At 36.2% G+C, this 57,671-nt stretch carries 51 protein-coding genes and 1 riboswitch (2 of these 52 cut by a window edge); of the genes, 16 read left to right on the forward strand and 35 right to left on the reverse strand.

Going from position 1 to position 57,671, the window contains the following annotated elements:
* From fsa to OC533_RS06725, 3 genes are all read left to right on the forward strand, one after another.
* Positions 1-630, forward strand: the 3' portion of a protein-coding gene (gene fsa, locus OC533_RS06715) for a fructose-6-phosphate aldolase (protein WP_003723193.1). Its footprint begins 27 nt before the window's first position; 630 of the gene's 657 nt are visible here — the last part of the coding sequence; its start codon lies off the left edge, out of view; the stop codon is at positions 628-630.
* Position 631: 1 nt separating this feature from the next.
* Positions 632-2,629 carry a transketolase gene (tkt, locus tag OC533_RS06720; protein WP_262265242.1) on the forward strand — a complete coding sequence of 666 codons (1,998 nt, stop codon included), beginning with the start codon at positions 632-634 and terminating at the stop codon, positions 2,627-2,629.
* 65 nt (positions 2,630-2,694) lie between these two features.
* Positions 2,695-3,027 carry a bacteriocin immunity protein gene (locus tag OC533_RS06725; protein WP_194323152.1) on the forward strand — a complete coding sequence of 111 codons (333 nt, stop codon included), beginning with the start codon at positions 2,695-2,697 and terminating at the stop codon, positions 3,025-3,027.
* Between the two features lie 79 nt (positions 3,028-3,106).
* Here OC533_RS06725 and OC533_RS06730 read toward each other — a convergent pair whose 3' ends face one another.
* From OC533_RS06730 to OC533_RS06785, 12 genes are all read right to left on the reverse strand, one after another.
* Positions 3,107-3,478, reverse strand: a complete 372-nt coding sequence (locus tag OC533_RS06730) for an inorganic diphosphatase (RefSeq protein WP_194323151.1) — start codon at positions 3,476-3,478, stop codon at positions 3,107-3,109.
* Positions 3,479-3,766: 288 nt separating this feature from the next.
* On the reverse strand, positions 3,767-4,153 hold the full coding sequence (locus OC533_RS06735; RefSeq protein WP_194323150.1) for a hypothetical protein: 387 nt from the start codon (positions 4,151-4,153) through the stop codon (positions 3,767-3,769).
* 151 nt (positions 4,154-4,304) lie between these two features.
* Positions 4,305-4,535, reverse strand: coding sequence for a hypothetical protein (locus OC533_RS06740; RefSeq protein ID WP_185511452.1), 231 nt, complete (start codon positions 4,533-4,535; stop codon positions 4,305-4,307).
* Between the two features lie 68 nt (positions 4,536-4,603).
* Positions 4,604-4,987: a hypothetical protein gene (locus tag OC533_RS06745; RefSeq protein WP_185482007.1), complete on the reverse strand. Its 384-nt coding sequence runs from the start codon at positions 4,985-4,987 to the stop codon at positions 4,604-4,606.
* A 14-nt stretch (positions 4,988-5,001) separates the two neighbouring features.
* Positions 5,002-6,477: an LXG domain-containing protein gene (locus OC533_RS06750; protein WP_194323149.1), complete on the reverse strand. Its 1,476-nt coding sequence runs from the start codon at positions 6,475-6,477 to the stop codon at positions 5,002-5,004.
* On the reverse strand, positions 6,474-6,842 hold the full coding sequence (locus tag OC533_RS06755) for a ribonuclease P (protein ID WP_194323148.1): 369 nt from the start codon (positions 6,840-6,842) through the stop codon (positions 6,474-6,476). Before OC533_RS06755 ends, OC533_RS06750 begins: the two co-directional genes overlap by 4 nt.
* The gene (locus OC533_RS06760) at positions 6,843-7,127 is read right to left on the reverse strand and encodes a DUF3130 domain-containing protein (RefSeq protein WP_185505398.1); all 285 of its coding nucleotides are present in this window, start codon (positions 7,125-7,127) and stop codon (positions 6,843-6,845) included.
* Positions 7,128-7,378: 251 nt separating this feature from the next.
* Positions 7,379-8,059 (reverse strand): hypothetical protein, encoded by a 681-nt coding sequence (locus OC533_RS06765; RefSeq protein ID WP_149584385.1) that lies wholly within the window; start codon positions 8,057-8,059, stop codon positions 7,379-7,381.
* 137 nt (positions 8,060-8,196) lie between these two features.
* On the reverse strand, positions 8,197-12,243 hold the full coding sequence (locus OC533_RS06770; protein ID WP_194323538.1) for a MucBP domain-containing protein: 4,047 nt from the start codon (positions 12,241-12,243) through the stop codon (positions 8,197-8,199).
* Between the two features lie 201 nt (positions 12,244-12,444).
* Positions 12,445-13,317 carry an XRE/MutR family transcriptional regulator gene (locus OC533_RS06775; protein WP_194323147.1) on the reverse strand — a complete coding sequence of 291 codons (873 nt, stop codon included), beginning with the start codon at positions 13,315-13,317 and terminating at the stop codon, positions 12,445-12,447.
* A 162-nt stretch (positions 13,318-13,479) separates the two neighbouring features.
* Entirely contained in the window at positions 13,480-14,382 is a 903-nt protein-coding gene (locus OC533_RS06780) for an XRE/MutR family transcriptional regulator (RefSeq protein WP_194323146.1), read from the reverse strand.
* Positions 14,383-14,648: 266 nt separating this feature from the next.
* Positions 14,649-15,113, reverse strand: coding sequence for a superoxide dismutase (locus OC533_RS06785; RefSeq protein WP_194323537.1), 465 nt, complete (start codon positions 15,111-15,113; stop codon positions 14,649-14,651).
* A gap of 157 nt (positions 15,114-15,270) precedes the next feature.
* On the opposite strand from OC533_RS06785, the gene OC533_RS06790 reads away from it, so the two are divergent.
* Entirely contained in the window at positions 15,271-16,041 is a 771-nt protein-coding gene (locus OC533_RS06790; RefSeq protein WP_194323145.1) for an endonuclease/exonuclease/phosphatase family protein, read from the forward strand.
* Positions 16,042-16,074: 33 nt separating this feature from the next.
* On the opposite strand, the gene OC533_RS06795 is transcribed toward OC533_RS06790, so the two are convergent.
* Both OC533_RS06795 and OC533_RS06800 read right to left on the reverse strand, forming a co-directional pair.
* A complete protein-coding gene (locus OC533_RS06795) occupies positions 16,075-16,467 on the reverse strand; it encodes a PH domain-containing protein (protein WP_010990350.1) in 393 nt (130 codons plus the stop codon).
* 166 nt (positions 16,468-16,633) lie between these two features.
* Positions 16,634-17,293, reverse strand: coding sequence for a GAP family protein (locus tag OC533_RS06800; RefSeq protein WP_003760247.1), 660 nt, complete (start codon positions 17,291-17,293; stop codon positions 16,634-16,636).
* Positions 17,294-17,615: 322 nt separating this feature from the next.
* Here OC533_RS06800 and OC533_RS06805 point away from each other — a divergent pair, with 322 nt between their 5' ends.
* Together OC533_RS06805 and OC533_RS06810 are read left to right on the forward strand one after the other, a co-directional pair.
* The gene (locus OC533_RS06805) at positions 17,616-17,807 is read left to right on the forward strand and encodes a hypothetical protein (protein ID WP_194322567.1); all 192 of its coding nucleotides are present in this window, start codon (positions 17,616-17,618) and stop codon (positions 17,805-17,807) included.
* A gap of 207 nt (positions 17,808-18,014) precedes the next feature.
* Complete coding sequence (locus tag OC533_RS06810) at positions 18,015-19,430, forward strand: glycoside hydrolase family 1 protein (protein WP_194323144.1); 1,416 nt, start codon at positions 18,015-18,017, stop codon at positions 19,428-19,430.
* A 25-nt stretch (positions 19,431-19,455) separates the two neighbouring features.
* Here the strand turns inward: OC533_RS06810 and thiE are convergent, their stop codons facing one another.
* The 5 genes from thiE to OC533_RS06835 all read right to left on the reverse strand — a co-directional run bounded on the left by thiE (position 19,456) and on the right by OC533_RS06835 (position 23,381).
* Entirely contained in the window at positions 19,456-20,100 is a 645-nt protein-coding gene (thiE, locus tag OC533_RS06815) for a thiamine phosphate synthase (protein WP_194323143.1), read from the reverse strand.
* Positions 20,097-20,900, reverse strand: a complete 804-nt coding sequence (gene thiD, locus OC533_RS06820; RefSeq protein WP_194323142.1) for a bifunctional hydroxymethylpyrimidine kinase/phosphomethylpyrimidine kinase — start codon at positions 20,898-20,900, stop codon at positions 20,097-20,099. The genes thiE and thiD overlap by 4 nt, the downstream gene beginning before the upstream one ends.
* On the reverse strand, positions 20,897-21,706 hold the full coding sequence (thiM, locus tag OC533_RS06825; RefSeq protein ID WP_194323141.1) for a hydroxyethylthiazole kinase: 810 nt from the start codon (positions 21,704-21,706) through the stop codon (positions 20,897-20,899). Before thiM ends, thiD begins: the two co-directional genes overlap by 4 nt.
* A complete protein-coding gene (gene tenA, locus OC533_RS06830) occupies positions 21,699-22,373 on the reverse strand; it encodes a thiaminase II (RefSeq protein ID WP_160464321.1) in 675 nt (224 codons plus the stop codon). The genes thiM and tenA overlap by 8 nt, the downstream gene beginning before the upstream one ends.
* Before the next feature lie 86 nt (positions 22,374-22,459).
* Positions 22,460-22,565: riboswitch (TPP riboswitch) on the reverse strand.
* A gap of 30 nt (positions 22,566-22,595) precedes the next feature.
* On the reverse strand, positions 22,596-23,381 hold the full coding sequence (locus tag OC533_RS06835; protein WP_194323140.1) for a ChbG/HpnK family deacetylase: 786 nt from the start codon (positions 23,379-23,381) through the stop codon (positions 22,596-22,598).
* A 204-nt stretch (positions 23,382-23,585) separates the two neighbouring features.
* On the opposite strand from OC533_RS06835, the gene OC533_RS06840 reads away from it, so the two are divergent.
* Positions 23,586-23,873 carry a DUF1433 domain-containing protein gene (locus tag OC533_RS06840; protein ID WP_077951752.1) on the forward strand — a complete coding sequence of 96 codons (288 nt, stop codon included), beginning with the start codon at positions 23,586-23,588 and terminating at the stop codon, positions 23,871-23,873.
* Positions 23,874-23,960: 87 nt separating this feature from the next.
* Here OC533_RS06840 and OC533_RS06845 read toward each other — a convergent pair whose 3' ends face one another.
* The 3 genes from OC533_RS06845 to OC533_RS06855 form a co-directional block, all read right to left on the reverse strand.
* The gene (locus OC533_RS06845; RefSeq protein ID WP_194323139.1) at positions 23,961-25,037 is read right to left on the reverse strand and encodes a threonine aldolase family protein; all 1,077 of its coding nucleotides are present in this window, start codon (positions 25,035-25,037) and stop codon (positions 23,961-23,963) included.
* Between the two features lies 1 nt (position 25,038).
* Positions 25,039-26,259 (reverse strand): MrcB family domain-containing protein, encoded by a 1,221-nt coding sequence (locus OC533_RS06850; protein ID WP_194323138.1) that lies wholly within the window; start codon positions 26,257-26,259, stop codon positions 25,039-25,041.
* 229 nt (positions 26,260-26,488) lie between these two features.
* On the reverse strand, positions 26,489-27,379 hold the full coding sequence (locus tag OC533_RS06855; RefSeq protein WP_194323137.1) for a helix-turn-helix domain-containing protein: 891 nt from the start codon (positions 27,377-27,379) through the stop codon (positions 26,489-26,491).
* 310 nt (positions 27,380-27,689) lie between these two features.
* Between OC533_RS06855 and OC533_RS06860 the strand changes: the two genes are divergently transcribed.
* From OC533_RS06860 to OC533_RS06870, 3 genes are read left to right on the forward strand one after another with little or no spacing between them, the layout of a single operon-like run.
* Positions 27,690-28,739: a HesA/MoeB/ThiF family protein gene (locus OC533_RS06860; protein ID WP_185550382.1), complete on the forward strand. Its 1,050-nt coding sequence runs from the start codon at positions 27,690-27,692 to the stop codon at positions 28,737-28,739.
* 4 nt (positions 28,740-28,743) lie between these two features.
* Positions 28,744-29,727 carry a hypothetical protein gene (locus tag OC533_RS06865; protein WP_070285156.1) on the forward strand — a complete coding sequence of 328 codons (984 nt, stop codon included), beginning with the start codon at positions 28,744-28,746 and terminating at the stop codon, positions 29,725-29,727.
* 14 nt (positions 29,728-29,741) lie between these two features.
* On the forward strand, positions 29,742-30,941 hold the full coding sequence (locus tag OC533_RS06870; protein ID WP_262265243.1) for an MFS transporter: 1,200 nt from the start codon (positions 29,742-29,744) through the stop codon (positions 30,939-30,941).
* A 128-nt stretch (positions 30,942-31,069) separates the two neighbouring features.
* Here OC533_RS06870 and OC533_RS06875 read toward each other — a convergent pair whose 3' ends face one another.
* The 7 genes from OC533_RS06875 to OC533_RS06905 form a co-directional block, all read right to left on the reverse strand.
* Positions 31,070-31,657, reverse strand: coding sequence for a hypothetical protein (locus OC533_RS06875; protein WP_194323136.1), 588 nt, complete (start codon positions 31,655-31,657; stop codon positions 31,070-31,072).
* A 194-nt stretch (positions 31,658-31,851) separates the two neighbouring features.
* Positions 31,852-33,192, reverse strand: coding sequence for a hypothetical protein (locus OC533_RS06880; protein ID WP_194323135.1), 1,341 nt, complete (start codon positions 33,190-33,192; stop codon positions 31,852-31,854).
* A 179-nt stretch (positions 33,193-33,371) separates the two neighbouring features.
* Positions 33,372-36,980: a DEAD/DEAH box helicase gene (locus OC533_RS06885; protein ID WP_194323134.1), complete on the reverse strand. Its 3,609-nt coding sequence runs from the start codon at positions 36,978-36,980 to the stop codon at positions 33,372-33,374.
* Between the two features lie 47 nt (positions 36,981-37,027).
* Entirely contained in the window at positions 37,028-37,987 is a 960-nt protein-coding gene (locus OC533_RS06890) for a restriction endonuclease (RefSeq protein WP_185505382.1), read from the reverse strand.
* Between the two features lie 54 nt (positions 37,988-38,041).
* Positions 38,042-41,152, reverse strand: coding sequence for a type I restriction endonuclease subunit R (locus OC533_RS06895; RefSeq protein ID WP_194323133.1), 3,111 nt, complete (start codon positions 41,150-41,152; stop codon positions 38,042-38,044).
* A 15-nt stretch (positions 41,153-41,167) separates the two neighbouring features.
* The gene (locus tag OC533_RS06900) at positions 41,168-42,409 is read right to left on the reverse strand and encodes a restriction endonuclease subunit S (protein ID WP_194323132.1); all 1,242 of its coding nucleotides are present in this window, start codon (positions 42,407-42,409) and stop codon (positions 41,168-41,170) included.
* Positions 42,410-44,986, reverse strand: a complete 2,577-nt coding sequence (locus OC533_RS06905) for a type I restriction-modification system subunit M (RefSeq protein ID WP_194323131.1) — start codon at positions 44,984-44,986, stop codon at positions 42,410-42,412.
* A gap of 220 nt (positions 44,987-45,206) precedes the next feature.
* Here OC533_RS06905 and OC533_RS06910 point away from each other — a divergent pair, with 220 nt between their 5' ends.
* The 5 genes from OC533_RS06910 (at position 45,207) to OC533_RS06930 (ending at position 50,526) form a co-directional block, all read left to right on the forward strand.
* Entirely contained in the window at positions 45,207-45,548 is a 342-nt protein-coding gene (locus tag OC533_RS06910) for a PTS lactose/cellobiose transporter subunit IIA (RefSeq protein ID WP_003724232.1), read from the forward strand.
* Positions 45,541-46,932 carry a glycoside hydrolase family 1 protein gene (locus OC533_RS06915; RefSeq protein ID WP_194323130.1) on the forward strand — a complete coding sequence of 464 codons (1,392 nt, stop codon included), beginning with the start codon at positions 45,541-45,543 and terminating at the stop codon, positions 46,930-46,932. The genes OC533_RS06910 and OC533_RS06915 overlap by 8 nt, the downstream gene beginning before the upstream one ends.
* A gap of 16 nt (positions 46,933-46,948) precedes the next feature.
* A complete protein-coding gene (locus OC533_RS06920) occupies positions 46,949-47,239 on the forward strand; it encodes a PTS sugar transporter subunit IIB (RefSeq protein WP_003722919.1) in 291 nt (96 codons plus the stop codon).
* A 4-nt stretch (positions 47,240-47,243) separates the two neighbouring features.
* Positions 47,244-48,557, forward strand: a complete 1,314-nt coding sequence (locus OC533_RS06925; RefSeq protein WP_112120218.1) for a PTS sugar transporter subunit IIC — start codon at positions 47,244-47,246, stop codon at positions 48,555-48,557.
* 97 nt (positions 48,558-48,654) lie between these two features.
* Positions 48,655-50,526, forward strand: a complete 1,872-nt coding sequence (locus tag OC533_RS06930; RefSeq protein WP_194323129.1) for a BglG family transcription antiterminator — start codon at positions 48,655-48,657, stop codon at positions 50,524-50,526.
* Positions 50,527-50,531: 5 nt separating this feature from the next.
* Here OC533_RS06930 and OC533_RS06935 read toward each other — a convergent pair whose 3' ends face one another.
* Together OC533_RS06935 and OC533_RS06940 are read right to left on the reverse strand one after the other, a co-directional pair.
* A complete protein-coding gene (locus OC533_RS06935; RefSeq protein ID WP_160464328.1) occupies positions 50,532-51,170 on the reverse strand; it encodes a DUF998 domain-containing protein in 639 nt (212 codons plus the stop codon).
* A 210-nt stretch (positions 51,171-51,380) separates the two neighbouring features.
* Positions 51,381-52,118: an NADPH-dependent oxidoreductase gene (locus OC533_RS06940; protein ID WP_194323128.1), complete on the reverse strand. Its 738-nt coding sequence runs from the start codon at positions 52,116-52,118 to the stop codon at positions 51,381-51,383.
* Between the two features lie 118 nt (positions 52,119-52,236).
* Here OC533_RS06940 and OC533_RS06945 point away from each other — a divergent pair, with 118 nt between their 5' ends.
* The gene (locus OC533_RS06945; RefSeq protein WP_160464330.1) at positions 52,237-53,100 is read left to right on the forward strand and encodes a LysR family transcriptional regulator; all 864 of its coding nucleotides are present in this window, start codon (positions 52,237-52,239) and stop codon (positions 53,098-53,100) included.
* A 31-nt stretch (positions 53,101-53,131) separates the two neighbouring features.
* On the opposite strand, the gene rlmH is transcribed toward OC533_RS06945, so the two are convergent.
* From rlmH to OC533_RS06965, 4 genes are all read right to left on the reverse strand, one after another.
* Positions 53,132-53,611 carry a 23S rRNA (pseudouridine(1915)-N(3))-methyltransferase RlmH gene (gene rlmH / locus OC533_RS06950; protein WP_003770212.1) on the reverse strand — a complete coding sequence of 160 codons (480 nt, stop codon included), beginning with the start codon at positions 53,609-53,611 and terminating at the stop codon, positions 53,132-53,134.
* Between the two features lie 684 nt (positions 53,612-54,295).
* Positions 54,296-55,795 (reverse strand): serine protease HtrA, encoded by a 1,500-nt coding sequence (gene htrA / locus OC533_RS06955; protein WP_153648444.1) that lies wholly within the window; start codon positions 55,793-55,795, stop codon positions 54,296-54,298.
* Positions 55,796-55,892: 97 nt separating this feature from the next.
* Positions 55,893-56,723 (reverse strand): MBL fold metallo-hydrolase, encoded by an 831-nt coding sequence (locus OC533_RS06960; RefSeq protein WP_010990327.1) that lies wholly within the window; start codon positions 56,721-56,723, stop codon positions 55,893-55,895.
* Positions 56,724-56,840: 117 nt separating this feature from the next.
* A protein-coding gene (locus tag OC533_RS06965; RefSeq protein WP_003760196.1) for a two-component system regulatory protein YycI crosses the window boundary here: on the reverse strand, positions 56,841-57,671 show its 3' portion. It continues 9 nt past the right edge of the window; 831 of the gene's 840 nt are visible here — the last part of the coding sequence; the start codon falls outside the window, past its right edge; the stop codon is at positions 56,841-56,843.

Consider the following 57,671-nt stretch of genomic DNA (forward strand, 5'->3'; position numbering starts at 1 on the left):
GTATCGGAAATAAAACGAATTAGCGAACTAGGTTTAGTGGACGGTGTGACAACCAACCCAACCATCATCGCTAAAGAAGGGCGACCATTTGAAGAAGTAATTAAAGAAATTTGTTCTATCGTAGACGGCCCAGTTAGCGCAGAAGTTATCGGCCTCGAAGCAGACAAAATGGTAGAAGAAGCTCGAATTCTAGCAAAATGGGCGCCAAATGTAGTAGTAAAAATTCCTATGACGGAAGAAGGTTTAAAAGCAGTCCATACACTCACAGCTGAAGGCATTAAAACAAATGTTACGCTTATTTTCACTGTTTCCCAAGGATTAATGGCTGCAAAAGCTGGCGCGACTTATATTAGCCCGTTCTTAGGAAGACTAGATGATATTGGTACAGACGGAATGATTTTAATTAAAAACTTGAAAAAAGTGCTTGATAATTATGGTCTAAAAGCAGAAATCATTTCCGCAAGCATCCGCCATATCGGGCATTTAGAAGAAGCCGCTGAAGCCGGAGCACATATCGCGACTATCCCAGGAAGCCTTTTCCCGAAACTTTGGTCTCATCCTTTGACTGATAAAGGTATTGAAGGATTTTTAAAAGATTGGGAAGCGTTTAGTCAGAAAGAAGGCAATTAATATGAGCAGAATTGATGAACAAATGGTTAACTCGATTCGCGTATTATCAATGGATATGATTGAAAAAGCGAACTCCGGACATCCCGGTTTGCCGATGGGAGCCGCACCAATGGTTTTCTCGCTTTGGAAAAATCATTTAAAATTCAACCCAGAACACCCAACTTGGTTTAACCGCGATCGTTTCGTCTTGTCAGCGGGTCATGGTTCGGCAATGCTTTATAGTTTGCTACATCTATTTGGTTATGATTTACCAATGAGCGAGCTGAAAAACTTTCGCCAAACTGGCAGTAAAACGCCCGGTCATCCTGAATTTGGTCATACGGTTGGTGTCGATGCAACTACCGGTCCGCTTGGTCAAGGTTTCGCAATGGGAGTTGGGATGGCAATGGCCGAGGCTCACCTTGGCGCCAAATTTAACCAACCAGAATTCCCGGTTGTCGACCATAATACCTACGTGCTATGCGGAGACGGCTGCTTGATGGAAGGTATTTCCTACGAAGCCGCGTCCCTTGCCGGCCATTTAAAACTAGGAAAATTAGTTGTTTTATATGATTCAAACGATATTTCACTTGATGGTGATTTGAATGAGTCATTTTCAGAAGACATCGAGCTTAGATTCCGAGCAGCTGGTTGGCAAACGCTACGTGTGGACGACGGAAACGACTTAGATGCGCTTGATGCAGCAATCCATCTTGCAAAAACCGAAAAATCCCGCCCTACTTTAATCGAAGTGAAGACGGTCATCGGTTACGGTAGCCCTGGAAAAGCCGGGAAATCAGCGGCACACGGCTCCCCACTTGGTGAAAAAGAACTCAAGCTAGCAAAAGAAGCTTACGACTGGCAAATGCCACCTTTTGAATTACCAAAAACTGTCGAAAATCAGAAAGAATTTTATCATTCTAAAGGTCGTGCTAGTGAAAGCAGCTGGCTCCGGACATTCAATGCTTACAAACAAAAATATCCAGCACTGGCAGAAAGCTTACAACAATTAATGGATGATAATTTGAATGCGGATTGGGATGCAGAATTACCTGTCTTCGATGAAAATAACGACAAACCAGTTGCAACTCGTGAAGTATCAGGGATTGTCCTTCAAGAATTAGAGAAAAAACTGCCTAACTTATTTGGTGGTGCGGCTGATTTAGCTTCCTCCAACAAAACCAATTTAAAAGCTAGCGAACGATTTGCTCCAGGTAACTATGCCGCCAAAAATATTTCGTTCGGCGTCCGCGAATTTGCGATGGGAGCAGCAGTCAACGGCATGACGCTTCACGGCGGAGTTCAAGCATTCGGCGCGACCTTCTTCGTATTCTCGGATTATCTACGTTCCGCGATTCGTTCAGCAGCCTTAATGGGCATTCCATCCACCTTCATTATGACCCATGATTCCATCGCAGTCGGTGAAGACGGTCCAACACACGAACCAATCGAGCATCTCGCATCCTTCCGCGCCATGCCTGGACTTCACGTTATCCGACCAGCTGACGGCAACGAAACCATAGAAGCTTATCGCTATGCCTTTACTCAAAAAGAACAACCAACCATGCTCGTTCTTAGCCGCCAAAATCTGCCAATTTTACCAAATAGCGCAGCAAAAGCAAAAACCGGACTTGCAAAAGGTGCTTACATCTTAGCCGATTCCCCGCTTGATAAGCTAGATATTATCCTTCTCGCTTCCGGATCCGAAGTACACCTAATGACCGCTGTCAGAGACAATCTTGCTAAAAAAGGCTTCGGCGCACGCGTAGTCAGCATGCCAAGCTTTGATTTATTCGACAAACAAAGCCCCGAATATAAAGAGTCCATTTTACCAAAAGCAGTGAAAAAACGCTTCGCCGCTGAAATGGGCGCATCATACGGCTGGCACAAATACCTCGGCGACGCAGGAGAAATCCTCGCGATTGATTCGTTCGGTATGTCAGGCCCGGGAGACGAGCTGGCAGAACGATTTGGATTTACTGTAGAGAATTTAACGGAGCTTGCGTTGAAGCAGTTGTAGGTGGATTCTATTAGCGGAATGGAGTATCCTATAAGAAGATACTTTATTAAAAGAGGTGCGTTTTAATGAAAAAGAATACTCCAGAGGCGCTTATAGATTTATTCGAGGAATTGAAGCATTTATTTGAGTCGGATACTTCTTTAAATAACCAAAATTCGTCCCGGCTACAAGAAATTTTGACTACAGCTATCACCCGAGTCCAAAAAGCCTCTCAAACAGTCGAATTAGAAGCTCGTTCTGTCTATCAAAACATCCATACCTTATGCTTCGTCGAAAAAATCCATCTAAATCCTGAGGAAGCTAACGTATTAAAAGGGATAGAGAAAATCGCTCTTTCAAAAGGCTTTTGGGGCGGAATGAACACTTTAAATGTGACCAATCAATTTCCAAGCAATTAAAATGAACTGTAAAAAACAGGAATCCTCTACATCCAAATAGAGAATTCCTGTTTTTATTTGTCTAGCTTGTAAAAGCACCCTAAATCAATTTAATTTCCGAATCGAAATATTGCTCGATAAAATGTACTTTCTCCCTAATTTCCTCTATGCTGAAATTCTCATTTGGCGGTGCGACAACCCATTTATCTTCCACATCATCATTCCGAGTAATCACCGCAATTAAATCTCCTTGAAACGTTTCAATCGGCTCAGAAATCTCTCTCGATAAAATATAAACATCCTGCTCTTCCCCGTCACCACCAATGATACCTTCCACAAACCCATAATTCAGCGGATAGACATTGTCGAATTTGTCGGTATAACCTATAGGGCGATCTATGGTTACTTTTAGGGTTTGTTTTTTTGTTTTAGAAAGTTGAGTTTTATGGGTTGATTGTTTATGTGAATCCATGTGATTTTCTCCTTTCTATGTTTGGTTATTTTAAAAAATTTGAATGAAGTATCTTTGTAGTTGCTTTCTTTTCCCTGTTCCAAACGATTTATGTTTTTTTACAAAAACTTTAACTAACAATCTACGCTCGAAAAGAAGATGCTATATAATCAGTTATATTTACATTCAATTTCTTCCTCAGGTAAATTAATTGTATACATACCTAAAATATTTAGAGAAAAAAACTATTATTGAAAAGATTGTTATGGTGTTAATTTTTTTAGTTATTTCATTTATTACATATAATCATTATAATGTTTTCAAATACTCTATTTCTTCATCAGACCATCTTTCCTTAAGTTGACGCTTCAATTCATCAGACCTTCTAAATATATCTAGCCACTCAGAACTTTGTCTTACGCTATTAATATTCCACAAGTTTGTATTATCAATTTTTAGTACTTTTTCTCTAAGAAGATAAGCATTTTTTTCCATATCTTCATCAATTATTTCATTTACTCTCAGTTCACTCAAATTGTTTTTACTAAAAAAAGAGGTAACTCCAACTATGAAGTCTTCAAAAATTAACGTTTCTATTTCTTCATTAGATAATTCCAAAATGAACATACCACTTTTTTCTAAAGTATCTATGAACCAATCAAACTTTCCACCTACAGTTATTTTATTCCTCGCCAAATTTATAATCCCCCTCAAAGCATGTGACTAAAATTGTTAAGGTGCTCAATTCTTTTTATTTGTTCATTTTTCTGTTCCATAATATCTAAAAAGAAGATTATCAAGGCTCTACTTTCTTGATGCCAATCGAGGAATGGAGTGTCTTTTGTATTTATTTTACTTTTTCTATTACATCTATATTGAATCTATCAACAGTTAATTCAACAAATTGATTTTCCAAATACCAAAAATCAGAAATATCTTCATCTGCTAGTTGAGTTATTTCCTTAGCTTGTATAGTACTTTTCTCAATATCTAAATCAACAAAATATTCTTGGCCATCCTTCACAGAACGTTTGTATTCTTCAACAAAACATAAGAGCTCAATATCTTTTATTTTAATTTTTCATACTAGCGACTTAGGTAAATGCTATTGGCTTAGTATTGAAAAATCTAAATACTTTTTGTCGGTTATTTTAATGTTTTCAAATAGACTAATTCTTCGCTTGTCCATTTATCTGTCACTAATCGTTTTATATCGTCGGACAATTGTATTACTTCTGCCCATTCCGGACTTGTTTTAATCGCTTCTACGTTCCATAAATTTGTATTGTCTAGCTCCATCACTTTTGATTGCAGCAAGCGACTTTTATCTTTTATATTTGAATCAATTATTCCCTCATCATATAATCGTTCTAAAGTAAAATTACTAAAAGCTCCAGCTACACTAACTATAAATTCTTCCAAAATATAATGTTCTATCATTTCATCCGATAAATTCAGTTTCTCCTTGCTACATTCTGCTAGTGTCTCAAGAAAGAATTCAACTGACTGTCCAATAGTTATTGGGTTCATTATTATACCTCCTCCTAGTCTATCGTTATTATTTTCCCTGTATCATCTAATGTCGGAATGTACCCATCTGAAGATTTTATGATTTTAACCTTCCCTGTGGGCCCAGTTGAATAACCATAGTAGGAACTTTTGTGTACACCTCCACCTGCATGGTAAAATACCATTCCATCTCCTTCATTAGTAAATTTCCAGCCTAAACCATTTCTACCATATGAGTCTTCTCTCCAACCTTCTCCCAACATCTGCCTAACTTCTTTTTTTGTACTTCCATACAATCTTTCTGGATTTATTATAATATCCTCAAATGAGCTAGGCTTCCACTGAACATTCCCCGCACCATATTTTTCTTTAAAATAATTATTCCATTTCTCACCATTTACCGTTTGCTTCGTTTCAGCAGGATTTAATTTCTCTTTAATCACAGGCTTATTTCTAGCTGCTGCAATCCCAAACCCCAAACCTAAAGCCATATCCGTTAACCCAGCATCATCTGCCCAATCTTTCATGCTAGCGACATAAGCAGATGACCTTAGCGTGGCACCAGATAGTCCAGTTACTTTTTGACCATTTAAGTAGTTGATACCCTCTTTCCAACTATCATTCACTTTTCGTTCGAGTTCTTCTCCGGAAAGACTCGTATAAAGAAGCGGGTCTAATTCCTGACCATTTTTTTCTAAGAAATCTTGCAATTCCTTGTTTTCTACCCGTTTTCCATCTTTTTCGAGTAGCCACATCGTAACGGTTTTACCTTGATCATTGACATAAGTATAAGCTAACACGGTGTAATCTTCAAAAGTTTTTGGAAATGGGTCTTTATCATTTTCTTTTCGCGCGGTATCGAGTGCTTTTTTCATAATCAACAAGCTGTTTGTCGTACTTTTCGGCACCGAGTATGTGCCTGTTTTATCATCAAAAGTGACATTGTGTAACAACTCTTGCACCGCGCGTCCAGTCGCTCGAATGAGTTCGACTAATGCACTAAAAAAGTGGCCATGGCTTTGTTCGAAAGCTAAATATTTTTCTAGGATATTCTCTTGTTCGATGGCTTTCAGCAATTGGGTATGAACGCTTCTTGATTTCACTGCATAGACTTGTTGCATATCTGGCTTGGTGTTGGGTGCGGTTAATTGTCGGTGTAAATCTTCTTCTTTTCGTTGTAACCGGCGAGCTTGAGCCATCGCTTCTTGTAAGATTTCTGCATCAATTCTGGCGGAAGGTGAGCTATCCACTTGACTCCCGAACTCGCGAATATATTGCGCCAATCGCTCCTCACTTTCATCCAGTGCTTCGATGATACTTTGGGCAATACGGGTGTATGTACTTGAAAAATACTGTTTGGAGGCACTAACTGCTTCTCCTTTTAAACAATTGTCTTGGGAGTAATCCATCGCTGCTTCTTTAATTTTTCTAATCATCTCTTTGGCTTCCGCATTACTACTTCGTAAACCGTGGAGAAAGTCATTCAATTCGGCAATATCTATCCGGCTCACTGACTCCACTCCTTTTGCAAGGTGGCTTGTTTTGTTTCTAGTGCGTGGAGCCTGTCCTTATTTTCTTGTAGTTCGGTGTCTAAATCGGTTCTTTTATCTTGGAGATCCTTCTTCCAAGCCACGGACTCTTCGTGTTGTTGCTCTTCTAAATACCGATGAAAACCACTGGCTGCTTCTCCTTGCCAGCCACTGCGCAAAAAGTCTAATAACATCCGTTTTTCTTGTGCTAATTGGTTACTGTCCTCTTCTAGCCAATCTTGTTCATTTTGTTTTCTTCTCGTTTGATCGACATTCGTTTCTGCCGTTATCTTTGCTTTTTTGATTTGTTGGAGTTGTTGTTCTAACTGGCTGTGTGCACTATCCAATTAACGCACCTCCAACTGATTGATTTTTTGTCCCATCAATTGGTCTTGTTTAGCGTAAGCAATACCCATTTTCTTTAAGCGACTCGCATCTTGTTTGGTCACGTGTTGAAAATCTTCCACCACATCCACCAACTCAATCAATGCCGAGCGCAATTGATCAATCGAATTGGCTCTCGAATATGCCATGTTCCCGTTTTTTAATGGCAAGTATCTTCCCGAACTTTTACTTGCAAATTTGGTTGCGTGTTGTTGGAAGGCCCTTTCGTTGACTTTTATTTCTCTCATCTGTACGCTTCCTCTCTATGTATATCTTTCCCCCTCATTATAGCATCGAAAGTCGCCCTCTTTTGTGAGCGTTTTGTGAATCTATTCATTAAAAAATCGCTTTAAATCAGCTTTTTAAGTGAAATAATGTAATTTTCCTCCTAATCAAGCTCACAATTACTTGTATTTAAGACACAATTTTCAATTCCTCAAAATCATTCTACAAAAGATAAAGAGAAGACAACAACTTGTCTCCTCTTTATCTTTTGTTATTAAGCATTTTCAAACTGTACGTGGACCTTTTTATGCATCAAAGACTTCGTAATAAAATCCGCTTCTTTCACTTCGACTACGAATTTCAATTTTTTATGTGTTGCCCAGTATTCCCAAAAATCGATGAACATGTGCAAATCGATAATGTTTTCTTCCATTCGCGCTTGCTGGCTCATCGTGTATTTTATTTCATGTAGACACGGGGTAAAAGCAAGGGTTTGTTCCACTGAGCAGCCTTCGATATGTTTAGAAATAATGAATTTCCATTTTTTCAGCATTCTTAGTTTCCCTATAAAAAACGCTTCTTGCTCTTGGACGGAAAAATGTTTTTTTATTTCTGGTGTGCCTTCACCGATAAATTCAATCGTTATCCGTTTACTAAAATCTTTTAAATGCTCTAAAAATAGAATGGTTTCGCGGAAATGTAATTGGGATAATGTTAGTTTGATAATAAAATGTTGATTCCAAAGTTCTTTCACGATTTTTTGGACTTCTTTTTCAAACCATAACATAAATCTTGAATATTCCATCGTGCTTTCTAAACAAATTTGATATGGGAAAACTTCCCCAATTAATAAATTTTTGCGTTTTTTTAAGACTTTTATTTCTTTCTTTTGCACTTGCCTACTCGTTGCATCGTAATGGTTTTGTAAATGGATTTGATACTTTTTCTCTAACAAAGAATCGCCTCTTCCTTTGTGAAATTCTTTATAATAAATATCATACATCTTTTCCAAAATGGGTATTTCTAATGTCGGATATATTAGTTAAAACACCACCACAACAATCTGCGGCGGTGTTTTAATCTACGTTATGCTTATCTTAATTTTTTACTTCCGACTGCCAAAAATACGCCTAAAATTAAAACGAGTCCTATAAGTCTTAGTAGGTTTAATAGTCCAGCATCGTCATCCCCTGTTTTAGGAAGAGTTTGCTTAACTACTTTAGTCTCAATTACTTTGCTTGCAGGTGTTTTTATTGTAAGAATAGTTGGTTTCGCTGGAGTAATAGGTTTTATAATAGCATCTTTTTTATACACATAATTGACTGTTACATCACTTGTTCCAAAAGCACCTATTTGGTTCTTTGGTGCAGCTACTAGGCTATATCCTGGAATCAAGCGAGCTTTCGTTGTATAAGCATCATGAATGTGATAAGTTTTTGCATCAACTGTTGGTAATGCTATTTCGTTGCCTTGTTGATCTTTAAAAGTAGAAGTAAGTTGATAATCATTTGCTTTATACACATAATCCACTTGAATATCACTCGCATTAAAAGTACCCGTTTCGTTCGTTGGTGTTTTTTCTAAAGTGTAACCCGGAATCACGGCTGCTTTCGATGTGTAAGTGTCATGAATATGGTATTTTTGTGCGTCTACTTCTGTTGCTTTTAATTCGTTTCCTTGAGCATCTTTAAATGTCGCAGTTAGCGTGTAATCATTTGTTTGGTACACGTAATTCACAGTTACATTGTTCGCTCCAAAAGCACCTTGGTCATTCTTAGGTGTTGCAACTAATGTATATCCAGGAATTACTGCTGCAGTTGTTTTGTATGTGTCTTGGATATGATAAGTTTTCGCGTCTACTTTAGGTGCTTGTAGTTCTTTGCCGTTTGCGTCTTTGTAGGTCGTTGTTAACGTATAATCATTTGCTTTATATACGTAATTAACTGTTTCATCACTTGCGCCAAATACACCTTTTTCATTGGCTGGTGTAGTTGTTAATGTGTAACCTGGGATGTTTAGCGCTGTTGCAGTGTATGGGTCGTTAATATTGTATATTTTTGTATCAATGGCTAGTGGTTTTAAATCTTTACCTTGTGTGTCTTTATATGTTGTGATTAATGCATAACCATTCGCTTTATATACATAATTAACTGTTACATTACTAGCACCAAACGTTCCTTTTTTGTTCGATGGTGTTGCCACTAATGTATAGCCTGGAATTGTTACGCCACTAGTCGCATAGCCCTCCTTAATAATAAATCCTTTTTTCACGATAGCTGGTTTTAGTTCTGTTCCTTGTACATTTTTGAAAGTGGAAGTTAAGGTATATTCATTCGCTTTGTAAACATAATTGACTGTCACATTGCTCGTATTAAATGTACCTGTTTGATTTGCTGGTGCTGCTACTAGTGTGTAGCCAGGAATGGTTGCTGCGCTAGTAGAATAGTTATCTTTTGTATGGTAAGTTTTGCTGTCTACAACTGGCGCTTTTAATTCTTTGCCGTTTGCATCTTTGTAGGTCGAAGTTAATGTGTAATCATCTGCTTTGTAGACATAGTTGACTGTTACATTCGCCGCGCCAAATGTACCGGATTGATTCGCTGGTGCTGCGACTAATGTGTAACCAGGAATAGTAGCTCCTGTCGTAGTATAAGTGTCGTTAATGTGATATTTTTGACTGTCTATGATTGGCGTTTTTAATTCCTTACCTTGTGCATCTTTATACGTCGAAGTTAGTGTGTAGTCATTTGCTTTGTAGACATAATTCACGGTTACATCACTCGCGCCAAATGTACCTGTTTGATTCGTTGGAGCCGCGACTAATGTATAACCTGGAATAGCAATATCACTCGTCGTGTAACCATCCTGAATATGGTACGTTTTTGTATCTACTTTTGGTAAAGCTAAATCGTTCCCTTGTTGATCTTTGTACGTCGAAGTTAGTTTATAAGCAACTGCTTGGTATACATAGTTCACTTGGATATCCGTGCTACCAAAAGTACCTGATTGATTCGCTGGTGTTGCGACTAATGTATAGCCAGGAATGACAGCTGCAGTTGTAGCATAGTTATCTTGAATATGATACGTTTTGCTATCTACAACGGGGGCTTTTAACTCAGTTCCTTGCGCATCTTTATATGTTGAAGTTAATTTTAAGTCTGTTAATTTATACACATAATTAACCGTAACATCGCTCGTATGGAAGGTTCCTGTTTCGTTCGCAGGTGTCGCTACTAGCGTATAACCTGGAATGGTTGCTGCACTTGTAGAATAGGTGTCTTGAATATGATACTTTTTACTATCTACAACAGGTGGTTTTAATTCTTTACCTTGTGCATCTTTGTATGTCGAAGTTAACGTATAATCTTCTACTTTATAAACATAATCAACCGTAATATCGCTTGTTCCAAAATTACCTTGGTTGTTCGCGGGTGTTGTTACTAATGTGTAACCCGGGATCGTTTTGGCAGTTGTTGTATAGGGATCGTTTACGTGATAGGTTTTAGCATCGACATCATCTGGTGCGATTGTCTTCCCTTGTTGATCTTTAAATGTAGACGTTAATTGATAGCCGTTTGCTTGATATACGTAATGGACAGTGATGTTTGACGAACCAAATGTCCCAGTAGCGTTGGTTGGTGTTGCTACTAACGTATAACCTGGGAAAACTGCGGCTGTTGTTGTATACGTGTCTTGATAATGATACGTTGTCGCATCTATCACTGGTGCTTTTAGTTCTTGACCATTCGTATCTTTGTAAGTGGAAGTAAGTGTATAATCGTCTTTTTTGTATACATAATTAACCGTGACATTCCCAGCTCCAAAAGTGCCGTTCTGATTAGCAGGTGTGGAAACTAAAGAATAGCCCGGAATGGTTGCTGCTGTTGTAGAATAGTTGTCTTGGATATGATAATCTTTTGCATCCACAACTGGTGCTTTCAGTTCTTGACCATGGGCATCTTTGAAAGTAGATGTTAGTTTATAATCATTTGCGCTGTATACATAGTTGACTGTAGCCGGGTTCATGGTGAATGTACCATTTTGATTGGCTGGTGTTGCAACTAAAGTGTAGCCTGGGAAAGTTTTTTGTGTCGTTGTATAAGGATCCCCGTCTTTACCATTTAAAATGACAGGTGGCGCAAGTTCTTGCCCCTTTGTATCTTCATGTTTCACTGTAATAGGTCCGCCGTTTAGCGCGGTGATGTTTACTGTAACTTGTGTTCTGGCAAATTTGTTCGATTGCGTGGAAAATTTGCTTTTGATGAAAATGGTCGCTTGACCCGGTGCTGCTGCCACGCCATTGTGGATTAGTGAACTTGAACCATCATCATAATACTCGAATTCGTGTTGCGCGAGTAAAGTTCGTCCAGATGTTAGTGCGAGTTTCGTTTTGTCTGGTGTTAATTGATTAAAATCAGTTCCAACAGGTACATCAATGGTATATCCAGGTGTTGTAGTTAGTTGGTCTTGCTTTTGAAATTGACCATCGTAAAATTCCAACATGTTTTGCCCATTATTAAAGTTACTTACATAGTTGGCAGGAATATCCGTTACAATCTGATTTCCAGTGGTAAATAAATCTAATTCTCCCGTAGATGAGTTTGACCAATTCGTTGAGAATATTATAGTTGGAACTTTCACTAAGTGGTTATTATTTACAGTTAAAAACTTTAAATGGCTAGCCATGTTCGTTATTGTTGCAGGAATTTCTTCTATCGTTCCACCACTAACTTGTAATTCTTCTAACTTAGGTAGTTGAAAAGCTATCGTCGGGAAAGTACTTAAATTATTATCGTTTAGATTTAAGATTTTTAGCTCTTTTAAATTCCCCACTGAGTTTGACACTGTAGAAATCGTCCCACTTATCACTTCTAACTTAGTTAAATGAGTTAACATATCGATATTCGTTGGGATATCGCTTGCCCCACTTACTTGTAGTGTCGTTATAGCTTCTAAATCTGTCTGTGTAATATTCGCTCTCGTCTTACCAGTTTCTTTTTCAATCTCTTTTATAAACGGTTCATTACTATTCATGGTTTGTTCTAACCATGTAGGTGTGCTTGCAGAAACAGCTGTAAAACTAACTGTATTGATAATAACTACAAGCGCAATTAATGCAATAAATATTTTCTTTAAAATAACAATCTTCCTCCTTTTAACGCTAAATTTGCAGTGTCAGTTGGCATTTAGTTTCTTTGCCAAAGCCCCTCCCTTCACTGTCAATGTGGCTTTAAGCCGTACTTCAGTCTATATAATACTATGCGGAGTCTTAAAATTTTCTAATGTCGCATATATACTACTCGAAAAAAGAAAACCAAAAAGAATAGTCCTTTTTAGCTTTCATTCCATCGTTTTTATATCGTTGTTTTCCCTCGCAAATTGTCGGTACATAGTTTCATACTCTGCCGCTTTATTTTCATAACCTAATGCTCGCAAAATAGCTACTGCCTGCTCGATTTCTTCGCTGCCTTCGCGCTTTTCGCCTTCTCCCCACCGCACAATTCCACGATAATACATACAAAGAATTTTGAAATAAGTACCATCACAGTCCTCACTAATTTTCTCTAAGCTTTTTATCATTAGCTCCATATGCTCTATTTCATTTCTCTCTATAAAATCATCCATGATACTAGCCAGCGCCGATTGTAAAATGCTTCTTCCTCGTTCAAAATGGCGGTATCTATCCAGCGTGTTTAACAATTTATAATAAAACGGCACCCGACTTTTCAAAGACAAGTACGGCAACATCCGAGTAAATAAGAATATATCCTCTAACGTCCAAAAAACAGCTTCAATCAGGTAGTTCTCCAAAATCCGAACCACTTTTTTGTCCGCCACTTGTTTGCCTTTTATGTGATCTAACTCCAGTTTTATCGCCGCGCTTTTTACTTGATTGATTTTTCCTTCTTCCGATGATATTTTTTGATAAAGTAATTCCCAAATAGCAATTTCATCCGTTTTACACGCCCGCTCGTAGGCTTCCCAAAAGTCCTCTTTCTCAGGCAACTCCTCTTGATGATACATGAAGAAAAACTCTTCCATACTTACCATTAGCTTTGTTACTATTTTCTCTAGTAGAATGCTCGATATTGCATGGGTTCCCTTTTCAAATTCAATTGCATAAGATTTACTAATAACCCCTGTGTACACTTCTTTTTGGGAAATTTTTTTAGACTGCCTTATTTGACGAATCAACTCACCATAACTTATCATCCGAAGACCTCCTCTTGACTCATTTCTTGCTTTTATTTTACATTCCTTTGTTTTCTCTCTGTAAATAGTGCTATATATAGTACATAAAACCTCTTTACTACAAACAAAAAAACACCAAAATGACTCCATTTTAGTGTTTTTAAATAGAAAATCTTCGGATAGTTAATCTTCTACTTGGATATTTTCTTTTTCTAAAAATTGTTTTAAAACTACGCTATACAAATCTGCTAATGCTTCATAGCGCAGTTCTTTCCATGTTTGAATCGCTCTTTTGGCTTGGCGATAGCCCTTTTCCACTTCGCCTTCTTTCATCCAAATTGCTCCTTGATAATAATTGGCTACTATTCGATAAAAAGCACTGTTAAAACTACCACTTGTTTCAGATGCTTCTTTTAATTTTTCGAGCACTAGTTTCGCATAATTGATTTTATTCTGTATGATGAGTTCATCTGTCAGATTAGCAAATAGATGGCAAAATAGCAGTCTTCCTCTATCATAGTACCTATACTTTTCATACGATTTCAGCATAATTTGATAAAAGTGAATTTGTACTTCTTCCTCAAAAAAAGATATGCCGTTCGCAAAAATACGAACCTCTTCTAAAGTCCACGTCTGCATTTTCCAAAGATAGTCATGGATAATTTTTTTATATTCATCAGAAATATTCGATTCATCAAACACATTCGTACGCAAATAATGATTAATAGTTTGAATTCTCGTATGAAGTATCGCTTTTCTAACTTCTGTCTGCTCCGTTCGCTCTAAAGTTATTTTATCTAGCAACGCCTGCATCCCTACAACATCATTTTTACCTGATAGCTCGACGAAATCAATCCAAAAACTATCATCCTCTGTCGAAGAAAAGTCTCTGTAAATAAAAAAGAATTCATCTAAAGGAACCATAACCCGCTTTAAAATTTCTTCAAACAAACTCAAAGTAATCTCGTGTTTACCTTTTTCAAATCCGATTGCATAAGACCTAGATATAATTCCTGTGTATACCTCTTTTTGAGTCAAACCTTTAGATAGCCGTATTTCCCGAATCAATTCGCCATATGAACCCATATGATATCCCCCTAATTAAGTTCTTCCATTTCAAAAAGTCGGAATGCAGTATCTATGTCTATGCTTTAATTTCTCTACTCCAAACAAATTAGGAATCATTGTTCTTAAAATATATACCCTAAACACTAGTAGTTTAATTCTTTTAAAGGCGAAAAGCTACTTACAATATCGTCATCTTCCTTTTTTAAGTATTAATAGCACAAAAAAAGAATGTCATTTTTCACATTCTCTTTAAAAATATGGCTCTAAATCATTCGTTAATCTTTTTATTTTACTTCATACTTAGCGCGTTTTAATAACTCTACTTTTTTAGTTTCAGGGTTATTTTCCTGATATTGAACAGCCGTTAATTCATGAAATCCTTTTTTTAATTCCGTTTTACTTAATTGAATTTGAAAAGAAAGTTCGTCGCCGCCTTGTTCCATTTGTACGATGTAGCCGTCAATGTAAATATAGGTTAGGCTTGCCGTACTCAACTCTTTCATATGAATTTCCAATTTTTCTACAGATTCCGCCTCTTCATAAACACAAGGCAGGTCACCTTGACTTGAAATACCATCCGTGGCAAGAAGTTCTATCCATCCTTTTTTCGTATCATTTGGAGGAAAATGCTGTTTTTCCCTTTTAGCCGGCACACCCGAAACATCTCCATTCCCGCTGTCCTCGCATGCTGATAATGCCACTAATACTATCAATAGTAATAATATGAGCAACCATCGACCTTTTCGCAACATAGTGACACTCCCTTTTTACAACAATACAATGGTTTTACTTTTCAGGAAAAAATGTAGAATATATACTACATAAAACCCCAAATCAGTGAAACGTTTTCATAAATATGCTAAACTCTCTTTGTAAAACTTTTAAATAAAAAAAGGATGTGGAAAAATGTTCAGTGTAACTACTTTTAACATTCGTTTTGATGACACTTCCGAGCGGAAAAAGAGCTGGGAATTGCGTAAAACACTAACAAAATCATTACTTGATAAATATCAATGGGATTTCATGGGGGTGGAGGAACCTCTTCTGCCACAAATGCGCGACATGAAAGAAATGCTAGATTGGGATTATTTCGGGGTAGGACGAGATGATGGTTTTGAAAAAGGAGAATTTACGGCTGTTTTTTATAATTCTGCTCGATTCAGATTACTGCAAGAAGGGCGTTTTTGGTTATCTGAAACGCCAGATGTTCCTTCTATTCATTCAACAGCGATGTTTCCGCGAATTTGCGTTTGGGGAAAATTCGCCGATTCGGACGGAAAACAGTTCTATATTTTTAACACTCATTTGGATCACATCTCAGAGGAAGCGCGCCTTTTTGCCAGTCAACTTTTACTAAAAAAAGCTGCCATCATTGCAGAAGATTCACCCATCATTATATTAGGCGATTTTAATACTGCGCCTAACACAACAACTTATAACTTCATAACCAAAAAATATCAGGATGCACAGTTGATTTCTCAGACTCCTATAAAAGGCCCAATTGGTAGCTTTCATGACTTCCAACCACTCCGACCTGAAAACGAATTAGAAAAAATTGATTACATCTTCGTGTCTAAAGAGTTCCGCGTACACTCTTACAAAACTATCACGGATCAAGTGGATGGCTGTTCTGCATCTGACCATTTCCCTGTGACTGCAACACTTGAATGGACATAAAAAAGAGAAGACGAATATCGTCTTCTCTTTCACTTATAACATTTCTTTAATCATTTTATAAAGCGCAAATCCCATTTCTGTATCATTTTTATGCACTTTTAAGGCGATTGGCGCGGAAAAAGAGGTGTTTTGTGTCACGACCGTATTGCCGTCAACACCAATTTTCAAGTCAAAGTCACGGTCTAAAGTTCCCGCAGTCTCGATTGAAACATACTTTAATGCCTTCTTCGGGAAAAACTTGAATTCTACTTTCTTACCAGTTATCCCTTGAGCATCCACATTAAAAATCCCTTTTGAAGTAATAATAACTTCATCTCTTATAAATTTAAAAATTTGAATAATCTTTTCATCATCTTCTAAAAATCGTTCTATGCCATAAGATGATTCGGTAACAATTGCTGCTTTTCCCATTAGTTTGTCAAACATGAAACCCATCCTTTTTGTTGTATGTATTCTTATTCAATTTTAAATGAACAAGTAAAGCTATATTAGCATAAAACGTTTTCATAGTATGTAGACATTGTGTGAACAGTCTGCATTTTTAAATAAAAAAAAGCTACTAATCCTTGAGAACAAGTAGCCCTTTTATCATTTAAAATGCCTTACTAATAACACTTAGACCAATAAACAAGAACAGTACAGCCATGATCACGGAATTGTTCTGGATAAGCCATTTACGCGTACTATCTAATGCGTTGTTAAGTCGATTCCCAGCCAGTAAGAAAGCAATCGTTGGGATGTAAATCGAACAACAAGCGATAATTCCAAAAATAATAGTTGCCGTTGTTTCTTGCCCGCCAGTTAAATTCAGGGCACCAACACTAACACCCGCAGTCAGAGAAAGCAACATATTCTTAGGATTCACCGCAGATAATAAGAAAGCAAAAATCATCGCGCCACCTGGTTTAATATTGCTCATTTTTTCAAACCATTTTGGTGTTGCAGCTTTCTCTCCGTTTTTCGGACGTTTCGTAAAATCATGGGCACCGAGCAAAATAAGTAAAACCCCTAACACAATAAGTACCACTTTGACCAAGGTTGACTGATCTCCGGACGAACTAACCGCCGAACTCATTAAAAATAATCCAATAAAGAAAATAGCAATATTCCCAACAATCCAACCAACCGTATAAAAAATACTGTTAATCCGTGCCTTGTTGCTCAGTAAAATCAAAATAAGCCCTACAATTGGAAATGGACTAATTAATATACCTACTGCCGGTGACAAAATAGCTGAAAAAGCTGAACCCACGCTGACTCCCCCTCTATACATTTTTTACAAATCCTTATCATTCAATCTACCTTTTTCCCTCTTATACTCACTAACAAACAATTGTCGCTATATCATTCCTTATGTTCTTCCCCAAAAAAAACAATACAATAAATTTGCCATAAACAGCTCATTAAATGCACTAAAACGCTACTTTTCAAGCAAAGTTATTCTTCTAAAAGTCTATTTTTATATAAAAACTCCCAATATGGAATCGGTGACTAAAAATGGAAATTCATTTTAGGGCTATAATAATAGTATAATTTCTATTGTTCGTTCAAATACAGAGACAGGTGGAAATATTATGAAAAAAGTAACCCATAATGACGTACTGGAGCAAATTGATACTGTGACTAGTCCAGAACAACAACTGAACGCAGGAATAGCACAAAAGCAAGTCAGTTCTGTAAGTCAATCAAATTCAACAAAAACAGACGAATCCGCGAGCACAGCAAGTATTTTATTCGGTATGCTCACTCTTTCTAAACGTAAATAACATCCGCTCCAAACAGAGTAGCTGTTATTTGTTTCCGTTGACTATCCTAATTATTTTTGCTATATTTTAACTATAAATCGGAATGTTACCGACGAAAGCCGGGCATAACCAAATATTTTTCTAAGTACAATGTTTCTCTGCATTTATTTAGAAAAGTATTTGGTTTTTTTTATAGATACTTTAAAATGTAGAAAAGGAGTTTTTAACATGCATACAAATACAGGATTTCCAGCCGACTTTTTATGGGGTGGAGCTGCTGCCGCAAATCAATTCGAAGGCGCTTACAACGTTGATGGAAAAGGACTTTCCGTTCAAGATGTTACTCCAAAAGGCGGATTCGGTCAAATTACTGACGGTCCAACACCAGATAACTTAAAATTAGAAGGAATCGACTTTTATCATCGTTACAAAGACGACGTGAAACTTTTTGCTGAAATGGGCTTCAAGGTTTTCCGTACTTCTATCGCTTGGTCCCGTATCTTCCCAAATGGTGACGAAACTGAGCCAAACGAAGCAGGACTACAATTTTACGATGATTTATTCGACGAACTTCTAGCACATAATATTGAACCGCTGATCACTTTATCTCACTATGAAACACCACTTCACTTATCGAAAACTTACGACGGCTGGGTAAATAGAAAAATGATCGACTTCTATGAAAACTATGTCCGCACTGTATTTAATCGCTACAAAGGCAAAGTAAAATATTGGCTCACTTTTAATGAAATCAACTCGATTTTACACGCACCATTCATGAGTGGCGGTATTTCTACAAGCCCAGATAAATTATCTCAAAAAGACCTATACCAAGCTGTCCACCACGAACTTGTGGCGAGCGCGCTGGCTACAAAAATTGGTCACGAAATCATGCCAGAAGCTCAAATCGGCTGTATGGTTCTAGCAATGCCAACTTATCCGCTAACTTCCAACCCAGATGATATTATCGCTGTTATGGAAGCAGAGCGCAAAAACTACTTCTTCTCCGATGTCCATGTCCGCGGAACTTATCCTGGCTACATGAAACGCTATTTCAGAGAGAATAATATTGAATTAGACGTAACAGAAGAAGACTTAGAAATCCTTAAAAACACAGTAGATTTCATTTCCTTCAGCTATTATATGAGCACAACTGAAACAGCTGACGAGTCGAATCGCAAAGCTGGTGCAGGAAACATCCTTGGAGGCGTGCAAAACCCTTACCTAGAAGCATCCGAATGGGGTTGGCAAATCGACCCTAAAGGTTTACGCGTTGTCCTAAACGAATTCTGGGATAGATACCAAAAACCACTTTTCATCGTAGAAAACGGTCTTGGCGCTATCGATCAACTTGAACAAGACGAAAACGGCAACTACACAGTAAATGACGACTATCGTATTAACTATTTGAGCGCTCATTTATCGCAAGTGAAAGAAGCGATTAAAGACGGCGTTGAGCTGATGGGTTACACTTCATGGGGCTGTATTGACCTTGTTAGTGCCTCCACTGCTGAAATGAAGAAACGTTACGGCTTTATCTATGTCGATCGCAACAACGACGGCACAGGCTCGCTAAATCGTTATAAGAAGAAAAGTTTTGATTGGTACAAGAACGTTATTGCTACCAATGGTGAAGATTTATAAAAATGAGAAACCCAGGTTTGTCCTTTTAGGAGGGGGAACCTGGGTTTTTTAATTGCTTGATAACGGAGTGGCAATCTTCCGACCGAGTAATCGCTGAAATAACCGATACCCCGTCCGCGCCTGCTGCGAGAACCTCAGCCGAATTTGCTTCATTAATTCCGCCAATCCCGACAATTGGTAGCTTGATTCCAGCCCGACGAATTTCTTCCAAAATTGCAGTTCCACTTTCTGGCTCTGCATCCTCCTTTGAGATGGTTGGGAAAATTGGCCCTACGCCGATATAATCCACCGCACCAAGTCTTTCTGCCTCCTCCGCTTCACTAACCGAATGAATCGAAAGTCCGATTTTCATTTTTCCGGAGCAACTCGCGATAACTTGGCGAATTTCCTCGTCGTTTTGCCCGACATGGATGCCGTCCGCACCAATTGCGAGGGCTAGGGCGACATCATCGTTAATAATGAATGGCACTTGATATTTTGCGCATAATTGTTGGCATTCTAGCGCCATTTCTTTTCTTTCGGAGGCAGTTTGGAGTGAGCCTGCTCCTTTTTCGCGATATTGGAAACAAGTAATTCCGGCTTTCAGTGCTTCTTCTAACACACCTGGCAACGTTCCACGAACAATATCTTGCGTTCCAGCGATAAAATATACAGCTAGTTCAGCTCTCATTTCCCATCCTCCAATCGGTAAGCAAAATGGTTGGTTGGACCATGACCGTGACCAATTCCAAGCGGATATTTAATCGCACTTGTGATAAACTCTTTCGCAACTACGACACTGTCTAAAAGGGAATTACCTTTCGCAAGTTCAGCCGCAATACATGCCGAAAAAGTGCAACCCGTCCCGTGCGTATGAGGCGTATCAAAGCGTTCGCTCGTCAGCCATTTTGTCATTTCGCCATCATAGTAAAAATCAGACGCCTCACTCATTTCGCTATGCCCACCTTTAATAACAACCGCTTTTACACCTAAATCAAAAATTTTCTTAGCAGCTTGTTCGATTTCCGCCTTGGTTGTGATTTTTTCTCCCAGAATTTCTTCCGCTTCTGGAATATTCGGCGTAATGATCGTACCAAGTGGCAAAAGCTCATCTTTCAACACTTGTGTCGCCTCGTTTTCAAGCAAAGCAGTGCCACCTTTTGCAATCATCACGGGATCAATGACGATATTTGGGAAGTTGTGCAAACGTATATTCCGCGCCACTTCTCGGATAATTTCTGCATCCGCAAGCATCCCAGTTTTCACGGCGTTCACTTGGAAATCCTCTGCAATCGCGTCGCACTGTTCGCGAATCATTTCTACCGGGATTTTATGCACTGCTTTTACCCCTAACGTATTTTGCGCCGTAATTGCCGTGATGACGGACATTCCAAAGGTCTTGCGCTCTTGAAACGTCTTGATGTCCGCTTGTATCCCCGCGCCGCCCCCTGAATCTGAACCAGCTATCGTTAATACTTGTGGAAAAGTCATTTGTGTTCACCACTTTCTTGGATTTTGGCTTTGGCACGCGTTTTTTCGACTGACCAGCTAGCCAGTTCATCTAAAAATAGTGGTCGAAATGAGCCTGGAAGTTTTCTTTCTAACTCGATTTCCGCGTACTCAGAAGCCACCGCATAACTCGCGCACGCTTCGACACTAGCTCGAAAAACGTCTTCCTGAACGGCGATAAAACTACCGCAAACCGCACTCAGCAAACAACCAGAACCAGTAATTCTTGGAAGCAGCGCGCTACCATTAGCCACTTTTGCAAAGCGCGTTCCGTCTGAAATCACATCCACTTCACCGCTAATAATAACAACCGTGTTCCATTCGTTCGCCACTTTTTCAGCAATAGTCAGCACATCCGCCGAACCAACGCCCGCATCCACGCCTTTTGCTTCCCAAGCTTCCCCAGCAATCGCCGCAAGTTCTCCTGCATTTCCGCGAATCGCCGCAAACTGAATTTCTGACAATAACTCCTGCACCACTTTACGACGGTATGAAGTCGCGCCAACACCGACCGGATCAAGCACAACCGGCGTTCCAGCAACATTTGCCGCACGTCCAGCAATTTTCATCGCTGTAACTAGCTCACCGTCTAGCGTTCCGATATTAATCACGAGCACATCTGCCATTTTCGCCAGTTCATCCATTTCCTCTTTCGCAGAAGCCATAATCGGTGAAGCACCAATCGCAAGCAACCCGTTCGCCGAGTCATTCGCAACCACGATATTTGTAATATTATGTACCAACGGGCCTTTTTCCCGCACTTTTTCCAACGTCATAAAATCAAACATAATTCACACTCCCACGCCAATTTTGTTTTTTATAAGCCATATCAAAAAACGCCCATTCCATTTCCACACTGATTTGAAAAGCCTGCTTCATCAGAGCAAGTTCCCGCGCATCCGCCATACTCGCCGCCTGTTCCACCAACCGCTTCTGCTGCAACACCACTTTTTGATAATTTTCATCCACATAACTATCCAACAACTCTTGATAAAATGGCTCCGAACTCCGCGCCGTTTCGTACATCTTCCCCATATCCGCATAAAGCGCATAACACGGCAAAAGCGCCGCAATCGTCACTCCAAAACTGCCAAAATCCGCCATCCGATAAAGATGAGAAGTATAATGATAAGCAGTTGGCGCTGGTTTTCGCTCGGAAAAATCACGCTCCGTTAGCCCAACCCGCGGATAAAACTGTTCGCGCATCAACAATTCCGACTGCTGAAGCCGCACCTGTACTTCCCTCATTTCCGTAGCAAGTTCCGCTGTCCCAGCCTGCTCCACACTTTTCTCAATCACCTTCTCAAAATGCGACAAATAATAATCATCCTGGAGTAGATAATAATAAAACGCCTCCTTCTCAAGCGTCCCATCCGCCAAACTACGAACAAACGGATGCCGCAACGTTTCCTGCCATAAATCCCCTACTTCTTCTTGAAAACCGTGAACAAACACTTAAACTCCTCCTTTTGAACAATAAAAAAAGCGCCCACTGTCCCTTAGCATAAGCAAAGAAACAGCAGCCGCGATAAATTTTCCGGTCACTTTCACATTCACTTCCCTACGCTTGCACTAACAAACAGGTTCAAAGGGTCAGAAAGCATTACCTTCCTATCTCAGCCAGAATCGGCCCCCCCAGTTTTTCTTATTAAGTTGTGTTCATCATAGCATAGAGTTTTACCGCTGTAAATCCCCAAACGAAATAAGCTCAAATCCATGTTCACTAAGCCAATCCCGCACCCGTACGTCACAAATCGTCGCAAGTTCCCGGCACCGCATCAACGTATAGGAAGAATTATCCAGCACAAATTGATCCAAAAAACCGACATCAAAATGCATCTCAGCGATTTCGTTTGGTGCCAATTTTAATAATCCAAAATCATCGTTAAGGAAGTTTTCAACTGAGACACCGCCGTTTGTGTAGGGGAGTGCGCCCGACTCCAACAGTTTAGTAATTGGCAAATAACCTTCCTGATCTGGCCATTTTTTATCGCCACTGTATTTTAAAGTGGTGTGAATCCCGAACTCACGTGCAATATCAAAGAAAGCTTGGTCAACCGTTTCATCACCAATTGAGTGGCAGTCGATATGCTCTGGGTAGTGACCCGTTAGCGCTTTGAACCGTTCCATTTGAGCGATAGTTTCCGTGCGCACATCTTCGTATTGGAATTTCAGTTCTGGGTTAGCCCGGTAATATTTGGAACGATGGAATTCCCCATTTTCGTCGACAAGTGACGGGATTTTCGCCGGGTTCGCGCATGGTTTTCCGAGTAGGAAGTTTGTGTGTTGCCCGATGAATAGGTCTGGGTGGTCTTTTGCGAGAGCTATTGCGTGCTCGGCAGTTTCTAGGTTCGGCATGAGTAAAGTGGATGTTGTAATGCCGGTTTTGTAGCTCTCGATGATGCCGTGGTTGATGGCTTTGGATAGACCGAAATCGTCTGCGTCGATGATTAGTTTTGGCATGGGTGGTCTCCTTTTACTGAAATATTAACTTTTATTATATCTAGATTCCTAAAATAGGCAAAGGAAAATACCGTTAAAAATAAAAAATATGCTAAAATATTGGTTATAAGTCATCTATGTTGGAGGCACTTTATGTCAAAACGAACTAAAATTATTATACTAGCCATTGTCACTGCACTATTTATCCTAGTCGGATTACTTTTTATAAAACATCAAGAGAACCGAGCTTTTTTTAATGACCAAAAAGAAAAAATCACAATATATCTTAAACACAATATTCCAGATTTTAATACAGTTACTTTCACCAATGAAGAATTTAATCCTATTGGCATAAATATTGATGGATACATAAATAATGATAAAAATTTGAGTTTTACTGCGGGTAAAGACGTCAAAATTTTTAGTTGCTCTGAAGAACTTGATAAAATGTTTAAAGAACCTAGAAAAGCTTACGATGAAATTCTATCCGGACTAAAATCTTATGAAGATTAAGTAATCACTCAAAATAAAATATAATTCAAACTAAAAAAGACAAGCTACTATAGAAAATAGCTTGTCTTTTCATATCCAAATTTATAGTCAAAGTTCCTTTTCCAAACATCTAAAAACTAGTTCTAAATTTTTTGCTGGTATCTCCGCAAACGCATCCCCAACCGAAACCTCAAACGCACAAACATCCGCCGACTTCTCCTGCAAATACCCCGAAATCCCAACGCCAGTTTCATCCTGAATCTTCGTCAAAATCGCCCCACTCTCATCAACCGACTTCTCAAAATAAACATGAAACATATTAGAAACCGGCACTTCCGGCACAGTCTTCACGCCTGGACACGAATTAAATCGCTCAGCCAATCCTTTCGCCGCCTCAAAGTATTCCTCCATTTTCCCAATTCGTTTTTCAAAATAGTAATCCGCGGACAAAATATATGGATACAGACTAATCAAATCTCCACCATACCGTCGTTTCCAGATTTTCGCCTCTTGCACAAAATCATCATTCCCAGCCAAAATCGCCCCAGCAATCCCACCAATCCCCTTGTAAAACGACACATACACACTATCAAACAGCGCACAAATTTCTTCCGCAGACTTCTGATAAAACGGCGTAATTTCCCATAACCGCGCCCCATCAAGATGCAACGAAATACCCTGTTCATGGCAATACTCCGAAATCTCCTCAAGCTCTTCAAAAGAAGGCAGCTGTCCACCAATTTCTCGTTGAGGAAGTTCGATAAGCACACTAGAAACTGGCTCGCGAAGACTTTTAATATCGTCAATTGTCAAAAGCCGATTCGCCGTTCCAAGTAATAGTGGCGTGATTTGCTGCAATTCTTTTAGCCCATCTTGCTCGTGAATCTCCAAATGAGAGAGCGGATGATATGCCACGCACCGATTCTCTTTCCGGTCAGCCCAAATCCTTAACGCGATTTGCTGAGCCATCGTCCCACTTGGGAAAAATACCGCAGATTGTTTCCCGAGAATTTTCGCGATTTTTGTTTCAAAATCTTCAATAATTGCGCCGTTTCCGTAAATATCGCTTTCTAGATTATCATCAATATTTTGAAGCGCTTCTGTAAGAACACCAACATTGCGCGGACCGTTTCCGCCTAGTTTATAAGGTGTTTTTTGGTAGCTGGTTTTTAGTGCGGTTGTCATTTTAGTTCACTCCTTTTACGATATAATTGATTGGTTTTATTTCTAGGTTTTCGTTGAATAGATTATCGATAATTTTCAATTGAGGCATTGTATTATAATTATATACCCGATATATCTTATAGCGTTTACCTTTTGTTCTCGCAACATTTAATTCATTATCTGATAAATAAAATGGAGCATCTCTATTTCCAGTTGTTGTTTTAACTTCAATATAAATCTCTATTACTTCATTTGGCGCATCTGGATTTATGTCATAGGAAATAATATCATATCCATGCCCATCACCACTTTCAGCAACATGAGTGATTTTATCTGCATAAGATTTTGTAATAGTATTCTTCATTAACCTATCTCTTTCATAATTAATTACCAAATACTCTCCTTGCAACCCTTTTTCCGTATTTCTAATAGCTTCTTTCGCATAATCTCTTTTAGTGATGTAAGGTGCTTTTTCTTCCTTAACTACCGAATTTCTTGAATGCGTTTCTTCTTTACCTAAAACTAATTTGCGCTTTTTTTCTATTTCAACGATTTTCTCTGATTTTGTTTTTTCGCTTAATTCGCTGTAAATTCCGTTATTTAGAATGAAATCGATTGTAGCTTTAATTTGATCTTCTGAATTTGGAACCAGATGTGTTTTTAATTCCTTAAAAACCATAAGCATATGTACTAAGTCTTGTATCAAATTATCATTCTCAGACTCTTTCAACTGAGCAATATCATAATATTTACTATAAATATTTCCATCCTCATATCCGTTCATCAATCTATTCTTTCTCTCTATTTTCCTCTCCAATATTATTTGCTCAGTAGTAAAATCATTTGTATTAATTAATAAGGATAAGTTCTCACGCCAAAAATCACCTACCCTTTTTAACGCTAAATTTGCATTGCTATAATTTTTATCTACATATGTATATCCTTGATTCAATGATAAATATACGCCTTGATAATCATTTGTAAATAAATAGACTAAATTAAATCCCCTCTGTACACTTGTGCTAACATCTTTATCATGTACTGCAATCCATGGAATAGTAGCCCATTGTCCTTTTCCTACAGATGCTGAAATTTTATATTCATCACCTAAAACCGAAGCTGGTAATGCCACTTTTACTTCTTCTTTAAACTTTTTTGCCACTTTATTTTTTTTAAATGAATAATTAGATTTCTGCTGCCCGTAGTTCTCCTGCATGTACTTTAATAATGCCACTAAGTTCATCACAAACATCCTTTTTATATAATGTATTTTCATCTTCTCATACATATTATACCTAAGAATGTAAGTTTGTTGTGAATTTAACTATAAAAGCAACTTTTTAACAAAAAAACTATTCTCCTGAGGAACCCTCAAAAGAATAGTTTCATAGATAAAATTTAAAATTAGGAGTTAAATTCTCTTCTTTTTAATAATTCAGCTATATTTAATTAACTAGTATTACTCAAGTGATTTAAAATAAGTCTAAAAGGTTTATTTCTAAAACTTCTTCTATCTCTTTCTCCATTTCCTTTATTATATGCTTCTGATCAATAGATTCAAGAATAGTGAATCCTCTTTCTATATAATCCCTCGATCTACAATTATTATTATCTGCAATTCCAGCCCTTATATAAGAAATAGCCAGTAAATCATACAACTTAAGTTTTTTACATATTTCGATACTCCTCTTGCAATACATTTTCAATTCTTCATCAAGAGCTTTATACAATAATTTCATTTGAACAAAATTCAGCATAAACGAAACCTTCAAGCGCGCTAAATCACAGTATTCTTCATAATTCTTTAACCTATCTAAAGCCATATTAACAATATAAGAAGCCGTATCTATAGGTAATAAATAGAAAATATTATTTAACATTCTCAATTCTAATAAGTACCATGTGTCTTGTTTAGAAAGTCTATTCCAAATATTTAAAGCAATTGGTCTTGCATTCTCAACATCATTCTCCTGAAGAAATAAAATCGCATTACAAATATTCATAATATCTGTCACAACAATATCTTGAATATTTTCTTGATAATTGTACTCTTTACATAGACAAACTGAATTAATTAATTTTTCAGATTCTACAGAAAAGGACAAATGAGAAAACAGAAATAGTATTCTGCTTTTTGAGGTGTTTTGATAATCATTCGCTATATATTCAAATTCCCCCATATCCATTTCAAGTTGTTTCAAAATAATACTAAATTTTGAGAAAGTTGGATTTATAGAAGAGCTCTCAATTTTAGCAAGAAAAGAACGTGACATGAAATCTTGTACTACATATTTTTGCGTATACCCTTTTCCTTGTCTAATCAGCTTTAAAGTAGGTCCTAAAGAAGTATAAATCCTTTCCAAATAATCTCCTCCGATGTTATTATAGTAAACATTTTGATAATTCTAATTATAACTCTGATAAATTATAAGTGCAATATAAAACAAAAAAGAAAGGTTGATAACATGACAGCTTTAATTTTTTGGATTCTAGGTGGATAAGCTAGTTTATTATCAGTGATACTGATTAATAATAAATTTTAATAAAGGAGGTATACGATAATGAAGATTAAAAAAATTAAAAAAGTAGTTACAAAAAAAATGAATCGCGCATCTGATCATTAAAATTTTTAAGGTATGGCAATGCCATACCTTTTTTAAAGGAGAATTACTTATGAAAAAACCAAGTATAAAAGAAATGCTGATCCCCTTTATAAATGAACAACGAACTGGAATACGATTCGGCGGACATCAAATGAATATAGCCAGGGATATAGAAGTGGATAATGTGGAATTATTCTATGAATTTATTAAATTATTAAATGGTAAAAACTCTTTAAAACGAATATCTGAATTGATAAAACTACCCGAAGACGTAGTGACTGATATTTGCGCCGATCTACAGGAAGCTGGCGTATTATATGAAAATAATGTTAAAGAATTTGAATTTACTGAAGAGGAGATTAATTACTATAATAGAAATATTAATTTCTTCGCTTGGATAGATACATTAGGATTATACTATAATTATTGGGAAGTACAGTTCAAATTAAAACAAGCTAAGGTTTTATTACTTGGTGCGGGTGGTACAGGTAGCCATTGCGCTGAAAGCCTGGCGAGAATGGGTATAGGCAACATTACTTTAGTTGATTTCGATAAAATTGAACTATCTAATCTAAATAGACAAAACTTCACAAAAAATGATATTAATAAGGAAAAAGCTATTGTTTTAAACTCTTACTTGAACAATATTAATCCGTTCATCAATATAAAAAGTATTCATAAAGAAATAGTAAATCAAAATGATTTAGATATGCTTGTAGGTGATAATGATATTATTATTTCTTGTATAGATAAACCTAAAAATATCCATGATTTACTAGATATTACTTCAAAAAAACATGACAAACCTTGGATTCTCGGAGGCTATGCTAGTACTATTATGAACCATGCTCTTTTTAAAGCCCCTGACGAAGGACTATCGTCACTCATTAATAAAGATATCGCAGAGAGTTACGATGCTAAAATGATTTCTTTAAATGATGAGTGGTCCTGGGAAAATGCCATTATTTCTCCTATAGCAAACATATCAGGAAACATTTCTGCATTATATGCTCTTTATTATTTAACAGATCTAGTACAAATTCAATCTGGAAAAATTCAGCATATAGATTTTTTCAATATCCAAAAACTAGAAGATTTTTCTTACATGACGGGAGAATAATTATATGTTAAAAAGTATTCTAATATCTGCTCAAAGAAATTTAGAACTCAAAATTGAATGGTATCATTTATTAGAACATTGTTTAGTAGAACAAATACAACTTCTAATTGATAGTTCTGAATTATATGACATGGGTATAGTTCTTGAAGCTGAGACCTTTGTTGATGGTTTTTACATCGAAGTAATATTTAGTGATATTTGTGACTATGATTCTTTAATGAAAATAATTATAAAAGCAACTAAAAATATATCTGAAAACAAGTTAACAATACATAACTTTGATGTTCTTAATGATGAGGTAAAGCATTTTGATTTAACTGATGAAGAAAAGATCCTTTATAGTTCAATAACACCCATTACAGGACAAAGTATTGAAGAATTATATTGCAAGATAAATAAGTCTGACTTATTATGCATTGAGAAATTCTTTCATGGAATTGATTATAGATTTATTTATACAGACTTTGATAACATTGAAGTTATTAAAGATTTGGAAATAAATACTATCACTGAAATTAATAAAAATTTTGAGGTATACAAAGAAGAGCCTTACTTAAATGGCTTTATTAAAAGTGAAATTACTACTACTAAAGACTTTATACTCTTATCATTACTCTCTTTTATAGTCGGAAAAAGTAATAATAGCATTCTGGACAAACAATATTTAAATAAATACAACTACTATTTAGGCTACACCCATGATATAAAAATCTATGGAATTTTTATAATACTATTTGTTGCAGAATATCAGAACCATTCAGTATTTATAGACAAAAAATCTATATTAGAATTTGTTGAAAAATGTAATTTCAAAATGTACAAAAATGCATTTTCAACTTATTTTCATCTCACTGAAACTCCTAGAAGTGTAGCAAAATCACTAAGTAAAAACATAAACAAACTACCTCCTATTTCTTACAAACAATTAATTCAACAAATTCAAAATTTAAGAAAAAAAGACTTATTAAATTTAATTAGACATTTCTAAAAGGGACTGAACATATGTTAAAAAATGAAAACTTTAGATATTTATGGCTAGGCCGTTTAATCAGCAACGCCGGAGATAGCATGTATTACATTGTATTATCTTGGTATATTTTAACACTCACTAACGATTCATTTTGGGTAGGGATAGTTAATTTTGCTATCTTCGTACCGAATATTTTTGCTTTTTTGTTTGGCCATTGGATTGATACACATTCAAAAAAAAGCGCATTAATTTTGTGTGAATTTGGGCAGTTATCTGCGATTGCACTCATGGTTCTTAGCATTTTTTCTGATTTTCAAAGTCCTATGTTACTGTGTATCTTAGCATTTGTAGCTTCCATTTTCGGCATGAACACTTATACCATACAAGATGCAATGACTCCATACATTGTAAAAAAGGAACAACTAGCAAATGCTCAATCATATATGTCTGTCGCTTATAATGGTACCGAATATTTATTTAACGCCTTAACAGGATTCTTAATCAATATTTTTTCAACAATTACCCTTTTAATTGCTAATATAATTACATTCTTATTCGCAATCTTTTCTTTTTCAAAAATAAAAGAGCCTACAGATGTAAATAATAACGAACAAGAATCTTTCTTAAAAAACGTGTTTACAGGATTCGTTGAACTATTTCAAAATAAAACAATTTTATTTATCGCTATCGGTGGAGGCATGGCAAATTTTATGTTCGGTGGATTGAATGTGTACCAAGTATTAATTGCAAAAGAGCAAGGAAGCGCTATCGTGCTTGGTCTATTGACATCAACTATGGCCATCGGAACGTTGATTGGCTCAACTCTACTAGCCACCTTATTACTAAAATTCATGAAAATCGGAAAAGTACTAACTTTATGCACGCTCTTGTTCGGCTTAACAATGCTAATAAGCTCTTGTTTTGTAAACTCATCTCTTATTATTTTTATCTGGGGGGTTGCAAGTACCTTTTTAGGGGCCACTCATGTTGTGCAAAAACCTTTCTTTCAAGTATTAATTCAAAAAGAACGTTTAGGCAAGGTTTTTAGTGCACTCTATAGCCTAAGTGCAGCCACATTGCCTATTGGAGCATTGTTATTTGGCTATTTTAGTAGTCACAGTTTAAATAGTTCTACCTTTCTTCTTATTTTTGGAGGAACCTATTTACTTATTAGTTTTATTTATTTCTTAAACAAACACATCTTCAAATTTACTATATCAGACAATATATAAAACTAAGCATCATTGAAAAAGCCCCTTCATCAACTTCATACAAAATGAAATCAATGGAGGTGCTTTTTATTTATGAATTATAATCCTAGGAATACTTCGACATGCTTCCACTTCTCACTCATTATGGTTTAATTTTTCTTATACGTTTCCTGAATCAAAATATTCTCTTTATCATCCACTTTTTTCAAAACTAAATTCTTACTATCCAGTTCCAAAGAAATCACATAATCTTTTTGTTCTTTGGTATCCATATGATATTCATCGTCTTTTTGCTCACTTTTCGTTATCTTGATATCATCCTGCGCCTCAAGCTTTTTAAGGACTTCTTGTACATAAGCTTTTTCACTTTCTGTTTCATAACCATACACTTTTTTACTAATTACCAGGCCATCACATTGATACTTATCGCCATCTTTTTGTTTTAATTTATAAGAATTTATTATGGCAACTTCATCATCTATAAATAATTCTTTTACATTCCCATCTGCATCTATATCCAAATCAACGCTCATTTTACTTGCCAAACCCGTATCCTTCATATCCGACCCATCACTAGCACCTACACTAACTGATTCCAACTTCCATTTCCCAGTAAATTTACTACTAATAACTTCTTTATCATCAATAATTTTTTTGTTCTCAACAGGTTCTTTCCCACAACCTACCAATAAAAATAATGCACTTACTAAAATAATACCTATCCACTTTTTGCTCATCTTGTTGCTCTCCTTTTTTTAAATTTTTTCTTATTAAGATTCTTCAATATGATTTGTACAATTATTCTATAGCTCCTGAGTATTTTCAAAATAAACATCATAATAAAAAATCAGCGTCTAAGAACGATACTAATTTATAACAATGCCTATATATTTGGCATTACATAAATCTTTACTTCTAATTTAACTCTCTGTCATTCAAGAAACTTTACTCTAAAATATCTGATTAATATAAGTAAAAAACTAAAAAATATTCCTATCCCCCAAATTATTGCACTTAGTTCCACCCAACCTTTGAGATTTATATTAGCATCGATTAAATTGAACAAACCTACAATAAACATCATGATTATTGGGATTGTTAATAAAGACACTTGTATTGCTTCTAACCAATCCTTAATATTTTTATTTTTGTAGTCGTTGAGAATATAAATTATTAGCCCAAAAACAAATCTATATAAAATAATAATAATAAAGACAAAAGGGGCTATATCAATTAACAATGGAAAAATAATATCTTCCATTATTTTAAAAAAGGGCCCTTTCGACACTTCTTTCTCAATTATATAATAGAAGCTTATAGCCATAAAGCTAACTATTATTATATTCGAGATAAATTGTTTCAAAGTAAAATTATTCTTACGTAAAAACCAATTTACCTCATAAAAAATGAAGTCTATAGTCACCGGAATTTTTGTAACTTGAACAAGTTCTGCTTTTAAAGCCTTCAAAAATTGCTTTCGCCTTTTTCTAGCAACCTTTTTCTTTTTAGCATACTCTTTTAAAATATAATAGGGTATTTCATAACTTATTATAGAATAAGTTAAAAAATCTGTTAACGTAAATAATAGCAGGGCTATTGCTATCATCCAAGAAATTACCGATAATGTTATTTCATTAATGGTCATTGTTTTTTGCACTGTGTAATACGTATTAAAAGACAGTACTACATTTGTTCCTATCATTACTAATAGGTTAATACTTTTTTTCCTAAATTTCCTTGTTTTTTCTCGTTGTGGAAAATGAACATAAATAGCATATAAAGTTGTTATTAGTAAAACTAAAGTTGTCCCTTCTATTATTGCTGGATTAGTAATAGACAAACTAAAAAAAGCTTTTTTTGTTAACCAATGTACAAAAAATCCCCATATAAATGTTAGTACTACATTGATAAGCAAGTTTGCCAAATTTTCTTTCTCAAATTTTTGCCATCTGTAGTTTAAATGTAGAAAGTAACAGCTCAATATTTTCAACAAATTATAAGTTTCCTTTCTCCTAATTACAAAGAAAATACTACAAAAGGAACACATAAAGAGTAATAAATAATAAATAAACTTAATGTTTATTCCAAATAGCATATAGAAGAAAACAAATATTATCATTAAAAAAATGCTACAAATTACTAATGCTGCTATATTTTTAATCAAACTTTTTCCTCGTTTACCTAGTTGAAGAAAATCTATGGCATTTTCAACATAAATTAAAGGTCCTACAAAAATATTAATAAAAGAAATTACCCTATTTGATATTTTCATGTTGTTCTCCTATATTATGATTTTAAAAATATAATGAATACTGCTTTACTGATGTTTAATAAGTTTATTTTTCTTAGACCAGAAACAAAATAATTAGCTGATACCAAAGATATCATTATCTATATGCACTCTCAAAATGTCCATTTAATCTTCCGCATCAGCCTCCCCTTCACTCAAAATCACGTATTCCCTATTTCCTGTTTAGCAGCTTGCATTATTTCCAACCTATTTTGCACAACAAGTAATGAAGGATTCTTTCTCCAAATCTCTGCATCTCCAATAACATATAATCGATACTTAGCTCTTGTAACAGCAACATTCACAATATTTTCATTCACCCAATTTACTGCTCCAGATGCACTAGCATCGCAACCTAATAATAAGACCACTTCTCTTGCTTCTTTTCCTTGAAATTTATGGACGGTTCCACAATGAGTATCAAGCCACGCATCCAATAATGATTTGTCATAACGTTTTAGCGTAGAAGATTTTTTAGCTTCTTGTACAAATCCTCTTATTACTGATGTGAAAGGAGAAATAATGTAAATATCAGCTTTACCTTTCTGTTTTTCAAATGCTCGTTCAACAACTGTTACAGCTTTTCTTGCTTGATCAGGAACATGATGATTTTTATTGCCAATTTCACTACCATCAACAGAAATCCAAACCGACTTTTGAAAGACTAAACTTTTTTCAACTGCTTCTTTAGGGACAGCGGTTTGATAAAGCATCGTGTTGTCATAAGACAATTCATTCGAGATAGCAAACATTGGATTTAAACACCTCCGATGAATAACTAATGGGCAACCCACCCACTGTTTTTCACTTCGATCATTTGAAGAAAGAAAGCTCCCAATATAATTTAAACTGTCGGCAAAACTTTGAACGGAAATCATCTTTCCCTTATACCATGAAAACTCTTCTCTAGCGAATAGCTCCATTAAAAGACTCACATCATCTGTCACCACTGGTTCTACTTGCTTAGGATCACCAACAACAATAGCTTTCTTAAACCGCCAAAGTGCGCCAACTGCCATTTGAGGAGTAGCCTGTCCAGCCTCATCAATAATTAATTGACCTAAACTTTCCGGCTCATCTATATCAACCAAAAATCTACTAACAGAAGCAAATGTAGTTGAAATAACCGGTGTCAGAAGAAAAATTGTATTTAGTAGTGCTTTAAAACAATGCCTCCTGTCATTATCTGTAAAACGACAAAACTCATTGTCTCTATTCTTCTTAAATTTCCACAAGTAACCCAAATTAACTAGATTCGACTTCACTTTTTTTGAAGTTAAAATAAAATACTTATTCACCTGTAAAGCTAAATAGAATAATTTCTCTCTTTCTCGGTCATATTCTTTTGTCACCCATGGATTTGCGAGTTGCGCTTCTAATTGAGTTTCCGTATTTTTATCATGTAGTTTAGCAAAAAATGCTTCCCCAAGAGCTATCGTCCCACTTTGCTCTAAAACTTTTATCTCTTTTTGACTCTCTAATTCTGCATTCTTTGCGTCTTCTCTTAGTTCTCTCAATTTTATCCTATTTGTTTGAATTTCCTTTTCATATAGAAAGATTTCATGATGTGCATTTTTGAATTTATTTTCCAACCTATCTTTATAATTTTTTTGTTCGTAAAGTATGTTTTTTTGCTTAGAAATTACTTCTTGTTGTTTTTGCTCAACCAAAATCGCTAACTTTTCATCCTTTTGTAAAGATAACAGTCCACTCTTTAGTTCTTCTAAACTTAGTAAACGTTGTGTTTTAAAAAAACGCTTTAATACTATCTCATGGATCTTTCTCTGGTCTTCTAATTCCATTATTTTTTTCGCTATTTCTGTAATTTGTTCTCTTAGAATACTAGTTTTCTTTTTTAAAAGAAGAAGCTTATTCTCTTCTACCTCAAGCTGAAAATAAGTTTGTTTTATTGTTGGAGAATATTGATTCAATTCATTCTCATATCTCATCTTCTCTTTATTAAAGTAATCAATTTGGTTCAAAAACTTTTTACTTTCAGTATAAATATGTTGAATTTTACGATCAATTGCTTCTAATTTAAACCTCTTTTTTTCATTGATTCTTGTACTTTCATGTAAAAATCGTTGAAAATTAACAACGTTTTGATATTGGTTTTTAAATTCCTTCTTACATTTTTCAAACTCTTTATAATTCACTTCTTCAACCTTAGTTATACTCTGAATTATAGGCTCAATAACCTGATAATAATAATTTGATAAATTTGCTCGTTTTCCTAAAGGAGCAGATATCAATCCCCACTCATCCAGTAATTCTTTGTTTCCGATGTTGTCATAATTATGTTTTAATAGATGAGCAAGTACGGTAAAATAGACATCGTTTCTTTCTAAAAGCCTTTTTTTTATTTTGTTCATATCATCACATGTTTTAACATAGAAAGAAAGTTTTGTTTGCTGTTTTCGTTGATCAAATAATTGTTTAATTTCTGCAGTTTCTTGAGAATTAATTCCACCCATTAGACCTTCATAATCTGGTAATTCCCTGGTAATATTTTCAACTGCAGCATTGTTAGATGATGCAACTAACATACTAAAATCATTAATACTGCTATCTTTAAAATCATAAAAACGTCTATTATAATTATCGTAGCCCCTGTCTTTCTTTCCACCATCTTTAAAGGCCTTTGTATCAAATGCATCGTCAGCGTATTTATATTCTGCTAAAAAGACCGCTCTTTCTACTACATTATGTGCAATCAATTCCTTAAGTAAAGTTGTCTTACCTGTTCCTGGAGGGCCATTTACGGAAAAGACTTTTTCTTCATTTTGTAAATACGCATTAATTGCTACTTGTTGCATTAACACTGGCGAATACTTAGATGGCCATTTTCCTTTCGGTCCATTCAAAGGGTCTAGAATTTCTTTTAATAAATCATCATTTTGTCTAATATCTTTACGTTGCTTTTCAAGCTTGGTTTGATTGCTTTCCTCATGAAGTGAGGTCACATAATTAACGAAGTCATAATTACCTTCTTCTGTGTTTAAATTATTTAATACTAACTCAAAATCATTTTGAAAAAAGCTCGTCATTAATTCACTATGATCTTCCAAAATATCATTATGTTTATCATATTCCGCTTGATCTTTAAAGCGAGTATAGATCATTTTATTATAGTAGTTTTCATAATTTTCGCTTGAAGTAGAAACATACTTCTTTATAAATACATTTACAATATAATAAAATATTTCTTTTAACTTATCGGCAGTGACCTCATTATCTTCTTCATCCTCAGGAAAAAATTTTGCTTCAATGATAGCCATCGTTCTATAGTATTCTTCTAACCTCAGCTTTGTTTTAAGTTTATCAGGATAGTGACAACAAATCGTCATTCCCCACAATAGTGGCGATAAACGCAGTGACTCTTTAATGTACAGTCCCTCTGAATTAACTTTTAATGCAAACATAGCAATATTTTCCGCATTATTTTCAACTGTCTCTCTATCTTTGAATTCTTGATAAAGTGTATCAATAATAATTTTCCTTTGCATCCGACCAACTACAATATGAAAATCACTACTAGTAATTGGTAATTGTTCATTAAGTTTTTCATTATCTTTAATCTTCTCTTTAATGGTTTGTTGATCTGTTACTTCCTCAAAAATTGTTAGTTTGTTTTGATTTAGCTCTTCCATTTTTGATAACTGTACTTTTCTATCTTCCGTGTTTTGTATTGGAAACGCTTTTTGATTCAAAAATTCTATTAATCGCCAAAATTCAATAATTTCCATGGCTTTTAGTTGTTTTGTTTTCATAACTGCCCCCGCCTTATGCTATGTCTTCATCTCACGAAAATTTCTTTTTATATATTATTCAACTCAAAATAATCATTATCAATCCGGAATATCGTATACTGATTTTCCGCCTCTACTCCAACTTTGTACTCCAGCATCAATTCTGTTAATTGAATCCCGTCAATTAATACAATACCTTGATTAACAGCAAATTCTTTTGCTCCACTTGTATAACTAGAGGTCGTAATAAAAACTCCTCTATCAGCTCGCACACTTGCTAATGCACCATAAAATGATTGTATATCCGATCGATTTATTTTATTATCTTCTTTGTATCTTTTAGCTTGGAGATATACTGTACTAGTGCCAAGTGGATCCTGATTAATAATACCATCAATCCCCCCGTCATTGGATCGACTGGTTACTTTGGCACTTCCACCTTCCCCGCTATATCCCATTCTGCTAAGTAAATCAACAACAAGTTGCTCGAAAAAATATGGATCACTATTTCGAATTTTATCTAGTAATTCAATAGAAACTTCATTATTCATATTATCAATAATGCTGCCAACTTCTTTTTTAGGATTTTCTTTTTCAATATCTTCACTAACACTTGTCGAAATTCCTTTGCGCTGGTTTCGGATAGCTAATTCTTTGATGTAATTAATATAATCTGGCTCTTCTTCTAACATTTTTTTAGTGAGTTTATCTCCGTTTATTTTTAATAATTGTTTGCCAGATGTGGTTATTTGGTATATCCCTCTTTTGGGACGACATAATGCCCCTGCTTTATATAATTCGCTTAACGCAAAACTAAAGCGATTAGCAAGTATAAAATCATTTGTTTCTGGATAAGTGACTAATTTAATATCTTCCGGAATATTTAAATGTTTATATACTCTATTTCTAATAGTATGAATTGTTGCCTCTTCATCATTTTTTAGTACTTCTAAAATATATGGAATGATGGAATCAAATGTAGGTAGCCCGTTCGCTGATTGTTTTAATTTTGTCCAGTCTTTATTCATATGAGGTCCCGCTTTCTCTATTATTGTTGTTAGTTATTGTAACCACATTTCAAATCAATTATACCTCTGCCTAGTCTCCGCAATCCATTCAGGCATTTTTTCCCGCAGCTTCATCTTATGCTCTAATTGGTTTCCAGCAGCCTTATTTTCTGCAATTTCATATTCAACGCTACCTATTACATCCTCAAAATAAGGGATAACATCTGGTTGCATTTCAGAATAAGCACTAACAGATTTAGCTAATATATCATCTTGATCTACAATACCCCATTCTTTTGCAAATGCTTGGATAACCACCTGCTCTTGTTCTTTTTTCCAAGCTTCAAACGCATCATCAAAAGTGATATTACTAGTTATTTTACCTGGCACTAACTCTTGTTCGACAAAGTCTTTTAATAGCATTGCTTGAATATGTTCCCCTCTATTACTAAGCTCCTGAATATCTTCATAAATAAGGCGCAATGTTTCTTTATCAGCAAATTGCATAGCTCCACTTGAATCAACTTTCGAATCGATTAAACTTAAAATATGAGCTGCGTCAATTCTTTGGTTACGAGATAATTTCGTTTTTCCAGGAAGCGGGTTACTAATAGATTCTTCATATACGATTTGCTCTTCATTCAGTAAGTTATTATAAGCCCCAACATAGAGTAACCATGTATGTTCATCCATACCAAATGTCTCTTCATTCCAAGCATACTCATAATATTGCTCTACGGTTCTCCACTGAACTGCGGCATCCTTAAACGCTTTGATAAACTCTATTCGCTCCAAATCATCATTCTCAAGGCTTGCCCACGCAGTTGGATCTGGTAATGTTAGAACCATTTCATCGATTTTTATCCTCAACTTTTTAACAGCCGTATCATATAAATCCACAATGGCTAAACTACTTTTCCCGCCACTTCCATATAATTTCAAAGCATTATTTACATCGTCCTCTGTCATTCTAGGGTATTGGAAATTGACAATACTTCCAAACTCTTTTCTTTTATCAAGAACTCTATTGGTACGTGAATAAGCTTGGATTAAACCTTGAAGTTTTAAATATCGATCCACATACAATGTATTAAGATATTTAGAGTCATAACCAGTTAACAACTGATCTGCGACTATGATTAAATCAATATTTTTCTCATTTCGACCACTACCGCCGCGAGTTGCTCGTTCTACAATATCTTCAAAATAGCTTGTTTCAGCTCGCTTTTTATCTCCTGCTATAGGTCCACCAGAGCCTATAAATGCAGCATAATCACTAAGCATTTCCTCGATAATTTCTGGGGCCACCTTGTCAGGATCATTTTCATTACCAAAACTGAAGGTCATCGCTATATTTAATTTTTGCCCACTTGATTGTAGTTGCTTTTTGAATTCATTATAATAGTCAATCACTCGTTTTTTATATGCAACTGTGAGTATTGCATTAAATGTCTTCTCTTGTGATTGCATATCCCAATTAGCAAGTATTTCTTCAACAACCCTGGGGATATGCGTATCATCGTTATAAACTAGCAGACCTTTATTTGCTGCTATTTTTTCTACTTCTAATTCCGAATATCTATACACTAATTTAGTAGTTTCTTTGACACCTAATTCTGGTTTTTCTAAGAGTAATCGCTTAATAAGTTTATCTCGTAACGCATCGTAATTCTCAAACTCACCCGTATTAATATAATCAACGTTAAATCCTAATACATTTCCATCAGCAATCGCTTCATCAATCGTATATTTATGTAATTCTCTTCCAAATAATTTTTCCGTCGTGTTAATTACTTCACTTTTATGATTAACTTTTCCTCTAACTTCATTTTCATCAAAAAGTGGTGTCCCAGTAAAGCCATAGAATAAGCCTTTTTTCTTAAAGTGTTTTTTTATATCCCCCATCATCTGTCCCATGGTTGTCCGGTGAGCTTCATCGATAATAAATACAATTTTCTTATCAGCTAAACTAGAATCATGTGTCTCTTCTAATTCCTTTATTAAGCTATTTAACTTAAACGTTGTAGTCACGATGATACCAGCTTTAGAGGACTTAAGTTCTTTTTTCAAATGATATGTGTGTTTCGTATCATCTACTGAAACAGACTCAAAAGCAGCATAAGCTTTAAAATTAGCGCTTGTTCTACTATCTAGCTCGCGTCTATCAACTAAAAAGACTACTTTATCAAAACCAGCACGAGTGGACAGAAATAGCGCTGTTTTAAAACTAGTAATCGTTTTTCCAGAGCCCGTTGTATGCCAAACAAACCCGCCATGTGGGATTTTATCTTCTTGATCCCAGCCAAATGCCGCGCCCTCAACTGCTTGAAGCGCATACACTTGGTACGGCCGCATAAGCATGTGTCGTTTATTCTCTTCTTCTTTTGCTTCATCAATAATCAAATAATCCCCGACCATTTGGTGCGCCATAGGAATCATAAGAAAATTAGCAACAATTTGCTTCCAGTTATTCATCGGTTTATTATTTTTATCTGACCAATGAAAAACAAAACTCTGATTAAAATCTTTTATTGATTTTGGAGTAGCAAAATAGCGCGTTTCAATCTCCGTTGTCATTACCATCATCTGAGAAAACGCCATAAAATTATTTGTATATTCACCGTTACGATAATAACGTTTAAATTGTTCAAACGCTTCATCTAAAGGCTTATCGGCACGTTTTTGTTCTACATTAATTAAAGGCAAGCCATTAATGAGTAAGACAATATCAAATCTACTTGTCTTACCTTTTTCATCTGTCATCGGCGCCTCTACTTCACGCGCAATTTTATAACTAGATTCTCCACCACGAACCTCTGCTTTTTTGAAGATAGTTAGGGTTATTTGTTTCCTTGTAACTTTCGGATTATCATCTCGATAAATTCCATCAATTTTTCCTTTACCATCTTCAATCGCTAAGAGTTTTGCCGCCTCGTAACTATTGTTTATCTTACTTACTTTTGTCATTACTTGGCTAAATTCACCGTCTGTTAGAGGAACTCCTTCTAGCTGGTCTGCGTTAAGTCGGTTGAGTTCTTCTCGCCAGTGGTTAATTAAATCATTCACGGTTACTTTTTGTTTGTTTCCATCTAAAAAATCTGGTGCATCCCATTGATAATTTTTGAGTTCTTTCACAAAATTATCTTGAAAAGCTTTTTCGGACGCTTTTTTTATTGTGTTCCCCATGATTCATCCCCCGTTCTAAATGAACATTTCGTTTAAGTATGCTTTTTTGATGTTTTGTAGTTTTTGTAGTTTGCGTTGGTGAAGAGTGATGGTTTTGTCGAGCTGTTGGAAGAAGAATCCGATTTTTTTTTGCTCTTCTATTTTTGTTGGAAAATAAAATTCAAAAGCTCCAACTTCTTTTGATGAAATATTAGGCTGTGCTCCTGCTATTAATACAGCCCCTAACTGATGATAGAAACTATTAGATTCAACAATAACTTTAACAAAAAAATAATCTACTATATTTAGATTCACAAAGTATCCAACTCGCTGATTCTGGTATATCTTTTTATAAAGATTGCTATTAACAATTGCAGTTTTACCAGTAGTTGCCCCCGACATTGCTAATATTATTGCGCCCTTAGGTAAAACATACTTACTATCTTTGTCTCTCTCTTTACTAAAAGTATACTCCCCACCTATACTTCCATTTGATAAGATATTAGAAATTCTAATAATAGGAATTCCACTAGATTGATAATCCTCGCTTTGAAAAGCATATCCACCTCTAAGCGGTGCTACATCCTCCAACTCCCGTTTCTCCCATTCATCAGTAAATCCTGCAAATCGGCGTTTTGGTTTGGTTTCTCCTTCTGCTGGAAACATTTCTGAGAGATAGGCAGCTTTTAATGCTTTTATTTTTTCTAGCTTACATTGATGAAGAGCGATAGTGTTGTCTAGTCCATCAAAGAACCTTCCAATTTTATTTTGTTCTTCCACATCTTTTGGAAAATTGAATATCATTTGTTTGAACATTCCAGTAGTTATTTGGTTTATAGTTGCACCGAGATTCTTAGCAATTTCTTTTTTAAAAGCACTAGTTGCTAATAGTGCGTTTCCAAATTGTGGAACTTTGTATGTTATACCTGTCATAAACGCACCGATGACGGTATCAGGCATATTCTTTTTAATTTGAGCATGTTTACCAATTAATGAGCGAGAACCATTACGAACAACTACAACAATATCTCCAACTTCAACATTTTTAGAGTTTACTACTAACTTCTCAACATATATATTATCTGCATCGACTATTTCACTATTTTGAACGTTTGAGGAGCGTAGCACTAAAGTCCCTACTTCACGAATACTATTTGGAGAATATGTTAATCCTGTAAAAAAAGTAAATTCATCCACTAATATACGCTGTATCCAAGCGTCAGCATTACTAAATTCTTTAAATCTTCTTTTAGGAACTCTCTTGTTAATATGTGACATTTACTTCACCACCAGTTCACTCATCAATTTTTCTAATTCATTTTCTAACTTTTTACTCTCTTCATCTATATCATCAAGTGTTTCTGCATAGCGTTCATGCAACTCTTTTATAATATCTAGTTCCTTCTTAAGCGGTATTTCAATAAGCTTCACTAAATCCTCCACCGTTGTGCCAAACCATTTCTCGAATACTAACTCATCAATTTCTTCATCAGTTAAAACAAGAATCCGCTCATATATAGCTTCTTTTAATTCACTCTCTTTAGCTTTAATTTCTTTACCTAGCGCAGACTTTTCAGTTATTAAGCCATCTACTTTTTTCAGCAACTTATAAGAAGGGCTTTCTTTCGTTATTTTTTTCAGTTCTGCTTTCATTGTCTTACTTTCAAATGAATCTTGTGGTTCACCTTCTGCATTTTTCTTTAATGATTCAAATAGTGCGATATTCTCTTCACTATCTTCTACTTTAGCCGCTTCTACTAACTCACTAAGTTCTACTTCCACAGCAGTCAGACAAGCTTTTTTATCCTCAATTATTTGAAGTTCTTCACTATAGAGACGTTTTGCAATTAATTCATTAGGAACAATCGCACCAACCCATCCATCTTGTTCTTCACGCTTCTTATTTCCGCTACCTTTAGTCACCATATTTGGTTCACGTGTCCGACCAATTGTATAGAAACCACCACCTGCTATTAGCTCAGCATCATGTGTTAAACTATTTTTCCAGACTTCCGCAATAATTTGATAACCATCATACACATCTAGCCCATCGAAAGAGGAAAGTAATTCTTTAATCTTAACGAGCATTTCCTCCATCAGTGAATTTACATCTACAATATTATTAATTTCATGTAATTTCTTCCAATATAGTTCAATAAAAGTTTCCGATTTTTCTCGAATAATAGCTGATTTAGCAATAATATTTTTATCAGTCAGCACTTCATTTGTTAGTTCATCCATAGGTTTTTCCAATTGAACATATCCGTCACGAACTGGCTTAAGCGCATTATCCAACACATTTTTTACCGTTGTCTGTAATGTTTTTAGTTTCTCGATGTTTGCTTGCGGAATGCCGCCATATAGATGAGCATCTACATCATGAGGAATTTCTTCATCAATCGACTCCACATATCTTGGAATATTCATATTATAATCGTTTTCTATAATTTCTTCTCTAGTAGCTAAATGACTATACCCAGCCTTTTCAGCTCGTTCCACATAAGTATCTACAATTCTCGCAATATCCTTTTCTTGCAGTTCATTTTGTTTGCCTACTTTAATAAAATTCCGTGAAGCATCAATAACAAGAACTGGATCACTAATTGCCCGATTCTTTTTCAAAATCAAAACACATACCGGAATTCCTGTATTTGTAAATAAATTCCTGGGTAGCCCAATAATTGTATCAATATAATTTTTGTTCAATAGTCGTTTCCGAATTTCACCTTCAGTTCCGCCGCGGAATAACACACCATGAGGCAACACAATTGCCATCGTTCCAGTTTGACCTAAATGATATAAACCATGCAAAAGAAAAGCAAAGTCTCCCTTTGAATCTGGAGGTAATACACCTGCTATTTCAAAACGAGGGTCACTTACTTTTAAATTAGATTTATTCCAGTTTGCTAGTGAATAGGGCGGATTCATTACAACTGCATCAAATAACACTCCCTCAGCCGGACGACTTGGATCTTCAGGCCAGTCTTCTGATAAAGTGTCACCATTCTTAACGCTCATTTTCTCAGGGTGTACACCATGAAGTAATAGATTCATTCGAGTTAAGTTGTATGTAGCAGTGTTTTTTTCTTGTCCATAATAGTTTAAATCTTTTTGGACATCTTCTTTTAAATGTTTTTTCACCGTTAGTAATAATGAGCCAGAACCAACTGTTGGATCATAAATAGAAGTAATATTAGAAGTTTTAGCCGCAATTTGTGCCATAACTTCACTTACCTGTCTAGGCGTATAGAATTCCCCAGCTTTTTTCCCAGATTCCATAGCAAATTGACCAATTAAATACTCATAAGCATCCCCGAGAACATCACTTTTTTGCAAAGCAACCATGTTTAAATCTTGGAACAACTCAATTAAAGCTTTGATATTTTTACTACGTTCATTTAAGTTGCTACCTAATGCAGTATCTGTTAAGTCAATGGTAGAACTTGAAAATAAACCTTGGAAATCATCAGAATCGCCTGACACAGCAATTGTTCGCTCGAAATTATTCAAGCTATCAATTACTTTTTGGATCTCAAATTCCCCGATAGCAATATCTTTTAACCATGTTTGATATAGATGTTCTGGTAGCACAAAATAGCGTAAAACACTTTGAATCATTTTATCTAAATTTTCGCCATGATACGCTCTATCTTTGACATATTCTTCTACTAGTTCCGCTTCAGATAACTGTCCTTTACCCGCTATTGATTTATATGTTTCTAATGTCTTATCACTTAGAAATTTGTAAAACATTAATCCTAGCATGTAATCTTTATAACGACTCGCATCCATGGAACCACGGAGTTCATTTGCTCCGTCCCACAGCCTACGTTTAATTTCTTCTGATGTAATCATTATTTATCCCCCACTACAATAATATCTAGTTTATATAAAATATTTTTCTGATTTTTATTTTCAATTTACATAATTATATTTTACCATCTTTATACCTATAAGAGCCACTTTATTTATATTATCCTCCTAAACCAATTTCCACTTCCAAAGTGGCAAATAATAATTTCACCTCCCCCATTTTTCCAGCTATAGTAAAGACAAATCAAAAGGAGGTCTTTACGTGACAGATAGCAACGAACTAACAACCGAACTCGATTCCATGGCGATCATCTTACACGCCGGGAATGCGAAAAGTTGTGCTTTTGAGGCACTGAAAGAAGTAAAACTGCAAAACATCGAAGCTTTCACTCAGAAAATTACTGAAGCGAAAGATGAGATTAAACTGGCGCACCGAGCGCACGCGGAACTTTTACGAAAACTATCTTCAGAGAACCGAATGAGAGAGGTGGATTTACTGCTTGTTCATGCGGAGGGTCACTTGTCTTCTACGGATATTGCCGTGGAAATGATTCGGGAACTGGGAGAAATTTATCAATGGAAATGGAGTTTATCTAATGAATAATAACTTTTTATGGGGAGGTGCCACGGCCTCCTATCAATGTGAAGGTGCTTGGAATGTGGATGGCAAGGCGGAATCGATGTGGGACTACTACTTGCACGAAGCAGGTCTTGAGAATGGCGATGTGGCGAGCGATCACTATCACCGCTATGAGGAAGACATTCGGATGATGAAAGAAGGCGGGCAAAATTCCTATCGTTTTTCCTTATCTTGGCCGCGAATTATTAAAAATAGGCAAGGTGACATCAACTTAAAAGGGATAGAATTTTATCAAAACTTACTAGATACGTGTAAAAAATATGATATTGAGCCGTTTGTGACACTTTATCATTGGGATTTGCCACAGTATTGGGAAGAAACTGGTGGCTGGTTGGATCACGACGTTTGTGCTGCATTCGAGCATTATGCCAAGGTTTGTTATGACCATTTTGGCGATAAAATCACGAATTGGACTACGTTTAACGAGCCGAAATGGTTTATTGCTAACGGATATAAAATCGGCAACTACCCGCCCGGCTATCAAGATACACAAAAAACGATGATTGCCGCTTATAATGTGATGTACGCGAGTGCTTTAGGCGTGAAGACTTTTAAAGAAGGCGGCTATCCAGGGCAAATTGGCATTGTTCACAGCTACACGCCGGTGAACGGTGTCGATGAAAGTATCGAAACGAAAATTGCGATGCGCTACGCTGATAACTACTGCAACAACTGGATTCTCGATACAGCCGCACTTGGCGAATTCCCGGTTGACCTCATTGCCGAACTAGCCAAATCGCACGACATCAGCTTTATGAAAACAGACGAACTACAAACAATTAAACAAAACACTGTCGACTTCATCGGCTTAAATTACTATTCGCGCACGCTCGTTAAACCATACACTGGCGGCGAAACTCAGCTACAATTTAACCACAGCGGTAAAAAAGGCGAAAGTAAAGTTCTCATCAAAAACTGGTTCGAACAAGTGAAAGATCCCGCCAACGAAACAACCGAATGGGATACAGAAATTTATCCAAAAGGCTTACAAGATGGCTTAATCGAGGCTTACGAACGCTATCAATTACCACTTTATGTGACGGAAAATGGCATTGGTGTTCGCGAAGATGTTTCCGTACCACAAGTAGATGATGCCTACCGAATCGCCTTTATGAACGACCATATTAACGCCATTTTCAACGCAATCGATGCTGGTTGTGATGTTCGCGGCTACTACGCTTGGTCCCCGTTCGACCTTTACTCTTGGAAAAATGGAGTCGAAAAGCGTTACGGACTTGTTGCCGTTGATTTCGAAAACAACCAAATCAGAAAACCAAAAGCTTCCTACTACTGGTTCAAAGAAATGATTGAAAGTCAGGGAAAACTCATCAAACGAAGAGAATTTTAAAAAAAGGAGCAGGAAAATGAAAAATATCATGTTAGTTTGTAATGCTGGTATGTCTACAGGAATGCTTGCGAAAAAAATCGAAGCCGCTTCTGGCAACACATTAAACGTCACTGCTTATAGTGAATCTGAGTATACCGATTATTTGGACGGTGTTGACCTCGTTCTTATCGGCCCACAAATCCGTTTCCTTATGCCACAAATAAAACAGGCCGTCAGCGTCCCGGTCCATGCCATTTCACCAGTAAAATACGGCATCATGGATGGCAAAGGGGTTTACGAAGACATCCAGAAATTAATAGGAGGATAAAAACATGCGATTTAATACCATTAGCGAAAAAATGGATCAATATATTTCCCCGCTGGCTAACAAACTTAGCCAGCAACGCCATTTGAAAGCAACCAGAGACGCATTTATGTCCATGCTGCCAATTACATTGTTTGGTTCAATTCCGATTATTTTGAAAGCGGCTCCAGTAACAGATAATACGAAAAATGGTTTCCTTCTTGCCTGGGCTAACTTTGCTGAAAAATATGATTTAATCCTAAATTGGATTAGCGGAATCACACTTGGCGCCATGTCGTTATATATTTGCGTCGGTATCACGTATTATTTATGCAAACACTATCACGAAGATTTCTTACGCCCACTTATGTTTTCTATCGCCGGTTTCTTTATGCTCGTACTTAATCCAATCAAAATGGGTTGGGACGGCAAAGAAGTCGACATTAGTTTCCTTGATGGACGCGGAATATTACTCTCGATTTTCGTCGCCATCGTTACCGTAGAAGGTTATCACTGGATGCGCAAGAAAAACGTCGGTCGAATAACCATGCCCGATAGCGTCCCAGCCTCACTATCTGAGACATTCGCAGCCCTAGTTCCTGGTATTATTTTAATGACCTTTTTCTCGATTATCTTTATCATTTTCAACCTACTAGACACAACTGCCATCCAATTCTTATATGAAAAAATGGCGCCGAGTTTCAAAGCGGCCGATAGCCTACCATTCACGATTCTAAGTATTTTCCTAGTTCACCTATTCTGGTTCTTCGGTGTGCACGATGCCGCACTTGCCGGAATTCTAGGCCCGATTCGTGACGGAAACCTTTCAATCAACGCCGCTGAAAAAATGGCTGGCCAAGATTTGACGAATATTTTCACGACACCGTTCTGGACGTATTTCGTTATCATTGGTGGTTCTGGTTCCGTTCTCGCACTTGCCTTTTTAATGATGCGATCCAAATCCAAACAACTAAGCACCGTCGGGAAAGTCGGCTTCTTACCTTCCATATTCGGAATTTCTGAGCCGTTAATTTTCGGAACACCACTAATGCTGAATCCAATTTTCTTCTTCCCGTTCATTTTCACATCGGTATTCAACGGGGTTATCACTTATCTTTGTATGTATTTCGGGATTGTCGGAAAAACGTTCGCCGTCTTCTCTTGGCAAATGCCCGCGCCAATTGGAGCATTTCTATCCACCATGGACTGGCGAGCCATCGTTCTCGTATTCATCCTGATTTTCTTAAACGGTCTGATGTATTACCCATTCCTAAAAGTATATGAGAAAAATCTCGTCGCTTTAGAAAAAGAAGCCGAAGAAGAGAACATCGCTGCTAATTAATAGCCACTTAAATAGAGATTGGGACAAAAAACTCGTCTCTTTCTCTATTTGGTGTTGTATAATAACAATAGGTTAAGGGAGAATTAGGGGGGATATAATGACTATTTCAGAAAGGCAACGTTCATTGTTAGAAAAGCTTAACGACAGCCAAAAGACAGTAACAGCAAAAGCACTTTCAGAAATGTTAGGCGTTTCTTCCAAAACTGTGCGAAATGACATTATTCAAATTAACCAGTCATTTAGTTCCACAATCATCGCATCAAAAGCTGGAAAAGGCTATTTTTTAACACCAAATGAGCAACTTTCACAAATGAATCTAACCAAAAATAACGAAAATCTACATTTTGAATTATTACGCCATATTATCGAACAAGATCATACCAATTTCTATGATTTAGCGGATCAATTTTTCATTAGCGAATCGACGTTATCTCGTATTATTAAAGAGCTCAACACCGTTATCGCTGAAAAAGATGAGTCGCTATGTATTATTCGAAAAAACAACGAACTAATAACCGAGGGCGGCGAAGAAGAAAAACGACGCATCTTCAATCTATTCCTCAATCAAGAAATCGAAAACCATCAATTAAGCCTTGATAAATACGCGGATTACTTCGATTACTGCAATCTAAAACAACTTTCCGAGCTCATTATCGCATATCATAAAAAGAACGAGTTTTTTATGAATGACTTTTCAACGATTTCGTTCATCTTGCATATTGCTGTTTTAATTGAGCGAATTAGCATGGGTAGTTATATTCAAAGAACAGCTTTAACAGAACAAGATAAAACTAGTCTTGAAATGGCAGAGCAACTAGCCGAAACGTTAGAAAATGAACTACAAATCAATATTCCAACACAAGAATTAAGCTATATCGCCCGGCTTTATTCCGGCAAATTAGTGACAACATCAACCATTGACGCGCAAGTTTTTGGCAGCGTTGTCACTCGGCTCCTTGAAGCAGTTGACCAAAATTTTCATATTGATTTTTCCGCTGATGAAAAAATAGCCACCTATTTAGTGGCCCATATCTCAGCCCTATACAAAAGAGCCAATCATAAGCAATATTTAACCAACCCACTCACTGAAGAACTAAAAAACAAGTTTCCATTTATTTATAACGTCAGCGTCTATGCCTCAGCCTTTATTCAAAAAGAGTTAGCGATTACTTTCCCAGATGACGAAATCGCCTATATCGCGCTACATTTTTTATCCGCTTCGGAAACGATTAATCACGGTAAAAAAAGAAAAATCCTCTTGGTTTCCCCGTACGGCGCGGGCAGCCAACGTTTAATTCATAATCAACTTAAGAAAATTGCCGATTTTTCGATTGACTTACTCGTATCTCGATCTATTTTTGATATAAAGCAGTTCACCTTAGATAAAGAAATTCATTTAATTATTACCGCCGAACCATTAAACTTAACAACCGACATCCCAGTCTATCATTACGATTTACTTTTAACAGAAGCAGATTTGCAGAAAATCAAGCATATTTTAGAAACTAAGCCAAAAACCGATTCGATTTCTAGAAAATTTTTCAAAAAAGAGCTTTTCTTTCCAAAACAAAACTTCAAATCAAAAGAAGAAGTAATTACGTTTCTTTGCGAACAGTTAACTGCATTCGACTACTGCGACTCCGACTATGTTTCAAAAGTGTTCGAACGAGAACAATTATCAAGCACCTGTTACGGAAACTACTACGCAATCCCGCACGCCATCCAGCGAAGCGCGAAAAAAAATGCCGTCGCAGTATGCGCGCTTGATAAACCGATCGACTGGGGCGGAAATCGCGTCAAACTCGTCCTCCTACTCACCATGAAAGAAGAACGCGACAACTCTTTTGAAGAATTATTCGGCCAACTCGTAACCATTTTAAACGAACGCAGCTTTGTAAAAAAATTAGCCAAACAAGAAGATTTCCAGCAATTTATCGAACTTTGCGAACAAAAAACCCTAGATTCTTAAACAATCTAGGGTTTTCTAATCCGATCAATTCCAAAAACAACAATCGGCAAATAATTAAAAAAGAAACTAATCCGCTGACAAAATCCAATTTTGTCTAAAACCGGTAAGTGATTAACAGCAGGAATCCGCGCAAGCCCATAAACACCGGCCGACAGCAGACTGACAATGAGTAATACTAGATAGACATTGCTGCGGGTTTTATCGCCAGTTTTCCGGTAAAGAATGACCAAAAACAACGGAAAAATCAAAAATCCCGCATAACCAAGCCCCGAGCCAATATTATGAACCCAAGTCGAAAACGTCCAACTCGCCTGCTCCGTATCAATACTAAACAACCCGGTAAAAATACAATCGCCAATCCCATACAAACCAATCGCAGAAGCAAGCAAAATCGCCAAAGTCCGCGAAGTTTTAACAACGCTCTGATAAATCGCCGGCAAAGCGAGCACAAAGAACACCCCAGACACAACCGACCAAACCAAAAACGCTCCCCGCACCGGACTAGCCACATCCCCAAACACACTCATAACACGCGTCATTTGGTTTAATTCTGGGTAAAAGATTCCAAGTATGTAAGGCGTTAGAAAATCACTCAAAACGCCGAGTAATAAAAAGTAAAACCCGTATTTTTTTAGAAATTTCATTTGAATCCTCCTTTTATGAAATTTATTTAGGATAAAATAGTGCAATTTAAATTCCCTATTAATTATACAAATCTATCCCAATCTAATCTAGTTTAAGCTTTCTATGACTAAATAAAAGCCCAAATCAAATAAAAAGCCGGAAAAAATACTCTTCCAGCTTTTCATAAATTTAATCCTATTATTTTTTATACACCTTACAACGAAAACTAATTAATCCAATGTAAACCCTTGTTTTTTCAAAAAACCCGCTATTTCCGGTCTTCGTATTTCTTCAAAAAACTCTACATTCTTGTTTCCCCATGAAGTTTGATGCTGATTTTTTTCACGTAAAGCATAATAATCTTTGGTCAATTCCTCATACGCTTTTAAATCCGTAAATTGTTCATGTGGATACTGATTTTCTCCTACTTGATTTTCTAGTAATAGCCGTGGTTTTACTTGATTTTTATATTCTGGAACGCCTACAGTTAATCCGAAAACAGGTATCGTAAATGGCGGTAAGTTTAGCAATTCAGCTACTTTTTCAATATCATTTCTTATTCCACCGATATAGCAAATTCCTAAATCAAGAGACTCTGCAGCAATAACCATATTTTGAGCTGCAATCGTTGCATCTATCACCGAAACGAGTAATGATTCCATATTTCTCAACCCATCCAAAGTTCGATTATTCTCCAGTAAAAGTTTTGATTGTCGGTATAAATCACCTATAAACACATAAAAGGTCCCCGTTTGGTTTACATAAGAAGCACTATTCGTAATTTCAGCTAGTTCCTTTCTTAGCTTTTCATCTGTGATTTCTAAAATAGAAAAAGATTGCACAAAATGCGAACTAGATGCACTTCTCGCAGCCGTTAATAAATGTTGTTTGGTTTCATCAGATAATCTTTCATTTTTAAATTCTCTTACTGAAACATGTTTAACTAATTGTTGAATTGTTGCATTCATAACATAACCCCCCATTTGAATTTGTACTGTAAATAAAGTATAATCTATCTGCGCCATCATTTGAAATGCGTAAATCATATGCCGGTATCATTATTTTTGATACCAAAAGGAGAAAATTATGGATATTGAAAACATGAAAGCATTTAATAAAGTAGCTGAACTAAAGAGTATTTCTGCAGCAGCGAATGAACTGCATCATTTACAGTCTAATATGTCCAACAAAATAAAAAATATCGAAAAACAGTTCCAAACTCAACTTTTCTTCCGGCACTCGAATGGTGTGGAATTGACTAAAGAGGGCGAAAAAATCTATCAGCAATTCAAAAAAATGATCTTATTATGGGAGGAAACGATTGATATTATCAATAACGAAGAAGAAACGATCTCAATCGGTATTACGCAATCTTCTTTGCCCATGGAATTTAACACGATCATTAAAGAGTTCTATCAACAGTTTCCAAATAAAAAATTATCTATTGTTAGCGGAAGTACAAGTGAATTAATACCAAAAATAGCTAATAGAGAACTAACCATCGCTTATGTCGCTGAACTCGAAAAAGAAAATTTATTTCAAGATAGCCGAATCATCTCCCAAACGCTCTCATGGGATAAACTAGTTTTCGCAGGCAACACAGCTGGAAAATCAGTCCAAAAAATATTAGCTGAAGAACGATTATACGTCTTCAGCAAACAATGTTATTCATACCGCGCCTTGGCTTCTCTCATTAACGATTTTAATATCCCCAATGTTTCCATATCAGAGATCAATATTCCCGAAACACTTGTCGAAATCTGCAATAATGAACTTGGCGTTGGAATTATTCCTGAAAGCATCGCACTAAACTATCACTTTCTAAACTACGAAACATTACCCACAGATTATGTAGCACTTCGAAAAACATTAATTTATCATGCAGATCATACAATTTCAAATGGTGAAAAATGGCTTATCGAAAAAAGTAAACCAGCTTTCAAAAGTTAAGTTGTTGATTACAACCCTTTCAAGCAGCTAGCTATTTATGATAAGGCTCCCCGCGAACAATCCGAAACGCCCGGTAAACCTGCTCCACCAGCACCAACCTCATCAACTGGTGCGGCAGCGTTAGCCTCCCAAACGAAATTTGCTCATTACTTCGCTTCAAAACAGCCTCACTAAGCCCCAGCGATCCGCCAATCACAAACGCCACCTTACTCTTACCATAAGTCGCCAGTTTATCCAAATCCGCCGCAAATTCTTCACTCGACTTCATTTTCCCATCAATTGCCAGCGCTATCACATGGGCATCATCCGGAATTTTCGCTAAAATCCGCACGCCTTCTTTATCTTTCACTTGTTTCATTTCCGCGTCACTCAACACTTCTGGAGCCTTTTCATCTGGAACTTCGACAATTGACACTTTAGCATATGCGCTCAGCCGCTTTAAATATTCAGCAATCCCCTGGACTAGATATTTTTCTTTTAATTTCCCGACCGTCACAATTTGGATATTCATTAACGTCACCCTCATCTTTATTAATACTTTTATCATACCTCAAAGAACACCCGCAACACTAGCCAAAATGAAAAAAAGAAATTACTACAAAAAACTTACTCCACAGGTTATCCCGCCCTTATACACAACTTATCCACAAAAACTATCCACATATCCACAAGCCGATTCTCTATTTTGTGTCCGAACGTATATTCCATACAATATATATGATACCCCATTTTCACTATCCACAGCTTATCCACAAGCAAAAATACTTGTTATTTTGTATCGAAAGTACATTTTGAAAACAAGCTAACCAACTGTGCCACAATCACTCTCATTGATTTATATATTTAATAAAGTTGTTTTCGCTTTCACATTTTCGTCTTATTTATCTTTCAATTGTGGATAAATGGCTTTCTATCCACATTTTTGCTTTTTGACCTATATTTTCGCAAAAAATGTGTTTTTTTCAAAAATAAATCTGAGTTTATTGATTTAATTATCAAAATTGTTCTTTTCCACAAGATATTCACTGCTTACACACAGGTTATCCACAGAAGTTATCCACATATCCACAATAACCGCCTATATTTAGTAGCCGAATTCTTGTTCTCTACCATATCTATATCTGAAAAAAATCACTATCCACAAGTTTTCCACAGAAAAAAACCACCCTCTTTTTTAAGAGGATGGTTTTTGTTATCATGTCGTTGTTTTTGCTGCTTCTAATTTAATGTCTGTTGATTGCTCTTTACCATCACGGTAGTATTTCACTTTGACTTTATCGCCAATTTTCACATCGTTGCCATATAATATTTTGCGAAGTGTCATGGAGTTAGTTACTTTTTCACCGTTTAGTTCAACAATAACATCATATTGTTTAAGTCCTGCTTTGTCTGCTGCTGAGCCAGATACTACTTGTTGTACCATTGCACCGTAATCTACGCTATCTGGTAATTTCAAGATATTTTTTTGTTGTGTTTCTGGAATTGTATCAACATCGCGTAAGGAAACGCCTAGAGAAGGACGCTCTACTTCGCCTTTAGTTTCAAGTTGTTCGATGATTGGCTCTACAGTGTTACTTGGAATCGCAAAGCTAATACCTTCTACATTTTCCATTGAAATTTTCATCGAGTTAATACCGATTACTTGGCCTTCAATATTGATTAAAGCTCCACCACTGTTACCAGGGTTGATTGCGGCATCTGTTTGGATAACATCTGCTTCCCAGTCTTCTGTTCCGTCGCCGTTTGTATCAACTGGTACAGCACGGTTTAAACCGGAAATAATACCTTGTGTTACAGAACCGGAAAATTCAGTTCCAAGTGGGCTACCAATCGCAATCGCTGGTTCACCAAGTTTTAATGAATCAGAATCGCCAAACGCAGCAACTGTGCTGACATTTTTATCATCAATTTCAAGGACAGCTAAATCGTTCCATTCGTCTGTTCCTAGTAATTTTGCTTCTGATTTTTTACCGTTTGTAAATGTTACTTCTAATTTATTCGCATCAGCTACCACGTGATTATTCGTCACGATATATGCTTTTCCATTTGCTTTTTTATAAATAACACCTGATCCTGATGAAGCTTCTTTTTCAGAACTTGTTGTTCCGTCTAAAGATGAAGATGATTGGTAATTCAGTACACTAACTACGGCATCTTGTACTTTATCAACCGCTTTAGTTACATCAGAGGTAGTATTTACAGAAACTTTTTCTACTTTAGTCGGTTTATTATTTGAGTTAGAAGTTGTATCTGCGTTATCGCCGTTATCCCATGCTACGAAGAATATAATAAGTCCACCAATAATAACGCCAATAAGTGCAGTTAAAAAGTATCCAAGTAAGTGTTTGTTGCGTTTCGGAGGCTGATTCCCGCTGCCACCGCCGCCGTTATTCACTCTATTCGGTGGAATCGTGCCACCACCTGCACCACTAGGACGTCTTGGCCCTGGAGCTGGTCTGGCTGGTTCAGGTTCTTTACTACTTGCTTCCTCAAAAAATGCATTGGTAGAGCTTGCCTCAGCAGCTTCTTCTGTTGCTCCGGCAAATTTCTCTCCTTCTGGTGTCACGCCTTCTACTATAGGAGTTTCTTGGACTGGTTGCGAGCTATCTTTTGTATGTAAAGTCTCCTCGACCTCTCTTTTTGGCGTGCTCTCGTTCTCGCTGTTTTCATTTAAATTTTTTTCTTTCTCGTCCATGTCTTCCTTCCTCTCTGCAAATTTCGCATTTATATACTTCCATAGTAAACCGCAAATATGAAAAAACAATGAAAAAGCTTTAAAAAAATGGTGAAACTTAGATAGTGAAGATAGACGTAGCATTATCAGGATCGGTATCAAAAATCTCTAGCTTGCCACCAACATCGATTCCTTCTGAAATAAGAGTTTGCGTTACGCTCATCCGCGCTAGTTCTTTCATATTGTTGTCTTTACTAAGATGACCTAAATAAATTCGTTTCGTTTGATCTGTAATTACTTCGCTCATTGCTATTGCTGCATCTTCATTACTTACATGTCCCTCGTCGCCAAGAATTCTACGTTTGACATTCCAAGGATAGCGTCCCATTCGAAGCATCTCTACATCATGATTACTTTCAAAAAGGTATGCATCAGCGCCTGCAATATGCCCTTTCATTCGATCACTAACATATCCTGTGTCGGTTATCATTACAAATTTTTTATTCCCCTTATGAAATATGTAAAACATCGGCTCAATCGCGTCATGAGATACACCAAAGGATTCTACTTGCATGCTGCCAAAAGATTTCACTGTTTCCATGTCAAATTGAAACTTCTGTTCAGAAGAAACTTCGCCAATCATATTATCCATTGCTTTCCATGTTTTTGCATTAGCATAAATAGGGAGTTTATATTTACGAGCAAGCACACCTAGCCCTTTAATATGGTCTGAGTGTTCATGAGTAATTAAAATCGCGTCTAAATCATTCATATCTCGACCAACTTGCGCGAATAAACCTTCCATTTTCTTGCCGCTTAAACCACAGTCAATGAGAATTTTTTGGTCGCCAGTTTCTACAAGAGTTGCATTTCCTGAACTTCCACTGGCTAATATACTAAATCGGATTTGGTCCGTGTCTTTTTCAGTTAGAATTTTATTTGCGAACATTTTTTATCCCCCTAAAGGCTTATATATCTTCCATTGTAACGCTAATTCGGTAAAATTGCATGCCAATCGGTTGAAAAAGCCAACCTAAATTTTATTGTATTTAGGTTGACTCTGATTTTATTTTGCTTTTTGACGACTGGATAATTCTGTGGTTGGCTCGGTTGTTGTTTTATTTTCGGATTGGTTAATAACTTGTTCATCTTTTGCATTTACCAGAACGTAACTAGTCTCGCCGGAATGTTTCACTTCAAAACACCAAACTGGGAAATAGACATTCCCTGAAGGCAATTGCACGGTCGTATAGTAACCGAAAGTCGCAGAAACAACGTCACTGTCTTGTTTTAACTCACCGTGTTGGTAAACAGCTTCTAACGCATCAGTGGATGACATTAAGTTTGTCTTGTCTTTTAAATCATCTTGTTTTGACATCCACGTTTGCTCGTAAGAAATTACTCGATCATCTTTATCTAAATAAAAGATAATTTGCCCAGCTTCGTCAAAAAGAACCATATTATTATTGATTAATTGATTAAAAGTAAGTGTTCGCGCATCTTTGTCGTAGTTCCAAAACTCATAAGACTCGCCGCGATACACATCGGATTCCATGAATTTTTGAAAATCAGGATTGTTGCCTTTTTTGCCAGCTTTTATGGGTGTTTGTAGGACAGAATATATTTGTTTATTGTTGTCTTTGAGCGTAATTGCTTGTCCTGTCAAATCACTAACATCTTTTGTCGTAAAAGCGGCTTGTTCGGTAGTGAAGATAGCTCCACTAGTTGGCTTACTTGATAAATCAGGATGAGAAATATTATCTGCTTTTAATCGTTCTTCTAAAGTTTCATTTCCTAATGTGTCTGGATCATCTGATAATTGTTTATTAAAGAAAATCACTGCTAAAAAGACATTTAAAATGAGGAGCGTTACAATAAAAATCATTTGTGTTTTACG

Source organism: Listeria sp. Marseille-Q6474, from assembly GCF_946902005.1.
GTDB classification, from domain to species: domain Bacteria; phylum Bacillota; class Bacilli; order Lactobacillales; family Listeriaceae; genus Listeria; species Listeria innocua.

Coding starts and splice junctions, on each gene's coding strand:
- tkt (WP_262265242.1), top strand. CDS start 632: ATGAGCAGAATTGATGAACAAATGGTTAACTCGATTCGCGTATTATCA.
- OC533_RS06725 (WP_194323152.1), top strand. CDS start 2,695: ATGAAAAAGAATACTCCAGAGGCGCTTATAGATTTATTCGAGGAATTG.
- OC533_RS06730 (WP_194323151.1), bottom strand. CDS start 3,478: ATGGATTCACATAAACAATCAACCCATAAAACTCAACTTTCTAAAACA.
- OC533_RS06745 (WP_185482007.1), bottom strand. CDS start 4,987: ATGAACCCAATAACTATTGGACAGTCAGTTGAATTCTTTCTTGAGACA.
- OC533_RS06760 (WP_185505398.1), bottom strand. CDS start 7,127: ATGAGAGAAATAAAAGTCAACGAAAGGGCCTTCCAACAACACGCAACC.
- OC533_RS06775 (WP_194323147.1), bottom strand. CDS start 13,317: ATGATAAGTTATGGTGAGTTGATTCGTCAAATAAGGCAGTCTAAAAAA.
- OC533_RS06780 (WP_194323146.1), bottom strand. CDS start 14,382: ATGGGTTCATATGGCGAATTGATTCGGGAAATACGGCTATCTAAAGGT.
- OC533_RS06790 (WP_194323145.1), top strand. CDS start 15,271: ATGTTCAGTGTAACTACTTTTAACATTCGTTTTGATGACACTTCCGAG.
- OC533_RS06795 (WP_010990350.1), bottom strand. CDS start 16,467: ATGTTTGACAAACTAATGGGAAAAGCAGCAATTGTTACCGAATCATCT.
- OC533_RS06805 (WP_194322567.1), top strand. CDS start 17,616: ATGAAAAAAGTAACCCATAATGACGTACTGGAGCAAATTGATACTGTG.
- OC533_RS06810 (WP_194323144.1), top strand. CDS start 18,015: ATGCATACAAATACAGGATTTCCAGCCGACTTTTTATGGGGTGGAGCT.
- thiE (WP_194323143.1), bottom strand. CDS start 20,100: ATGAGAGCTGAACTAGCTGTATATTTTATCGCTGGAACGCAAGATATT.
- thiD (WP_194323142.1), bottom strand. CDS start 20,900: ATGACTTTTCCACAAGTATTAACGATAGCTGGTTCAGATTCAGGGGGC.
- thiM (WP_194323141.1), bottom strand. CDS start 21,706: ATGTTTGATTTTATGACGTTGGAAAAAGTGCGGGAAAAAGGCCCGTTG.
- OC533_RS06835 (WP_194323140.1), bottom strand. CDS start 23,381: ATGCCAAAACTAATCATCGACGCAGACGATTTCGGTCTATCCAAAGCC.
- OC533_RS06845 (WP_194323139.1), bottom strand. CDS start 25,037: ATGACAACCGCACTAAAAACCAGCTACCAAAAAACACCTTATAAACTA.
- OC533_RS06850 (WP_194323138.1), bottom strand. CDS start 26,259: ATGAACTTAGTGGCATTATTAAAGTACATGCAGGAGAACTACGGGCAG.
- OC533_RS06860 (WP_185550382.1), top strand. CDS start 27,690: ATGAAAAAACCAAGTATAAAAGAAATGCTGATCCCCTTTATAAATGAA.
- OC533_RS06865 (WP_070285156.1), top strand. CDS start 28,744: ATGTTAAAAAGTATTCTAATATCTGCTCAAAGAAATTTAGAACTCAAA.
- OC533_RS06870 (WP_262265243.1), top strand. CDS start 29,742: ATGTTAAAAAATGAAAACTTTAGATATTTATGGCTAGGCCGTTTAATC.
- OC533_RS06875 (WP_194323136.1), bottom strand. CDS start 31,657: ATGAGCAAAAAGTGGATAGGTATTATTTTAGTAAGTGCATTATTTTTA.
- OC533_RS06880 (WP_194323135.1), bottom strand. CDS start 33,192: ATGAAAATATCAAATAGGGTAATTTCTTTTATTAATATTTTTGTAGGA.
- OC533_RS06885 (WP_194323134.1), bottom strand. CDS start 36,980: ATGAAAACAAAACAACTAAAAGCCATGGAAATTATTGAATTTTGGCGA.
- OC533_RS06890 (WP_185505382.1), bottom strand. CDS start 37,987: ATGAATAAAGACTGGACAAAATTAAAACAATCAGCGAACGGGCTACCT.
- OC533_RS06895 (WP_194323133.1), bottom strand. CDS start 41,152: ATGGGGAACACAATAAAAAAAGCGTCCGAAAAAGCTTTTCAAGATAAT.
- OC533_RS06900 (WP_194323132.1), bottom strand. CDS start 42,409: ATGTCACATATTAACAAGAGAGTTCCTAAAAGAAGATTTAAAGAATTT.
- OC533_RS06905 (WP_194323131.1), bottom strand. CDS start 44,986: ATGATTACATCAGAAGAAATTAAACGTAGGCTGTGGGACGGAGCAAAT.
- OC533_RS06915 (WP_194323130.1), top strand. CDS start 45,541: ATGAATAATAACTTTTTATGGGGAGGTGCCACGGCCTCCTATCAATGT.
- OC533_RS06920 (WP_003722919.1), top strand. CDS start 46,949: ATGAAAAATATCATGTTAGTTTGTAATGCTGGTATGTCTACAGGAATG.
- OC533_RS06925 (WP_112120218.1), top strand. CDS start 47,244: ATGCGATTTAATACCATTAGCGAAAAAATGGATCAATATATTTCCCCG.
- OC533_RS06930 (WP_194323129.1), top strand. CDS start 48,655: ATGACTATTTCAGAAAGGCAACGTTCATTGTTAGAAAAGCTTAACGAC.
- OC533_RS06935 (WP_160464328.1), bottom strand. CDS start 51,170: ATGAAATTTCTAAAAAAATACGGGTTTTACTTTTTATTACTCGGCGTT.
- OC533_RS06940 (WP_194323128.1), bottom strand. CDS start 52,118: ATGAATGCAACAATTCAACAATTAGTTAAACATGTTTCAGTAAGAGAA.
- OC533_RS06945 (WP_160464330.1), top strand. CDS start 52,237: ATGGATATTGAAAACATGAAAGCATTTAATAAAGTAGCTGAACTAAAG.
- rlmH (WP_003770212.1), bottom strand. CDS start 53,611: ATGAATATCCAAATTGTGACGGTCGGGAAATTAAAAGAAAAATATCTA.
- htrA (WP_153648444.1), bottom strand. CDS start 55,795: ATGGACGAGAAAGAAAAAAATTTAAATGAAAACAGCGAGAACGAGAGC.
- OC533_RS06960 (WP_010990327.1), bottom strand. CDS start 56,723: ATGTTCGCAAATAAAATTCTAACTGAAAAAGACACGGACCAAATCCGA.